This is a genomic window from Microtetraspora malaysiensis, from assembly GCF_001528665.1.
GTDB lineage: Bacteria > Actinomycetota > Actinomycetes > Streptosporangiales > Streptosporangiaceae > Microtetraspora_A > Microtetraspora_A malaysiensis.
Window position 1 is genome coordinate 138,093 of record NZ_BBYJ01000024.1, and the last position, 57,502, is coordinate 195,594.

Annotated in this window: 51 protein-coding genes and 2 pseudogenes (1 of these 53 running past the window's edge); 25 read left to right on the forward strand and 28 right to left on the reverse strand. The window is 68.1% G+C overall.

The annotated features are described in order from the left end of the window. Positions 1-550 precede the first annotated feature (550 nt). From AWQ71_RS40690 to AWQ71_RS29095, 5 genes are all read right to left on the reverse strand, one after another. Positions 551-733, reverse strand: a complete 183-nt coding sequence (locus tag AWQ71_RS40690) for a hypothetical protein (RefSeq protein ID WP_157570637.1) — start codon at positions 731-733, stop codon at positions 551-553. A 353-nt stretch (positions 734-1,086) separates the two neighbouring features. Then, a complete protein-coding gene (locus tag AWQ71_RS29080) occupies positions 1,087-2,454 on the reverse strand; it encodes a glucose-6-phosphate dehydrogenase (RefSeq protein WP_067138720.1) in 1,368 nt (455 codons plus the stop codon). Then, a complete protein-coding gene (locus tag AWQ71_RS29085) occupies positions 2,451-4,280 on the reverse strand; it encodes a glycoside hydrolase family 15 protein (RefSeq protein WP_067138723.1) in 1,830 nt (609 codons plus the stop codon). The genes AWQ71_RS29080 and AWQ71_RS29085 overlap by 4 nt, the downstream gene beginning before the upstream one ends. Before the next feature lie 36 nt (positions 4,281-4,316). Continuing rightward, a complete protein-coding gene (locus AWQ71_RS29090; RefSeq protein ID WP_067138725.1) occupies positions 4,317-5,366 on the reverse strand; it encodes an NAD(P)-dependent alcohol dehydrogenase in 1,050 nt (349 codons plus the stop codon). 205 nt (positions 5,367-5,571) lie between these two features. Further along, positions 5,572-6,852 (reverse strand): YibE/F family protein, encoded by a 1,281-nt coding sequence (locus tag AWQ71_RS29095; RefSeq protein WP_067138727.1) that lies wholly within the window; start codon positions 6,850-6,852, stop codon positions 5,572-5,574. A 398-nt stretch (positions 6,853-7,250) separates the two neighbouring features. On the opposite strand from AWQ71_RS29095, the gene AWQ71_RS29100 reads away from it, so the two are divergent. Beyond that, positions 7,251-8,315 (forward strand): sodium:calcium antiporter, encoded by a 1,065-nt coding sequence (locus AWQ71_RS29100; RefSeq protein ID WP_067139029.1) that lies wholly within the window; start codon positions 7,251-7,253, stop codon positions 8,313-8,315. A gap of 49 nt (positions 8,316-8,364) precedes the next feature. Then, positions 8,365-9,906, forward strand: a complete 1,542-nt coding sequence (locus AWQ71_RS29105; RefSeq protein WP_169806656.1) for an LCP family protein — start codon at positions 8,365-8,367, stop codon at positions 9,904-9,906. 102 nt (positions 9,907-10,008) lie between these two features. Here AWQ71_RS29105 and AWQ71_RS29110 read toward each other — a convergent pair whose 3' ends face one another. The 3 genes from AWQ71_RS29110 to AWQ71_RS29120 all read right to left on the reverse strand — a co-directional run bounded on the left by AWQ71_RS29110 (position 10,009) and on the right by AWQ71_RS29120 (position 13,137). Continuing rightward, on the reverse strand, positions 10,009-11,574 hold the full coding sequence (locus AWQ71_RS29110) for an OmpA family protein (RefSeq protein WP_157570638.1): 1,566 nt from the start codon (positions 11,572-11,574) through the stop codon (positions 10,009-10,011). Between the two features lie 214 nt (positions 11,575-11,788). Further along, positions 11,789-12,226 carry a hypothetical protein gene (locus AWQ71_RS29115; protein ID WP_157570639.1) on the reverse strand — a complete coding sequence of 146 codons (438 nt, stop codon included), beginning with the start codon at positions 12,224-12,226 and terminating at the stop codon, positions 11,789-11,791. Positions 12,227-12,285: 59 nt separating this feature from the next. Next, on the reverse strand, positions 12,286-13,137 hold the full coding sequence (locus AWQ71_RS29120; protein ID WP_067138742.1) for an alpha/beta fold hydrolase: 852 nt from the start codon (positions 13,135-13,137) through the stop codon (positions 12,286-12,288). A gap of 59 nt (positions 13,138-13,196) precedes the next feature. Between AWQ71_RS29120 and AWQ71_RS42035 the strand changes: the two genes are divergently transcribed. Continuing rightward, positions 13,197-13,358 (forward strand): OsmC family protein, encoded by a 162-nt coding sequence (locus AWQ71_RS42035; protein WP_157570640.1) that lies wholly within the window; start codon positions 13,197-13,199, stop codon positions 13,356-13,358. A gap of 55 nt (positions 13,359-13,413) precedes the next feature. On the opposite strand, the gene AWQ71_RS29125 is transcribed toward AWQ71_RS42035, so the two are convergent. Continuing rightward, positions 13,414-14,250, reverse strand: a complete 837-nt coding sequence (locus AWQ71_RS29125) for an NAD(P)H-binding protein (protein WP_067138744.1) — start codon at positions 14,248-14,250, stop codon at positions 13,414-13,416. A gap of 82 nt (positions 14,251-14,332) precedes the next feature. Here AWQ71_RS29125 and AWQ71_RS29130 point away from each other — a divergent pair, with 82 nt between their 5' ends. From AWQ71_RS29130 to AWQ71_RS29140, 3 genes are all read left to right on the forward strand, one after another. Then, complete coding sequence (locus tag AWQ71_RS29130) at positions 14,333-15,274, forward strand: AraC family transcriptional regulator (protein WP_067138746.1); 942 nt, start codon at positions 14,333-14,335, stop codon at positions 15,272-15,274. Between the two features lie 289 nt (positions 15,275-15,563). Next, positions 15,564-15,758 (forward strand): hypothetical protein, encoded by a 195-nt coding sequence (locus AWQ71_RS29135; protein WP_218002007.1) that lies wholly within the window; start codon positions 15,564-15,566, stop codon positions 15,756-15,758. Positions 15,759-15,887: 129 nt separating this feature from the next. Then, positions 15,888-17,153 (forward strand): valine--pyruvate transaminase, encoded by a 1,266-nt coding sequence (locus tag AWQ71_RS29140; protein ID WP_281196302.1) that lies wholly within the window; start codon positions 15,888-15,890, stop codon positions 17,151-17,153. A gap of 647 nt (positions 17,154-17,800) precedes the next feature. Here the strand turns inward: AWQ71_RS29140 and AWQ71_RS29145 are convergent. After that, positions 17,801-19,324 (reverse strand): extracellular solute-binding protein, encoded by a 1,524-nt coding sequence (locus AWQ71_RS29145; RefSeq protein ID WP_084259412.1) that lies wholly within the window; start codon positions 19,322-19,324, stop codon positions 17,801-17,803. A gap of 464 nt (positions 19,325-19,788) precedes the next feature. On the opposite strand from AWQ71_RS29145, the gene AWQ71_RS29150 reads away from it, so the two are divergent. Together AWQ71_RS29150 and AWQ71_RS29155 are read left to right on the forward strand one after the other, a co-directional pair. Then, positions 19,789-20,688 carry a DNA-processing protein DprA gene (locus AWQ71_RS29150; protein WP_169806658.1) on the forward strand — a complete coding sequence of 300 codons (900 nt, stop codon included), beginning with the start codon at positions 19,789-19,791 and terminating at the stop codon, positions 20,686-20,688. Positions 20,689-20,690: 2 nt separating this feature from the next. Then, positions 20,691-21,530 carry a phosphoribosyltransferase gene (locus AWQ71_RS29155; protein ID WP_067138756.1) on the forward strand — a complete coding sequence of 280 codons (840 nt, stop codon included), beginning with the start codon at positions 20,691-20,693 and terminating at the stop codon, positions 21,528-21,530. A gap of 115 nt (positions 21,531-21,645) precedes the next feature. Here AWQ71_RS29155 and AWQ71_RS29160 read toward each other — a convergent pair whose 3' ends face one another. Beyond that, on the reverse strand, positions 21,646-22,524 hold the full coding sequence (locus tag AWQ71_RS29160) for an NAD(P)H-binding protein (RefSeq protein ID WP_067138758.1): 879 nt from the start codon (positions 22,522-22,524) through the stop codon (positions 21,646-21,648). 4 nt (positions 22,525-22,528) lie between these two features. Then, entirely contained in the window at positions 22,529-23,029 is a 501-nt protein-coding gene (locus AWQ71_RS29165; RefSeq protein ID WP_067138760.1) for an anthrone oxygenase family protein, read from the reverse strand. A gap of 134 nt (positions 23,030-23,163) precedes the next feature. Here AWQ71_RS29165 and AWQ71_RS29170 point away from each other — a divergent pair, with 134 nt between their 5' ends. The 4 genes from AWQ71_RS29170 to AWQ71_RS29185 all read left to right on the forward strand — a co-directional run bounded on the left by AWQ71_RS29170 (position 23,164) and on the right by AWQ71_RS29185 (position 28,001). Beyond that, positions 23,164-24,105: an AraC family transcriptional regulator gene (locus AWQ71_RS29170; protein ID WP_067138762.1), complete on the forward strand. Its 942-nt coding sequence runs from the start codon at positions 23,164-23,166 to the stop codon at positions 24,103-24,105. A gap of 461 nt (positions 24,106-24,566) precedes the next feature. After that, positions 24,567-25,523: a branched-chain amino acid ABC transporter permease gene (locus AWQ71_RS29175; protein ID WP_067138764.1), complete on the forward strand. Its 957-nt coding sequence runs from the start codon at positions 24,567-24,569 to the stop codon at positions 25,521-25,523. Beyond that, positions 25,520-27,250 carry a branched-chain amino acid ABC transporter ATP-binding protein/permease gene (locus AWQ71_RS29180; RefSeq protein ID WP_067138766.1) on the forward strand — a complete coding sequence of 577 codons (1,731 nt, stop codon included), beginning with the start codon at positions 25,520-25,522 and terminating at the stop codon, positions 27,248-27,250. The genes AWQ71_RS29175 and AWQ71_RS29180 overlap by 4 nt, the downstream gene beginning before the upstream one ends. 19 nt (positions 27,251-27,269) lie before the next feature. Beyond that, positions 27,270-28,001: an ABC transporter ATP-binding protein gene (locus AWQ71_RS29185; RefSeq protein ID WP_067138768.1), complete on the forward strand. Its 732-nt coding sequence runs from the start codon at positions 27,270-27,272 to the stop codon at positions 27,999-28,001. A 252-nt stretch (positions 28,002-28,253) separates the two neighbouring features. On the opposite strand, the gene AWQ71_RS29190 is transcribed toward AWQ71_RS29185, so the two are convergent. Beyond that, complete coding sequence (locus tag AWQ71_RS29190) at positions 28,254-29,447, reverse strand: ABC transporter substrate-binding protein (protein ID WP_169806659.1); 1,194 nt, start codon at positions 29,445-29,447, stop codon at positions 28,254-28,256. Between the two features lie 155 nt (positions 29,448-29,602). On the opposite strand from AWQ71_RS29190, the gene AWQ71_RS29195 reads away from it, so the two are divergent. Together AWQ71_RS29195 and AWQ71_RS29200 are read left to right on the forward strand one after the other, a co-directional pair. Beyond that, positions 29,603-30,091, forward strand: a complete 489-nt coding sequence (locus tag AWQ71_RS29195) for a hypothetical protein (protein ID WP_157570641.1) — start codon at positions 29,603-29,605, stop codon at positions 30,089-30,091. A 607-nt stretch (positions 30,092-30,698) separates the two neighbouring features. Then, the gene (locus tag AWQ71_RS29200; RefSeq protein ID WP_067138774.1) at positions 30,699-33,068 is read left to right on the forward strand and encodes a WD40/YVTN/BNR-like repeat-containing protein; all 2,370 of its coding nucleotides are present in this window, start codon (positions 30,699-30,701) and stop codon (positions 33,066-33,068) included. 329 nt (positions 33,069-33,397) lie between these two features. Here the strand turns inward: AWQ71_RS29200 and AWQ71_RS44705 are convergent. The 5 genes and pseudogenes from AWQ71_RS44705 to AWQ71_RS29220 all read right to left on the reverse strand — a co-directional run. Further along, a pseudogene (locus tag AWQ71_RS44705) lies at positions 33,398-33,640 on the reverse strand (MmyB family transcriptional regulator); the annotation flags it as partial. A gap of 336 nt (positions 33,641-33,976) precedes the next feature. Continuing rightward, entirely contained in the window at positions 33,977-34,552 is a 576-nt protein-coding gene (locus AWQ71_RS29205; RefSeq protein WP_084259415.1) for a DUF1707 SHOCT-like domain-containing protein, read from the reverse strand. 120 nt (positions 34,553-34,672) lie between these two features. Then, positions 34,673-35,272 carry a hypothetical protein gene (locus AWQ71_RS29210; RefSeq protein WP_084259416.1) on the reverse strand — a complete coding sequence of 200 codons (600 nt, stop codon included), beginning with the start codon at positions 35,270-35,272 and terminating at the stop codon, positions 34,673-34,675. After that, a complete protein-coding gene (locus AWQ71_RS29215) occupies positions 35,269-35,556 on the reverse strand; it encodes a hypothetical protein (RefSeq protein WP_067138778.1) in 288 nt (95 codons plus the stop codon). The genes AWQ71_RS29210 and AWQ71_RS29215 overlap by 4 nt, the downstream gene beginning before the upstream one ends. Before the next feature lie 80 nt (positions 35,557-35,636). Continuing rightward, the gene (locus AWQ71_RS29220; RefSeq protein WP_067138779.1) at positions 35,637-35,969 is read right to left on the reverse strand and encodes a dihydrofolate reductase family protein; all 333 of its coding nucleotides are present in this window, start codon (positions 35,967-35,969) and stop codon (positions 35,637-35,639) included. A gap of 187 nt (positions 35,970-36,156) precedes the next feature. On the opposite strand from AWQ71_RS29220, the pseudogene AWQ71_RS44925 reads away from it, so the two are divergent. From AWQ71_RS44925 to AWQ71_RS29235, 5 genes and pseudogenes are all read left to right on the forward strand, one after another. After that, positions 36,157-36,531, forward strand: a pseudogene (locus tag AWQ71_RS44925) (transposase family protein); the annotation flags it as partial. A 98-nt stretch (positions 36,532-36,629) separates the two neighbouring features. Then, entirely contained in the window at positions 36,630-37,097 is a 468-nt protein-coding gene (locus tag AWQ71_RS44010) for a transposase (RefSeq protein ID WP_245658551.1), read from the forward strand. A gap of 68 nt (positions 37,098-37,165) precedes the next feature. Then, a complete protein-coding gene (locus AWQ71_RS43420) occupies positions 37,166-37,477 on the forward strand; it encodes a transposase (RefSeq protein WP_218002010.1) in 312 nt (103 codons plus the stop codon). Positions 37,478-38,675: 1,198 nt separating this feature from the next. Beyond that, a complete protein-coding gene (locus tag AWQ71_RS29230; RefSeq protein WP_067138781.1) occupies positions 38,676-38,987 on the forward strand; it encodes a hypothetical protein in 312 nt (103 codons plus the stop codon). Between the two features lie 352 nt (positions 38,988-39,339). Then, on the forward strand, positions 39,340-40,044 hold the full coding sequence (locus AWQ71_RS29235; protein WP_067138783.1) for a YoaK family protein: 705 nt from the start codon (positions 39,340-39,342) through the stop codon (positions 40,042-40,044). A 516-nt stretch (positions 40,045-40,560) separates the two neighbouring features. Here AWQ71_RS29235 and nicT read toward each other — a convergent pair. From nicT to AWQ71_RS29270, 6 genes are all read right to left on the reverse strand, one after another. Beyond that, complete coding sequence (nicT, locus tag AWQ71_RS29240) at positions 40,561-41,676, reverse strand: Nickel transporter NicT (RefSeq protein ID WP_174550772.1); 1,116 nt, start codon at positions 41,674-41,676, stop codon at positions 40,561-40,563. A 1-nt stretch (position 41,677) separates the two neighbouring features. Beyond that, positions 41,678-42,013, reverse strand: coding sequence for an SH3-like domain-containing protein (locus AWQ71_RS29245; RefSeq protein WP_067138785.1), 336 nt, complete (start codon positions 42,011-42,013; stop codon positions 41,678-41,680). Beyond that, positions 42,010-42,717, reverse strand: coding sequence for a thiocyanate hydrolase subunit gamma (gene scnC / locus AWQ71_RS29250; protein ID WP_067138787.1), 708 nt, complete (start codon positions 42,715-42,717; stop codon positions 42,010-42,012). The genes AWQ71_RS29245 and scnC overlap by 4 nt, the downstream gene beginning before the upstream one ends. Further along, positions 42,714-43,013 carry an SH3-like domain-containing protein gene (locus AWQ71_RS44715; RefSeq protein ID WP_067138788.1) on the reverse strand — a complete coding sequence of 100 codons (300 nt, stop codon included), beginning with the start codon at positions 43,011-43,013 and terminating at the stop codon, positions 42,714-42,716. Before AWQ71_RS44715 ends, scnC begins: the two co-directional genes overlap by 4 nt. Further along, on the reverse strand, positions 43,013-43,444 hold the full coding sequence (locus tag AWQ71_RS44720; protein ID WP_067138790.1) for an SH3-like domain-containing protein: 432 nt from the start codon (positions 43,442-43,444) through the stop codon (positions 43,013-43,015). Before AWQ71_RS44720 ends, AWQ71_RS44715 begins: the two co-directional genes overlap by 1 nt. A 338-nt stretch (positions 43,445-43,782) precedes the next feature. Then, a complete protein-coding gene (locus AWQ71_RS29270; protein ID WP_067139037.1) occupies positions 43,783-44,616 on the reverse strand; it encodes a TetR/AcrR family transcriptional regulator in 834 nt (277 codons plus the stop codon). Positions 44,617-44,825: 209 nt separating this feature from the next. Here AWQ71_RS29270 and AWQ71_RS29275 point away from each other — a divergent pair, with 209 nt between their 5' ends. Next, positions 44,826-46,418: an MFS transporter gene (locus tag AWQ71_RS29275; protein ID WP_067138795.1), complete on the forward strand. Its 1,593-nt coding sequence runs from the start codon at positions 44,826-44,828 to the stop codon at positions 46,416-46,418. A 50-nt stretch (positions 46,419-46,468) separates the two neighbouring features. On the opposite strand, the gene AWQ71_RS29280 is transcribed toward AWQ71_RS29275, so the two are convergent. The 3 genes from AWQ71_RS29280 to AWQ71_RS29290 are packed head-to-tail and all read right to left on the reverse strand — an operon-like array spanning position 46,469 to position 50,100. Beyond that, positions 46,469-47,461 (reverse strand): ROK family protein, encoded by a 993-nt coding sequence (locus AWQ71_RS29280; protein ID WP_369407222.1) that lies wholly within the window; start codon positions 47,459-47,461, stop codon positions 46,469-46,471. A 4-nt stretch (positions 47,462-47,465) separates the two neighbouring features. Beyond that, entirely contained in the window at positions 47,466-48,938 is a 1,473-nt protein-coding gene (locus AWQ71_RS29285; protein WP_067138798.1) for a M81 family metallopeptidase, read from the reverse strand. Between the two features lie 13 nt (positions 48,939-48,951). Further along, the gene (locus AWQ71_RS29290) at positions 48,952-50,100 is read right to left on the reverse strand and encodes an ROK family transcriptional regulator (protein ID WP_067138800.1); all 1,149 of its coding nucleotides are present in this window, start codon (positions 50,098-50,100) and stop codon (positions 48,952-48,954) included. 301 nt (positions 50,101-50,401) lie between these two features. Here AWQ71_RS29290 and AWQ71_RS29295 point away from each other — a divergent pair, with 301 nt between their 5' ends. The 4 genes from AWQ71_RS29295 (at position 50,402) to AWQ71_RS29310 (ending at position 56,261) form a co-directional block, all read left to right on the forward strand. Continuing rightward, positions 50,402-52,207, forward strand: coding sequence for a peptide ABC transporter substrate-binding protein (locus tag AWQ71_RS29295; RefSeq protein WP_067138802.1), 1,806 nt, complete (start codon positions 50,402-50,404; stop codon positions 52,205-52,207). A gap of 69 nt (positions 52,208-52,276) precedes the next feature. After that, entirely contained in the window at positions 52,277-53,236 is a 960-nt protein-coding gene (locus AWQ71_RS29300; RefSeq protein WP_067138804.1) for an ABC transporter permease, read from the forward strand. Beyond that, entirely contained in the window at positions 53,233-54,150 is a 918-nt protein-coding gene (locus AWQ71_RS29305) for an ABC transporter permease (protein ID WP_067138806.1), read from the forward strand. Before AWQ71_RS29300 ends, AWQ71_RS29305 begins: the two co-directional genes overlap by 4 nt. 14 nt (positions 54,151-54,164) lie before the next feature. Continuing rightward, on the forward strand, positions 54,165-56,261 hold the full coding sequence (locus AWQ71_RS29310; protein ID WP_067138808.1) for an ABC transporter ATP-binding protein: 2,097 nt from the start codon (positions 54,165-54,167) through the stop codon (positions 56,259-56,261). 94 nt (positions 56,262-56,355) lie between these two features. Here AWQ71_RS29310 and AWQ71_RS29315 read toward each other — a convergent pair whose 3' ends face one another. After that, a complete protein-coding gene (locus AWQ71_RS29315; RefSeq protein WP_067138810.1) occupies positions 56,356-57,003 on the reverse strand; it encodes a TetR/AcrR family transcriptional regulator in 648 nt (215 codons plus the stop codon). Positions 57,004-57,235: 232 nt separating this feature from the next. Here AWQ71_RS29315 and AWQ71_RS29320 point away from each other — a divergent pair, with 232 nt between their 5' ends. Continuing rightward, positions 57,236-57,502, forward strand: the start of a protein-coding gene (locus AWQ71_RS29320; RefSeq protein ID WP_245658553.1) for a medium chain dehydrogenase/reductase family protein. Its footprint extends 813 nt past the window's final position; 267 of the gene's 1,080 nt are visible here — the first part of the coding sequence; it begins with the start codon at positions 57,236-57,238; the stop codon falls past the right edge of the window.

The following is a 57,502-nucleotide window of genomic DNA, read 5'->3' on the forward strand; positions in this document are numbered from 1 at the left end:
AAAGGCCCCATATGAGGAATCTGCGGGTTTGGTGCGGTAAGTCAACTTTCCCGAACTACCACCCTGGAATGCGAACGTAGGTCGGTGCGGCGGGAAAGCGGGACAGGGCGCATGGCGGCGTAGGCGGGTGCGACGGGAAAGCGGGACAGGGCGCCTGACGGTGAGAAGTGGGTGCGACGGGAAAGCGGAGCGGAGTGCGGGTGGGACCTCCGGCGCGCGTAAGGCTGTGCCCTGTACCGCCGCGCCCGAGCCGCGAAGCGGTTACGCCAGAGGCCCGCTATCACGGCGCGCCGGAGGGCCCGCCCGCCGCAGCGCAGCGGCGTTCCCGGCAGCGCCCGACCATGAGCGGGTTTCCCGACGGCGCCGGACCATGAGCGGGTTTCCCAGGTTGCGGCGAGAAGGAGCCCGAGGACGAGACGATGCGCCTACGGCGAGGAGCCGGTGCGGGGGTGAGCGGAGCGGAGTGCGGGTGGTTGTGGAGGCGCGCGTAGGACCGTGCCATGTACCACCGCGCCCGAAGCCGCGAAGCGGTAACGCCAGAAGCCGGCTATCACGGCGCGCCGGAGCAGCCACCCGCCGCAGCGCAGCGGTCACCGTTCAGCGGCACCTCGATGTCGAAGGCGGTCGGGTGGCCGGGGGCCGTCGTGCCATGGGTGAACCGGGGTTTGTTCTGTACGACGCGGATGCGGCGCAGGCCGCCGAACTTGCCGGTGTCCACCGCCGCGCGTAGCACGGTGGGTGAGGACGCTGTGCAGCCAGTGGGTGGCGACGGTGACGTGCAGGCCCCAGCGGATGCCGGTGCGCCGGCCCGAGGTACGCGTCAAGGGCGCCTAGGTTCGGGTGCCCGGCGTCCCGAGTAGCAATGGCCGTCAACTCGCCCTCGGCATCGCGGTCTTCGCGCCCGGCATCACGGCCACCTCTTTCGTGCTCTCACTCGGCCCGTCGCTTCTGTCCGGATTGCTCGGCACCGCCAACCGGATCATCGCGGGCGCCATGGCGATCGTCATGTTCCTGGCCGCGCTGCTGGCAGGCGAGGCACGCCCCCGCAGGGCCGGACGAATCCGCGGCGCCTGGGAAGGCACCTCCCTACGACTGCCGGGGAGCGGGCCCGTCCGAGCCGGCCGGGTACTCCTCCAGCGGAACCAGGCCCCTCGACCAGGCGGACAGCACGGGCGCGAGGATCCGCCACGCCTCCTCGGCCTCGTCACCGCGGATGGACAGGGTGGGATCCCCGTTCAGGACGTCCAACAGGAGCCGGCCGTAGGCGGGGAGGTCGGGTGGCTCCATCCGCGCGGTCAGCGCGAGCGGCACGAAGGTGCGCGCGTGGGAACCGATGCCCGTCAGATCCAGGGTCACGCACTCCGGTTCGAGTCCGAAGCGAAGCACGTTGGGCAGGGCTTCCCCGTAGTGGCCGAAGGGCACGTAGGGCACGGGCCGGAAGCGCACCGCGACCTCCTTGCGGTCGGTCCCGAGCGCCTTGCCGCTGCGGAGCCGGAAGGTCGTTCCCGACCAGCGCCAACAGTCGAGTACCAGCTCGACCTCGGCGAAGGTCTCCGTCCGGCGCCCCGGGTCCACGCCTTCCTCGTCGGCGTAGGCGGGAACGTCACGGTCACCGATCCGGCCGGGCAGGTAGCGGGCGCGGCGGGTACGGCGCAGGACCTCGTCGCCGGTGAGGGGCCGCACCGACCGCAGCACATCGAGTTTCCGGTCACGCAGATCGCGCTCGCCGATGGTGATCGGCGGTTCCATGGCCACCAGGCACAGCAACTGCAGCAGGTGGTTCTGCACCATGTCCTTGAGTGCCCCGACGCCGTCGTAGTAGCTCGCCCTGCCTTCCAGGGTGAGGGTCTCGTCCCAGACGATCTCCACCTCGGCGATGTGCGTGCTGTTCCAGATGGGCTCCAGCACGCGGTTGGCGAGCCTGCTGCCGAGGACGTTCTGCACGGTCGACATGGCGAGGAAGTGGTCGACCCGGAACACCGCCCGCTCCGGCACGAGGTCGGCGAGGAGCCGGTTCAGCTCGACCGCGCTGTCCAGGTCTTCGCCGAACGGCTTCTCCAGCACGATCCGGCTGCCCGGCGGCAGGCCCGCCCGGTGCAGCGCCTGGATCGCGACGGGGAAGAGCGCCGGGGGCAGCGCGAGATAGACGGCGACGGGTTCCGCACCGGCGACGACCGACGCGACGTCGGCGGCGTCGGTGATATCGGCCCGCCGATAGCGCGCCGAGCCGATGATCGCCTCCCTGGCATCCACCGGCCACGCGGCGCCGTGGTGGTCGAGCTGGGCGGCCGCCCAGCCCCGGAACCGCTCGTCGTCCCAGCTCGCCAGGTCGGCGCAGGTCAGCTGGAACCCGTCGCCCAGCTGCCTGGCCGCCCGCAGGGCGGCCAGCCCCGGCAGCAGATAGCGTGCGCTGAGGTCACCGGTCGCTCCGAAGACCGCAAGTCGATCGATCATGCTGTCGCGCCTGCCTTCGCCCGTGTCAGGTTCACCCCGCTGGCGATGACCCCGATGTGGCTGAACGCCTGCGGGAAGTTGCCGATGAACGCGCCGGTCGAGGGGTCGATCTGCTCCGGCAGCAGCCCGAGCGGGCTCGCCCGGGCGCACAGGGACGCGTAGAGCTCGCCGGCTTCTCCGACCCGGCCCTGCCGTACCAGGTTGTCGACCAGCCAGAAGCTGCACAGCAGGAAGGCGCCCTCGTCACCGGAGATGCCGTCGGGCGACTGGTCGTGCAGGTAGCGGTAGAGCAGGCCGCCACCGGCCGAGAGGCGATCGGCGATGGCCCGGGTGGTGGCCACCATCCGCGGGTGATCGGCGGGCACGACGCCGCGCAGCGGAAGCGCGAGCAGGCTGGCGTCCAGACCGCCGCTGCCGTCGAGGTGCTCGCTCAGGCTCCGCGTCTCCTCGTTCCAGGACTGGGCCAGGATGAGCTGGCGCAGCCGCTCGGCCGAGGCGCGCCACGCCGCGACCTGCCCGGGCAGCCCGAGCCGCTCACCGATCGCCGCGGCCCGGTCCACGGCCACCTGGCACATCCCGGCCGAGTACGTGAACACCCGGCCGTCGCCGCGTACCTCCCAGATGCCTTGATCCGGTTGCCGCCACGCCTGGCCCGCGAGGTCGGCCAGCCCGGCCAGGCTGTGCCAGAGTTCGGGCTGGAGGTCACCGCCGGAGCGTAGCCACTGGTCGGCGCAGTCCAGCACCTCGCCGTAGATATCGTGCTGGCGCTGGTCGGCCGCTCCGTTGCCCCAGCGCACCGGGCCGGAGCGCCGGTACCCTTCCAGTTCTCCGTCCTCGACCTCGTCGGGTACCGGGCTGCCGTCGACGTCGTACATGATCCGAGGCCGCCGGCTCTGCTCGAAGGCGTCGAGGATCCAGCCGAGGAAGGCGCCCGCCTCGCCGGCGAAGCCGATGCGGCGCATGGCGAACACGGCGAAGGCCGCGTCGCGGATCCAGGCGTAGCGATAGTCCCAGTTTCGGACCCCACCGATCGGTGCGGGCAGCGAGGACGTGGGCGCCGCCACCAGCGAGCCGTTGACCCAGTGGTCGCACAGTTTCAGGGTGATCGCGGCGCGCCTGACCAGCGGTTCCTCGGGCCCTTCGTAGTGGAAATGCGTCATCCAGCGACGCCACGCGTCCGTGGTCCCCCGCAGCATCGCCTCGGCGTCGAAGCGGTGGTGGCGGTGGAAGCGTCCCCAGGACAGCACCAGGTCGAGGCGGTCGCCCTGCTCCAGGTCGTGCGTGGTGTGCAGACCGGCCAGGGGACGGTTGGCGCGGAGGTGCAGCCGCAGGTCCGGCCGCCGGTACGCCCGCACTTCCAGCCCGCTGAGCAGGGCCCTGGCCTGTGCGCCGCCGCGGGGCTCCACGTCCACCCGGAGGCGGACGTTCCCGGCCAGGACGACGGCCGACCGGACGAGTTCGGCCCTGTCGACGGGCGCGTCGTCGGTCAGGTCGGCGCCGGAGCGCAGGGCCAGCGCGTCGGTGACCTGGACCAGGCCGGTGGCGCTGCGCAACTCGGTCACCAGCACCCCGGTGTCGGGCTCGTACCGCTGCCGGGCCTCCACCAGTTCCTCCGGCGTCATCGTGAAATGCCCGCCCCGTGCGTGATCCAGCAGCCCGCAGAACAGCGGCTCGGCGTCGAACCGGGGAAGGCACAGCCATGGAATGGACCCGTCGAGACCGACCAGCGCGGCCGTCGCGCCGTCCCCGATGAGGCCGAGATCCTCCAACGGGAGGTAGCCGTCAGTCCTGCGAACCGGCCGGAACGGTGGATCCGAATTGATCATGCCGCCTCGCTTCCGCAGCGCCGGAAGAGTACAGAGCTAGAAGGTGATCAGCACTTTCACGACGTCGTCGAGCTTCTGGTCCGCGACCTCGAAGGCCCGCTCCATCTCATCGAAGCGGAACTCGTGCGTCGTCATGTGGGAGGGGTCGACCCGCTTCGCCTCCAGAACCCGCAGCAGGCGCTCCATGCGCAGCCTGCCTCCGGGGCAGAGGCCGGTCGCGATCGTCTTGTCGGCCATTCCGACCCCCCACTCGACGCGGGGAATGCGCACGAACTCCCCTTCGCCGAAATAGCCGATGTTGGACACCGTGCCGCCGGGCTTGGTTATCTTGACCGCGGTCTGGAACGTCACATCCGCGCCGAGCGCCTCGATGGCGGTGTCGACGCCCTCGCCCCCGGTCAGCTCCAGGATCCGCCCGGCGACGTCCTCATCAACGAAATCCACGATCTCGTCCGCGCCGTACGTGCGCGCGAGCCGCTGCCGGCGTGGGACCGATTCGACCCCGACGACGAGGCCCGCGCCGCGGAGCCGGGCCCCCGCGGTCGCCATCAGACCCACCGGGCCCTGCGCGAGGACGGCGACGGTGCCGCCGATCGGGATGCTCCCCTTCTCGGCGCCCATGAATCCGGTCGAGAGCATGTCGGCGCAGTAGACCGCCATCTCGTCGGGAATGCCGTCGGGGATGCGCGCGAGATTGGCGTCGGCCTCGTTCACGTGGAAATAGTCGGCGAACACTCCGTCCTTGGAATTCGCGAACTTGAAGCCTCCGAGCGGCCCGCCGGACTGCGACGGGTACCCGTTCTGGGCGGACAGGTCGCCCCAGTCGGGGGTGATGGCGCCGACCAGGACGCGGTCGCCGGGCCGGAAGTATGCCACCTCGCTTCCGACGGCGTGCACGATGCCCACCGCTTCGTGCCCCAGTGTCAGGTTCTCCCGGGGGCCGATGCCACCTCTGACCGTGTGGGAGTCCGATGTGCAGATGAGGGCCCTCGTCGTCCGTACGATGGCGTCCCCCGGGCCCGGCTGCGGAACGGGCTTCTCCATGAAGCCCACGCGCCCGACCTCCTTCATCACGAACGCCTTCACCTGATCCGTCCCTCCTGTCGGCGCCTCACCGTCGCGGGGACGGCGGCCCGCCTGCCGGACGGGCTCCCTGCCGGGTGGCGGCGGCCGACCGCACCGCATCCGCGCGGTCATGTCCCGGTGAGGTTGTGGACGCGCCGCCACCATGTGATCTGTTTCCGCAGGTCAAGTGGTGAGCGCGTCCGTAGACGGTTCATGCCCCGCCGCGTCATCGGCAACCAGGAACCCAGGCGTCCGGGTCGGGCGAGTCGCGCCGTCGATGGCGCGCGGGAGGCGGCGGCTGCTCCTCGTGCGAGGTCTGCCGCGCGGCGGTGAGTGCGGCGAGAGCGGTGGTGATGGGGACGGCCGCGATGAGTCCGAGCGTGCCGACGATGCTGCGGATGATCTCCTGGGCGACGATCGGGTTGCGCAGTACGTCTCCCAGGGGCTGCTCCCCCACGCTGAAGAGCAGAAGCAGGGGAAGCGCCGCACCGGCGTAGGCGAGGACGATCGTGTTGATCACTGAGGCGATGTGCGCGCGCCCCACGCGGGCCGCGGCCCGATAGAGGCGGCCGAAGGAGTAGCCGGGATTGGCGACGGCCAGTTCACCCACCGTGACGGCCTGGGTGACCGTGACGTCGTCGAGGACGCCCAGGGCGCCGATGATGATGCTCGCGAGGAGCAGGCCTTGCGCGTTGATGCGGTATCCGGTGTCCAGCATGAACGAGCTGTCGTCGGTCATCCCGGTGAGGTGGGCGACGTCGATGGCGACCGCGGAGAGAACGCCGGTGATGGTGAGGCTGGCCAGCGTGCCGAGCACGGCCATCGAGGTCGGGATCGTGAAGCCGTGGGTGAGGTAGAGGACCGTGAGCATGATCGCCGCGGAGCCCACGATGGCGACCAGCGTCGGCGACTCGCCGGCGAGGATCGCCGGGATGATGAAGGCCAGCAGCAGGACGAAGGTGACGCCCAAGCCGATCAGCGCGGTCAGTCCGCGCCAGCGGCCGAAGGCGACCACGGCCAGGGCGAAGGCGGCGACGAACATCCAGAGCGGTGCGGATCGGTCGTGGTCGGACAGCAGGTACTGCGGCGCATCGGGCGTGTCCTGCGGCATGTGAACCAGCACGACGTCGTCGCCCGCGGCGAACCGCTGCGCGCCGGGGCCGCTGGGCAGCTCCGTCATGACGGTCCGATTTGCTTCGGGCCCGCTGGTGAGCCGGACCCGGACGTCGGCGCAAGTATCGGGAGTCGCCGACGCGGTCTCGGACGTCGCCACCTCCTCCGGCGCAGCGGGGCACGGCTTGGGGTAGACGCCGATGATCATCCCGGTTACCTGCGGCAACCCGGGCGCTGGCGGGCGGTCGGGCCTCTGGTCGCCGGGCCACAACCAGATCAGGGCGGCCAGGGTCGCCAGGGTGATGGGCACGAGCACGGCCAGCGTCGCCCACACCGTCTTACGGGTGGCGGGCAGGGGCGAAGCGGAGGTGCCGTGGCTGTGGTTGGCGCCCATGATGGACGTTCGTCTCCTCGGGGTGTGGTTCCTCAACGTGGGAAGGCGGCGCGCGGTCCGTCTTCTCGCGCCACCCTCATCGTTCCGTACCGCTCAGCGTGAGCGGTGCTCGCTGAGCCGTACTCGCGAGGCGTCAGCCTTCCGCGCCCCGCCGGCCGCTTTCGAAGACCGCGATGAGGAGCTATGCTGAGCCGCTGCGAAGGGGAGTAGCCCCGCAAACCGGTCATCGACACACTGGAGCCCCGGCTCCCGGTGGCCGGGCCTGCGATCTCATGCGGGCGGGCGAGACCTTCGGCCCATTGTCGATGACGTGTGCGCATCGCGGGCCGAAGCCGTACCGCCGCCTTCCACGCCGGTCGACCTCGAACCCCGCGGATGCGGGAAGGTTGGACGAGGTCGTGCTGAATGTCCTGTTGCTCATCGCCTGCGCGGTGGCGATCTATTTCTCCTGTGAGTGGTTCGTCAACGCGGTCGAATGGCTGGGCGAGCGGCTGAATGTCGGGAAGATGGCGGTGGGCACCATCCTGGCCGCCTTCGGAACCGCGCTGCCCGAATCCGTGGTGACACTGGTCGCGGTGACCACCGGCGACACGGAGGAGGCCAGGAACATCGGAGTGGGCGCGGCCATGGGTGGCCCGCTGGCCCTGGCCACCGTCGCGTACGGCGTGAGCGGTGTGGTCCTGCTCCTTCACCGGCGCAAGCGGCGTGCGGCTGTCATGGCGGGGGGCTCCGGCGCGGCTGAGGCGGACCCTCCGGGGGGCTCCGCGCAGGCCCTGGGGACCGCGCGGGATATGGCCCGCCTGGCCAAGGACCAGCAGTGGTTCCTGCCGATCTTCATCGTCAAGGTCGGGCTCGGCCTGGTCGCCTTCGCGTTCAAGCCCGTGCTGGGTCTGGTCTTCTTCGCCGCCTACGCCGTGTACTTCTGGCGGGAGATCCGCGGCGGGCACGACGAGGACGGCGAGGGCGACGAGCTGGAACTGGAACCGCTGAAGTTCCAGCCCAAGGCCGCCTCACCGGCCACCTGGGCGGTGATCGCCCAGACCCTGGCCACTCTCGTGGTGATCTTCTTCGCGTCACGCCTGTTCGTGAACCAGCTTGAGATCATCGGCCCGATGATCGGATTGTCCGCCTCCGTCACGGCGCTGTTGCTGTCGCCCATCGCCACGGAGCTTCCCGAGACCATGAATGCGATCATCTGGATTCGACAGGGAAAGACCAAACTGGCTCTGGCCAACATCTCCGGTGCCATGATGATCCAGGCCACCGTGCCGAGCGGGTTGGGGCTGTTGTTCACCGCCTGGAAGTTCGACAGCGCTCTCCTGTGGTCGGGGCTGGTCACCATGGCGGCGATCGTCTACCTGCTGGCGACCATGCGCGCCCACAAGCTGACCCCGCTACGACTCGGTGTGGCCGCCGGCTTCTACCTGGTCTTCGCACTCGGGCTCATCCCGATCCTCACCTGAGGCTCCAGCTGACGCGGCAGATCACCGCGGCGCAGAGAGGGCAGTGGACGTGGACAAGCACAACGCAACGCTGGAGAACGGTCCCGACGGGCCATCGCGTGCCGGAAAGCCCACCCGGGTGGACCGTGGCGACCGGCCGGGCGGCGCCCGTGCCGGCGCGGGCCGACGCCGCGTCCACCGGCCTGCCGGCCGGCGCGTGTCCTCGCGGCGAATCCTGCGCTGGTCGGCGGCCCTCGCCGCCGCGGTGCTGCTGCCGACCGTAGGTGCGGCCTATCTGGGCTACACCCAGCTGTCCGGCAACATCACCCACGAGAAGGTCACCGACCGCCTCGGCACGGTGCGGCCGCCCAAATACACCAAGGCCCTCAACATCCTGCTCATCGGCTCCGACACCCGCGCCGGGGAGAACGCGCAGTTCGGGCACACCGCCGGCGCCCGCTCGGACACCATCATCCTGCTGCACATATCGCCACGCCGCGACGGCGCCACCGCGATCAGCTTCCCCCGTGACCTCATGGTGGACGCCCCGGCGTGCACCACGGCCACCGGCGCGGCCGTCCCGCCCACTCTGGAAATGATCAATGCCACGTTCAGCGCGGGCGGCGCGGCGTGCACCTGGAAGACGATCGAGTCCGTCACCGGCATCCGCATCGATCACTTCATGCAGATCGACTTCACGGGATTCAAGAGAATGGTCGACGCGCTGGGAGGGGTGGAGGTGTGCCTGCCCGAGGCGGTGAACGATCCCAAGTCTCACCTGGAACTGGCCGCCGGGCGCCACACCGTCACCGGCAACACCGCGCTCGCCTACGTGCGCACCCGCTACGCGCTCGGCGACGGGTCCGATCTCGGCCGCATCAGGCGCCAGCAGCTGTTCATGGCCGCCATGGTCCGCAAAGCCACAAGCACCGGCCTGATCACCAGCCCCGTCCGCCTCTACAAATTCCTCAACGCCGCGACCAAGTCCCTCACCACCGACGACGACCTGGATCTGGGCACCCTGCGCACGATCGCCGACAGCGTCCGGGGCATGAGCACGGGCCAGGTCCGCTTCCTCACCGTCCCCAACCACTACTGGGAGGTCGACCCCAACCGGGTCGCGCTCACCCAGCCCCAAGCCGCCCAGCTGTTCACCGCCGTCAGCAAGGACACGCGCGCTCCCGCCGCGAACCCGTCGAACTCCGCATCACCCGGGTCGACCACCCCCACCCGGGCGACGGTCTCGGTCCGTGTGGTCAACGGCAGCGGGCGCGCCGGCCTGGCCCGTCGGGTCACCGCCCGGCTCCGGAACCTGGGATTCACCCGGGCCGTCGTCGCCACCGCGCCGACATCCGCCTCTCGCACCGCGATCCGCACCACCATGGCCGGCCAGGCGGCGACGCGGGTCCTGGCCGGAGCGCTCACCCGCTCCCCCGCCCTCACGCGCGAGGTCGGCACCGGCAGGACTCTCACGCTGGTGCTCGGCGACGACTGGGCCGCCGCGCCCGGCCGGCGGGGGATCCGGCTCCGCGATGCCGCGTCCGGCGGCATCATCCGGGCCTCGACGCTCTCCTCCGGGGTGACGGCCAGGACCGGCGCCTGCCACGCCTGAGCGCGCAGGCCCGCGAGTCCGAACCTGGGCCGGAGCGCGGCCGCCCGCTTACGCGGGCGGCCGACTCCGCGCCGGACGATGCGGGTTCACCGGCGGCCGGCGCTACTGGACCGGCACCTCCAACTCCCGGAAGTTTGCGATCTTGACGTTCAGCGCGGCCGCGTCTTCGGGCAGTGCGAACAGGTCCCAGAACTCCTTCGCCTGACCCGGCCCGAACTTCTCGGTGCTCAACCGCACTCCGGACAAGTCGCTGCACGCGCAGTAGGAGTCGACACGGCCGTCGTCGGTAGGCGTCTGGAGGCGTCCGGGCAGGTACTGGCGCCTCGCCTTCACATCGGTCAACGTGACGTTGGCGGCGGCCTGGTGCCGGAACGACATCCAATCCCGCGAGTGGTGCAGTTCGTTGAACCAGGCCGCGCGGTCGCCCTCGTTGGTGATGCGGAACGTGAGCATGCCGAGGCCGTCCGGCAGCCGCCGCAGGCCGGTCACCTCCATGGAGATCGGCTGACCGCCCGCCTTTCCGGTGCTCTTCAGCCCGGCCCCGCCCGGGGTGGCCGAGGTCGAGGAGGTGGCGGCCCGCTCGGTCTCGACGGCCTGCGGCCGGGCGAACGTCACCGTGACCCGGCGGTTGCGCCGCCTGCCCTCCTCGGAGTCGTTGCTGTAGAGCGGACGGCGCGAGCCGTACCCCTTGGCTTCGAACCCGACGCCCTTCCGGGTGATGAGCGCGGACAGCGCCCGCTGTACGGCCTGGGCGCGGGAGGCGGAAAGCGGCTCGTTGATGGCGTCGGTGCCGGAGGAGTCCGCATGCCCCTCCACCTTCACCGCGGGCCCGGCCGAGGAATCGATCAGCTTCGCGGTGCGGGCCAGGGTCGCCTTGGCCTTCGGGGTGAGCGTGGCCTTGTTCACCGCGAACAGTACGTCCGAGGAGAGGTTCACGTGGAGGTCCTTGCCGTCGTCCGCCGTCTCGTCGGACCGGTCAAGCGCTTCGGATGGCGTCACGACCTCGCGCATCACGGTCGTGACGGGTTCGGCATCGGGGTCGGGGATGAGCATGCCGGGAGGGGTGACGGGTGGCTCGTCGCTGATCGGCACATCCGGCATCGGGGGGCCGACAGGAGTGACCACCGTGGTGGTGGCGGCGGTGCCGGTGGGGGCGGGCATGACCGCGTACAGCGCCAGCGATGCTCCGGGGGCGATGAAGTAGTCGAGGCCGTCACGTTCCTGGTCACTGCACAGGCAGGGGGAGTCGGAGTCGGTCGGCTTGTAGGGCAGGATCCAGGTGCGGGCGGCGGCGTCGAGCACACCGATGCCCGACGCCCACTGGATCTTCCCCAGCGGGCGCGTCAGGTCACCCATCTCGCCGGTCCAGGTCAGCTTCTTGGTGCCTGTGTTGGTGAGCCTGAGCTGCACGACCAGGTGCTTGCCCTTGACCCTGTTCAGTCCGACGGCCTCAACCTTGAGCTCCGGGTTCATGGTGCTGCGCGTCTCGGCCAGCGCGGGCTGCGGTGCCGGCTCGGACGCGTCGGGAGCGGCTGAGGCCGCGGTCGCCGCCGCGCTGCCGGAGGATGTAGGGGGCGGCGCGGAGTTCGGTGGCGCGACGTCCCCCGCTCCCCCACAGGCCGACAGCATGAACAGTGCCAAGAACGGTGCAGCAGTTCTAAAACTCACCCGGTCAATACTGCCTGACCTTGGGCCGGGGGCCACCGTCGAGGCGATCATTCAATGACGGAGGCCCAGGTCGGCTGTGTCGACCTGGGCCTTCTCGCTGGTGCGCCGCCATGGCCCCGCATCCGACCCGCTGACACGGTGGCCGGCCCTGGGCATTCCGGGTCGGCCTCATCGGGATGGCGCGACCCGCGTACCATCCCGGCCGGCCGCTCAATCAGGGCGTGTAGACCTGGGAGATCTTCACGATCCGCTTGCTGGAGTCGAACCACACGTAGAAGCCCATCCTCCTGGCGGAGGACGGCTTCAGGTGCGTACGCAGCCATTCGTAGCTCACCCGCTTGGAGGCCGAGCCGTGCGCCAGGATGTTGACGTAGAGCTTGGCCTTCGGGGCGACCTTGTAGTCGCTCCACTTGCCGGTCCGCTTCCAGCTCCACGCCTCGAATTCGGGGTTCGGCCAGATCTTGCCCATGGCGAAGCTCAGATACCCATCTTTGGCGGGGGCGAGGAAACCGAACCGCTTGGCCGTCGTCGCCGTAGCCGTGGCCGTGGCTTCGGTTGGGGCTGTGGTTGTGGTTGTGGCCGCGGCGGTGGCCGCCTCAGCGGGAGCGGCCACCGCCAGGGCGAGGATCACCCCGAGGAAGAGTCTTCTCATAAGGGAACAAGTATCGCGATCTCCCGGCGCTCGCCAAGACGCCCACATCGCCTCGGCACCTACTCGCCGGAGGGGGTGTGGTCGCCGTTCAGGAGCCAGTCCAGGGTGGCCGGGGTCGCGTCGAAGTGACCCGCGTGGCCCGCGTCGGGCTGAACGAGCAATGTCGCGGTCGGGATACGAGCGCCGAGCCAGCGAGCGTGCGCGACCGGTACGACCGGGTCGAGTTCACCGTGCCACAGCCGTACCGGCACAGTGATGGTCGTGGGCGCGAAACCCCACGGGCTCCCGAACAGAGCCATGACGTCGTCGACCCAGCCCTCGATGCCGGGGCGGACCGCTTCGGCGTACGCGGCCGTGAGCATGGCACTGATCTCGGGACGGGTGAGAACGGCGGCCTCGGTCGCGGGCAGCTGCGGCGGGCCGGACGAGTTCGTCCCCAGGTGGGCCGCCATCGCCTCGCGGTCCTGCAGGGCGACGGCGGCGCTGCGGATGTTGCCGTCCATCATCCCGGCGGTCCAGTCGAGTCCCCCGGCGTCGCGCGGCGCCAGCGCGGCAAGCGAGGCCACCCGGGTGACGCGGTCGGGGTGACGAGCCGCGAACGCCAACGCGTGCGGGCCGCCGCCCGAGACTCCGTAGACGGCGAAGCGGTTAAGGCCGAGGGCGTCGGCGACGGCGGCGACATCGTCGGCGCCGTCCACCACGCGGCGTCCGGGCCTCGGGGTGGAGCCGCCGAACCCCGGCCGGTCAAAGGTGATCAGCCGGATACCGCGCTCAGTGAACACGGAGTCGTCCGGGTGGCGAGCCAGCCGTCCCATCGGACTTCCGTGCAGGTAGAACACAGGGGTGCCGTCCGGGACGCCCCATTCCTCCACCGCGAGGAGTCGGCCGTCCGTCGTGCCTATTTCACGCATGCCGGGAATCTACCGCCCAGATAGACAGCGTGATCATGGTTTCATTTCGGGCGAAACCAGTGGAGCTCAGTCAGACAGCCCAAGGATTCGACGACCCCGCCCAGGCCGCCGACCTGGTACAGGTGGCTCATCAGGTGTGCCCCTCCTCCAACGCCACCCGCGGCAACATCGAGGTCGTACTGGTGGTCAACGGCATACAGCTGTGGCACGCCGCCGCGTGATGGGCGCCCTCTCATAACAAGGGCTCCCATCACGCGGTTCGTCGATTGGCCCCGGTCAGTTCCAGTGGCCCGCGGCGGCGGTCTCGGCGACATAGTCCTCGAACGGCCTGGGTGGCCGGCCGAGAGCGCGTTCCACACCGTCCGAGACCGCGGAACCCCGGCCGTCGCGGATCTCCACGAGGAGACCGGTGAGCCGTCGAGCGACGTCGGCCGGGACGCCGTTGGCCACTTGACGCTCGACGAAGACGTCGGGGTCGACGTCGACATGACGGATCGTGCGCCCGGCGGCCTTGCCGATGAGGTCGGCCGCCGCGCCGAAGCTGATCGCCCGCGGGCCGGTGAGCTGGTAGATCTGGCCGCTGTGGCGGTCTTCGGTCAGCGCGGACGCGGCCACCTCGGCGATGTCCTCGGCGTCGACGAACGGCGTGCGGCCGTCACCGGTGGGCAGGGACAAGGCCCCGGCGAGGACCCCCGCCCGCCAGAAGCTCTCACTGAAGTTCTGCGCGAACCAGTCCGGTCGCAGGATGGTCCAGTCGACGCCGGAGCCGCGCACGGCCTGCTCGGCGGGCTTGAGGGGATGACTGTCGTCGGCCTCGCCGACGCCGTAGGCCGACAGCAACACCAGCCGCCGCACGCCCGCGGCGACCGCTTCGGCCACGAACCTGGGGATGCGCGCATGGTGGTCGACACTCGCCCGCAGGTCGGGCTCCATGACGTAGGCGGCGGTGACGCCGTCGAGCGCGGGCGCCCACGTCGTCGGGTCGCCCAGGTCGAAGGGGATGTCACCGGCGGTGCGGGAGGCCGTCCGTACCGGCCGTCCGGCGTCCAGGAGACGCCGGACGATGCGGCGACCGGTCTTGCCGGTGCCGCCGAGGATGAGGATGTTCTTCATTCCATTCAGGGAACTCCAGAATTCGAAGACGATCCATGGGAGAACGTCCGGCGTACATTTGTGATCGTCTACCGTGAACGGAGTGGACGTCCTGAGCGATCTGCTGCACCGGGCCCGAGCCCAAACCGCGCTGGTCCGGCAGTTGGTCCAGCGCCCGCCATGGTCGCTGACCTTCGCCGACGCTCCTCCGCTCACGGTCGTGACCACCCTCGGCGGCCACGCCTCGATCCGGCTGGACGACGACGCCGCGTCCGTGCGCCTTGCCGCCGGTGACATCGCCCTCATCAGCGCCACCGGCCGGTACACGATCGCCGACCCTCCGTCGGCCCCGCCCCAGATCGTGATTCAGGGGCAGCAGAAATACGTCGTCGGCGGACGCGAGGAGGCGGCAGAGGTGCACCGGAGTCTGGCCCCCCGCACCTACGGCGACGGTCTACCCGGGGCCACGATCATGATCCGGGGCGCCTACGAGCTCCGCGGCGACGTGGGCAACCGCCTACTGGACATGCTTCCGCCGCTGGCGGTCGTGCCCGCCGGGCCGCGGACCCGGGCAGCGCTGGATCTGCTCGCCGCCGAGGTCGCCGGTGACGAACCCGGCCAGGACGCCGTCCTCGACCGGCTGCTGGATCTCGTGCTCGTGCTGGCGTTGCGAGCCTGGTGCGCCAGGCCGGAGTCGGAACTGCCCGCCTGGCATCGGGCGCTGGCCGATCCCGCCATCGGCGACGCGCTACGGCATCTGCACGAGGATCCCGCCCATCGCTGGACGGTCGCGGCGCTGGCCGCCAAGGTCGGCATGTCCCGCGCCGCTTTCGCCGCACGCTTCACCAGCCTGGTTGGCGAGCCCCCGCTCACCTACCTCACCAGCTGGCGGATGACCTTGGCGGCGGACCTGCTCCGTGACACCGAGGCGACCGTCGCCGCCGTGGCCCGCACGGTCGGGTACGAGGACGCCTTCGCCTTCAGCGTGGCGTTCAAGCGCGCCCGCGGCGTCAGCCCCTCGGTCTGGCGCCGCCGGCCGCACTGATCCCGGCGCCGCGTTCCGACCCGGGTCGTCCTACACGTCCGATCGAATGAGACGCCCGGGCCAGGCGGTTCATCGAACGCCCCAATGCCCTGTCGCACACACTGCCCGGCCAGGACTTCATCAAAAGACACAGCGCCACAAAAGCGACAATTGGTGCCATTAATACCCTCCAGCATTTCGGGCCGCACACTGCTAAAAATAGGGACCAAGGGAGTAAGCTGACCGAATGATCATCAGGGGCGCCGAGGATCAGGATTGGGCGGACATTTACCCCTTTTACGCTGCCTTCATGGCGGAAGGGCGGACATATCCATTTCCCGAGGACCAGACCCTCGGAGAGGCCCGGCCGTGGTGGATGGAACAGGCGCCCGCCCACCTGTGGCGTTCCCTCGGCTTCGAGGTGATCGGGACCGTTCCCGAGGCGTTCGACCACCCGGATGACGGCCTCTTCGGCCTGCACGTCATGTACCAGCGCCCGAAATGACAGTCACCCCGTCGCACGGCCCGCCCGAGCCGGCGGCCGGGGTTTGTGCGGCGGCACACTCACCCGACATCGCCGGCACCGTGCGCATGTGCCGGTAGCCGGCGAGATCCAAGAAGGGGAAACGGAAGAGTGCAGTTATCGCGGAGCGGCCAGAAGATGTCCGATATGTCGGGCCTTCGCGCCATCATGGAGGACGTCGCGACTTCCACCGCCGTGGACGCGTCCGACTGGCTGAACCTGAGCATCGGCAACCCTGCCACGATCAAGGAGGTCATCGACGCCTGGAGCAGCCTGACCGCGACCGTCGCGGCAGAGGACTTCACCGCGACGAGCAGCCGGTACGGGCCTTCGCGCGGCATGCCCGCCTTGGTCGAGGAGATCGTCCGCTCTTTCAACGCCCGCTACGGCTGGGACATCACGGCGGACAATGTCGTAGTGGGCCCGGGCAGCCAGATGCTCTTCTTCATCGCCACCGCCCTGTTCGCGGGCCCGGCCGGGGAGGACTCGTTCCGGCGTGTCGTCCTGCCCATGACGCCGGACTACGCCGGCTACATGGGATTGTCCCTGGAGCCGGACGGCGTGGCCGGCATCGCCCCCGAAGTCGAGCTGACCGGCGACCGATCCTTTCGTTACGCCTTCGACTTCGAGGCACTGGAGCGGTGCCCCGATATCGGCATGCTCCTCCTGTCCAGCCCGAGCAATCCAACCGGCCGGAGTATCGACGGCGACGAGCTGACCCGGCTGATCGACGTGGCACGGCGGCGTGACGTACCGCTGATCGTCGACCACGCCTACGGCGCCCCATTCCCACTCGTCGCGGCCTCAGAAGTGGCGCCGCGGTGGGACGATCACGTGATCAACTGCTTCACCTTGTCCAAGGCGGGCCTGCCTGCCGAACGCATCGGTTTCGCGATCGGACCACGCCATTACATCCAGTCGATGGTGTCGTTCATGGCCAACTCTGTCCTGCACGCCCCGCAGCTCATGCAACTGGTGGCGGCCAGGGCACTGTCCTCCGGGCTGCTGGACTCGCTCGCCTCCTCGGTGATCCGCCCGTTCTACCGGGACCGCCGCAACTATGTGGAGCGCCTGCTGACCGATCTCCTGCCTGATTCGATCAACTGGCGGCTGCACGCGGGAGAAGGCGGGATGTTCTGCTGGCTATGGATCGATCACGACTGGTTCGATGACATGGCCTTGTACCAGCTGATGAAGACGAAGAAGGTGTTCATCGTGCCCGGTCGCCACTTCTTCGTGAATCCGCTCTCGATGGCCCCCGAGGCGACCTACGCCACACGGTGTTTCCGGATCAGTCTCACCCCGGACGAGCACGTGATCGAGGAGGGAGTGGCGAGGATCGCCGAAGGCCTCTTGGAGCTGCGCGGCACTTCCTGAGCCTCGGAGTTCAGCTACTTCACGGCCCGCCGGAGCCTGGGATCGCGCGTCATCACGACGCGCTCCCATCCGGGCCCGAGCACTCCGGTTCCCGGGTCATCATCCCGGTGACGACCCTCCTGAATCCACCCCATCGACGGCCTTCAGCTGCTTGGCCTCACGACATGAGAACCGTTCCAGCTCCGCCCCGTCAGTCGACACCAAGTTGCCGGCAGACCCGGGCGTAACAACGTCCTGGAGTGAGCGAGGCGACCGACCACGGCAGGTTGTCGGGGATCCGATTCCGTGCGCCGGAGAGCAGTCGCTGAGCGCGAGCATGATGTCCGCTGTAAGGGCGGAGATGGCCACTCCGATTATCTTCACCAGCAGCACCGAAGACAAATACCCCAATTCACACTAAGGCCGCAACCACCTCCCTGAATGACCACCAGCGAAGTCGACCGCCGTCCACATCACGGGCCGCCACACGGCCGCACCGTCATGCAGTACGCCCTGCCGTCGTTCCCTCACGTCGTTGAGGAACCGTCGATGAGTATGCGACAACGAGACAGTTACGGTTCGCATTCAGGCGGTGACGAATATTGGTGCGGCAACGGAACTCCCGCGGACACCGCGGTTTCTGTCGCGTTTAAGAGCAACCGGGGCGGTTAATTGTCAGGCGAGCCGCCCGCGGCGACGCTCGCCAGCTTCCGGGGGAAATCGGCCGGATATCGCCCCTTGTTGTTGATGGCATAAAGGATGCCCTCGCGGAACGTCGCACTGAAATCGGTGTAGTGCGGCGTGACCGGGCGGAGACGCGCTTTCACCACGGCGGCCCTGAGTTCGTCCCGGTAGGGGCGTGTGGCATACGTATACGCATAATCCCGAGTTGGGGCGAATCCCCCGACTTCGAAGAGAATCAATTCGCTGGACGGGCTCGTGAGAAACTCGATCAGCTCCTGGGCCGCCCGCGGCTTTCGGGTCCACGCCGAAACGGCCAGATTCTGCCCGCCGAGCACGCTCTCGTGTGGAAGTTGCGTGACCTCGAGAGAGGGAATCCTGTTCACGGGCTTGACCAGTTTTTCGTACGCCACCGGCCAGTTGCGCATGACACCGGCTCTTCCGCTTACGAATGCCTGAAGAGCCGCCGTCTCAGAGTCGACCGAATCCTCCGGGTCCTTTCCTCGATAGGCGTCCGCCAGGTCCTTCAATGCGTCACGGGCGTCCTGGTCGAAGTCGACGGCGCTCTTGTCCGGCGTCAGCACGAGCTGCCCGTCGCGGTTCACCACTTCACCGTCGTGGGCCCAGATCGCCTCCAGCGCGGTGACCGTCAGGCTCTCCGAATTGACCAGCCGGGCCACGTTGGCGGAACCAGGGAAATAATCGTTCCAACTCGTCGGCCCGCGCCCCTCCGAACGCCGGTAGAGCAATCCCGCGTCCGTGTTCCAGGGAAGCGCCCACAGTCCGTCGCGGGTCCCGCTCATGTCCTTGCACGTGTTCAGGACGTTGTCGAGGAAGTCATCCCCCTTCTCCTTGGGGGATCGCCTGGACTCGTCGATCGGCCGTATGTAGCCGTTTCCGATGAACTCCGGCATGTAGACGACGTCGAGGACGTACACGTCCGCCTCATGGGCGCCGGCCTCTCGCGCGTCATCGACCATTCTCGCGTGCTGTGAATCAGGCTCGGTGCCCAAACCGATGAACTCCACCTTATTGTCCGGGTGGGCCTGATTCCACTGCTGCACGAGTATTCCCCGGGCGTTGGCCGCCCCGCTTTCGTCCCGGGCACTCATGATGCGCAGTACGCCCGGCTCCAGCCCGTCGTCCGGAACCAGCCACGCGATCATGGCGAGGACTGCGAGCGCGACCAGGGTGGCGATCACCCTGCTCGGCTTCTTGAAGACCACTCCCATCCGGTTCAACAATTCGAGAAAGCGAAGCCCATCCTCATTCTCGGGCCGCCTCAGAAGCACTCCGGCCAGCCATCCAAGGAAAGTCAGGCCAAAAGCCGCAAACACCAGCAGGGCAGCTCCGAGACAGAGCTTTCCCCACTCTCCGGCATTATCCGGAAAAACCGGCGCATCGTTCACCAGCACAGACCCGACCGCGGTGGAGAGGACAACCGGAACGACCGCCGCCGTGATCACGAGGATGCGATAGGGCATTCTCAGCGCAGTTTTCCGGTCGTTCATCACCGTCTCCTTGCTCCGGTGGCCGTTCCGGCTCCCGCGCCGCCGGGATACCGGTGGTGGCGGGCTCGACTTTCCGCTCCTCCAAAGGAGGGCAGATCAGTGTCGCAGACTGCATTTCTTGATCGCGACAATTTACTATTGCAGACAATAATACATCTGGCACACATAGACCATGCGCCACTTGGCAATAAATGAATTTCGGATATGGAGAAAGTCGATTTTCAGTCGGACGCATATGGTGGACGTCCGTGACGCCACCACCGAGTTGGTGTACGGGCCCGGCTGCACCAAGCGGCAGGGAGTCCACGGAGGAAGTCGCCGAACGATGAGTCCAACCCGGCATACTCGCGCCGCCACGGTGCCGACCTCGGCACGATGGCCCAAGGCAACCACGCCCCGTCGCCGCTTTTGTCGGTGTCGGCGCATACGTTCACACCGAAACCACGTTCGAGATGGTGATGACCATGACCAGGATCGACGAGCAAGCCGCCGTCCTCGCCCTCACCAAGGCCACCCGCACACAGCCCTGGCACCACACTGCCCGCGTCATCGCCGCCGCAGGCAGCGCCCTCAAGCTCACGGATGGGGATGTCATCGGACTGGACGAGACCGACCAGGCGCACGCCGCCGATCTCCGCTCCCGCGTCAGCGTCGAAGACCTCGATCAGGCACGCGACCTCATCACCACCATGCGCGCCGACGACGTCCACCTCATCACCGTTCTCGACGACACCTACCCCGGCAACATGATGTGGGCGAACAACTACCCGCCGTTCGTGTGGGTTCGCGGCCGGATGGCTCCCGAGGACTACCGGGCCGTCGCCATCGTCGGCGAGCACGACAGCGAGCAGGCCTCCGCAGCCGCCCGCGCTGTGGCCGAGGCCGGGCTTACCGTCATCGCGCCGCTGCGCACCGACCTGGACGCAGCCGTCCACGAGGCCGCACTCGAAGCCGGCGGGCGCACGCTCGGCGTGCTGGTCGGTGGGATAGCCGCACCCGACACGCTCGGGCCGTACACGAATGTCGCGCGGCAGATAGGCCGGTGCGGCGCGTTGGTCTCCCCGTTCTGGCCCGACACCGCCCCCACCGACTGCACGATCGCGCAGGAACGCGTCGTGACCTGCGGATTGGCCGCCACCGTGTACATCGTGGACGGCGGCGACGGCGGACCCGGCCACCGCTGCACCGAAAGCGTGCTGAAGACGGGCAAGCATGTCTTCGTGCCCCACCAGCTTCAGCAGGAACACTCGTGGGTCGCACAGGCAGGGTTCCGGGGAGGCATCACTGTCGTCCAGGACACTGACAAACTGTCCAAGCACGCAGTCAATCTCGTAGATATGTGCTCCCAAACGACCATGTTCTGATCATGGGTGACGCCAGGGCAGTCACCGACAACGTCATCCATCTGTACAGGAACGTTCCGGCGATACGCTCCGGAGTCTGCCGGATCTGCCACACGGGGCCCAACAACAGGCGCGACACGGGAGAGCCATACGACGTCTGCTCAAGTTGCGACCGCACCATGCGCGGGCTCTATCGCCCGGCCACGCATGTGGTGCCCATCTCGTTAGCTGTCCAAAACGGCGACGACAACGGCCTGTACACGATCGTGACCCGCAGGGAATTCGTGCCGGCAGCCCCAAGTTGGATGGACCGCCAAACCGTGATGGCGGCGACCCTATCCCGCTTCTACCAGGCCCACCAAGCATGCCTCACCGGCTTGGCCGGCGGGCCGTTCACGCTGGTGACCTCCATTCCCAGCACCCGAAGGAACCGGCCCATCGAGGCGTTCCACATCCTGACGCAGGTCATCAATATGGTCAGAGCATTGAAGGTCCTGCACAGGCTGCAACTTCTGCTGGCCAACGACGAGCATGCGCCAACGCTCAATGCGCGGAACTCCCACCCCGGCGCCTTCCACCTGTTGGGCGCACAGAAAGAACATCAGGTGTTACGCGGCCATCGGGTACTCCTCGTGGACGACCTGTTCGTGTCCGGCGCTCATGTACAGAGCGCCGCATCCACACTGTTCGAACACGGAGCCGAAGAAGTCGTCGCGCTCGTCATCCTCAGAGTGATCGACCCCTCCGCCCAGCGCCCCAACAGAATGGCAATCTGGCAGGAAGCATCAGCCGAACCCTTCGACTTCGACCGCTGCTGCATCCACGACAGGCAAGACCACGCCAAGCACGTAAGCAACCTGTAGCCGCCTCCCACGGCAACGCGGTTCTCGCCTCACTGAGCTGAGAGCGGGGCAACCCGAAAGGGCCTCGGCAGCCGGTGCCGAGGCCCTGCGGGGCTGTCGTTCGAAGCGCTCGGACCTACGCGTCGGCCGCCTTCCAGATGCCGGTGGCGGCTACCTCGCGGGCGTAGTCGGCGAAGTCGCGGGGCGACCGTCCCAGAGCGCGCCGCACGCCGTCGCCCAGGGAGGCGTTGCGCCCGTCCAGCACCGTGGTGAACAGATAGATGAGCAGGTCGATGACGTCGGCCGGCACGCCCTCGGCGGCCAGCGCGCCCGCGTAGTCCTCCGGGGAGACCCGGGTGTAGCCGATCTCCCGGCCGGACGCGGCGGCGATGGCGGCGACCGCGTCCGCGAAGGTGAGCAGCCGGGGACCGGTCAGCTCGTAGATCTGGCCGGAATGCCCGTCCTCGGTCAGCGCCGCGACCGCCACGTCGGCGATGTCGTCGGCGTCGACGAACGGCTCGGCCACATCACCGGCGGGAAGGACGACATGACCGGCCAGGACGGGCTCCAGCAGGTAGTTCTCGCTGAAGTTCTGGTCGAACCAGGCCGCCCGCAGGATCGTCCAGTCGGCTCCGGAGTCGATCAACGCTCGCTCCGCCGCCTGGGCTTCCTCCTCGCCCCGGCCGGACAGCAGGACCAGCCGCCGCGCGCCGGAGTCGACCGCCAGCCGGGCGAACGCGCCGACCGCCTCGGGCGCCCCCGGCACGGCCAGGTCCGGGTAGTACGACACGTACACCGCCCCGACGCCTTGGAGCGCGGGCGCCCACGTCGCCGGGTCCTCCCAGTCGAAGGCGGGGTCACCGGAGCGCGACCCGACCCGAACGGGCAGGTCACGCTCGTGGAGCCGGGTCACGACGCGGCGGCCGGTCTTGCCGGTGCCGCCCAGCACGAGGATCGTCTGCACTGTTTCTCCCTTAAATGTGATGTATGTGGGTGCCAAGTCACTGCCGTCCATACGCTCAGGAGCGCGCCCAGACGAACCCGGCGAGACCGACGAGGAGCAGGCTGACCAGGCAGAACACCGCACGTACGGTGTTCCACCGGGTCCACCGCCCGGAGAACTCCGCCCAGAGGCGCGCGGCCTCGTCCGGGTCGGCCGGTACGGTCGCCGCCGCGAGCGCCTCGTTCATCGGCACGTTGACGACGACGGTGGGCAGGAACGCGCCCAGCACGTACGTCGCGGCGGCGGCGAAGAAGAGGACGGCCGCCGGAGTCTCGCCGAGCGCGAGAAGCAGCCCGCCCGTCACCGCGCACGCGACCGGCGTGCCGAAGAACGAGGCGAAGAACCGCCCGTTGAGGATCCTCTCGTTGACACTGCGCATCGCGGCGATCCCGTGCTCGGCGGCGATCCCGTCGAAGGCCGGCATCACCGAAACCGAGTAGCCGTAGAACAGACCGGCGATCGCGCCGGTCAGGAGAAGTGCCACCACCGCCGAGGCGGCCGTCAACGCGAACAACATCCGTGCTCCTTCAGTCGTGCTCGGATCTCGACCCTGCGGTCGTTCTCCTTGCGTGATCCAATTCAACCCGGATGCTACGAGACAGAACATGGCCCATCTACTCGATTTCATGTTCAGGCGTCTACGCTTAGAGCATGGACGCGCTCGCGAGACTGGTGGAGGGCCCGAGGGCCCGGGGAGCCTTCCTGCTCCAGACGATCATGACTCCGCCGTGGTCCGTGCGGATCGAGGACCGGGCCCCGCTCTCCCTGGTCACCGTCGTGCGCGGCGAGGCGTGGGTGGTTCCCGACCGCGGCGACGCCGTACGGCTCCGCCCGGGCGACGTCACGATCACGCGCGGACCGGACGCGTACACCTTCGCGGGCGATCCGGCCACGCCGCCACGAGTGGTGATCCATCCGGGGCAGCGTTGCACGACGCCCGACGGCGAGGACGTGTCCGAGGCCATGCACCTGGGCGTACGCACCTGGGGAGACAGCCTGGACGGCCCGGCGGCGCTGCTCGTCGGCACCTACCGGCCGAGTTCCGAGATCAGCAGGCGGTTGCTGGACGCGCTGCCGCCACTGCTGGCGCTGCCCGGCGACGCGTGGGAGAGCCCTCTCATCGCGCTTCTGGAGCAGGAGATCTCCCGGGACGAGCCCGGCCAGGAGGTGGTCCTGGACCGGCTGCTCGACCTGCTCCTGGTCACCGTGCTGCGCGCGTGGTTCTCGCGCCCTGACGCGAATACCCCCGGGTGGTACAACGCGTCCGGCGATCCGGTGGTCGGCCCGGCGCTGCGGCTGCTACACGGCGATCCGGCCCACCCCTGGACGGTGTCCGCGCTGGCCACGGAGGTGGGCGCGTCGCGGGCCGCGCTCTATCGGCGGTTCACCGAGCTGGTCGGGGAGCCGCCCATGGCCTACCTGACGGGCTGGCGGCTGGCCCTGGCCGCCGACCTGCTGCGCGACTCCGACGCCACCGTCGGCGCGGTGGCCGGACAGGTCGGCTACGGCAGCGCCTTCGCGCTGAGTACCGCCTTCAAGCGGGTCCGGGGCGTCAGCCCCCGCGAGTTCCGCAGAAGTGCCGTGCCGATCTGACGCGGTTCCGCTCTCGCGGAATTACGGCGTGGACGAGCTCACCGCGACCAGAGCGGTCGGCGACGAACTCCGTCAACGCCGTGACAGGGTTGTCGCTCATGGTGGTGACCCGTGCCGGGTCGAGCTTGCGAGCCACCGCCTGCATCTCTTCCGGGTGGGTCATCAGACGGCGCCACAGTGGGTTGGCCGATAGTTCAGAGCTGGTTGCGGCGCAAGACATTGATGTCCACGTCTGCGTGCTCACGGAAGGAGCGGCCGGCGGCTCGGCCTGGATTTCGAAGAGTTCCAACACAGAGCGGTGCAGTCCATCGCAGTGGGCCGGGTCGGCTGGATGACGGGCCGACGCATCCCGACGCGCGGGCGCGGAAGCTATAAGATCCCCCTCCGAAGACTGACGAAGGGTGCGTCGACATCTACTGCTATCACTCATCCGGCTCGCCGATCACTGAGGATGGTGTTCGGTGAGCGGCGGGGTGGCCCTGCAGGCGTTCCTGAGCGGATTGGCTCTGGGTACGGCCTACGGCTTGATCGCGATGGGGTTCAGCCTCGTCTACCGACTCACCAGGGTGATCGCTTTCGCACACGGTGATCTCGTGATCGGTGGCGTGTTCATCGGTGTGCTGGTGGTGCTCGGGTCCACACCGGTGGCGGCAACCCTCGACGTGACGCACTCGGTCGGGCTGGCGGTGCTGGTCATCGCTGCCGGAGCCGCACTGTCAGCGGGTGTCTACCTCATCGCGATAAGGCCCTTCCTGCAGGGAGTCGGGCGCCAGTCCACCCATGGGGATGTCCTGGGCTGGGTGGCGGGTGGCCTGGCCGCCGGGCTCCTGATCCGGGAGGTTCTCGGGCTGGTGCTCACTCAGAACGCCTACGCGGTGCCGGATCCGTTGCGGCTGGGTCGGGTGACGCCTTCAGGGGTGCTGCAATTGCCCGGCGGAGAGACGGTGGGGGTTCGCGCTCTCGGTGTCATGGGGATCGGGCTGGCTGTGGGGGTCCTGGTCGAGCGGCTGCTCGTGCTCACCGGGACGGGCACGGCGATGAAGGCGGTCAGTGAGGATCCCACCGCTGCCGCGCTGCTCGGACTTCCGGTGCGACGGCTGGTGCTCATCGCTTTCGTGGTGGCCGGCGCGTTGGCAGGTCTGGCGGGGCTTCTGCTCTCACCGGACCGTTCGGTTGGTGTTGACGATGGCGTCATCCTCGGCCTCAAGGCGATAGCGGCTGCGTTGTTGGGCGGCCTGGGATCGGTGCGTGGCGCGCTGGCCGGAGGGCTAGCGCTTGGTGTGATCGAGTCGTTCATTACCGCGTCAAGCGTTCTTGGCCCGCGCTACGCCGACGTGGTGCCGCTGGCGATTCTGCTGATCGTGCTGGCCCTGGGGCGACAGGGCCAGCGATTGCGGCTGCGTGAGGACCCTGAATGATCGTCGAGCTGGCGCATCACCTGTATCTGTTGATCGCGGTCCTCGGGCTGGCTCTGTCCGTTTCGTACGGAGGGCAACCCGTCCTGTGCCAGGGCGCGTTCCTGGCCGTGGGCAGCTTCGGTGTGGTGCATCTGGAACGTGCGGGCTTGCCGCTCGTCGCGGCCGTGTTCACCGGCGCCGCTCTTGCGGCGTTCGCCGGCTACCTGGTCGGCCTGCTCACGGCTCGTCTGCGTGGCGCGGCGGTTGCGCTGTCGACGTGGGCGTTCGCCTGGCTCGTGTACGCGATCCTTCGTGCGTTTCCCGCCGTGTCCGGTGGGAGCCAAGGGCTGATTCGCCCGTCACCGGCCCGGCTGCACTCACAGATCTTCGGGGTGACAATCACCCTTACACCGCTGGTGCACCTCGCCGTGGCGGGGTCGGTGTGTCTGCTGTTGCTGGCCGCCGTCGCCCGATTGAACCGCGGGCCGGCCGGACTGGTCTGGGCGGCCCTTCGCGAAGCTCCCGCGCTTGCCACATCCCTCGGGGTGCCGGTGCTTCACCGCAGGGCTGCCCTCTTCGCCGCGACCGCGGCCGTCGCAGCGGTGTCCGGCGGGGGCATCACCGTGCTGCTTGGGGTCGCCGCGCCGTCTGACGTCTCGCCACTGCTGTCCCTGCAATTGTTCGTGGCGGTGCTGATCGGGGGCACGGCACGGCTGTGGGGGCCGGTGCTCGGCCTGCTCGTGATCGCCGTGATCCCACCGCTGGCCGACTCGCTCGCCGGCGCGGTTGGTCTTCCGTCTGAACGCTCCGGTGGCGTGCTCACCGCCTTGGTGCTGGTCGCGGTTCCGTTCCTCCGCGGGCCGATCGAACGGCTGGCGGGCCGGTGGCCCGAGCGCGCGGAGCGCCCGCGCGAGCCGGGGGAACCTTCCGGAGAATTCGCCGCACGCACCGCTTCCGAAGAGGGGGTGGTGGTGGCTGCCCAGGGGTTGGATGTCGCTATCGGGGAGACGCGCATCCTCACGGGGGTCGATCTGGAGGTACGAGCCGGAGAGATCCACGCACTCATCGGACCTAACGGCAGCGGCAAGACGACAGCCCTACGTGCCCTCGCCGGCGCCCTGCAGCCCACGGGCGGCCGGATTCTGGTGGAGGCGACCGACGTCACCAGGGCCGGCCAGCTCGAGATGGTCAGGAAGGGAGTGACCCGTACTTTCCAGCGCACGGTCGGTCTGGAGGGGCTCTCGCCTCACCGTCAGGTGCTGCTGGGAGTGCACGGAGCAACACCGATGCCGTTCGCCGCCGTCCGACACCTTCTCGGAAGTGCGTCGGTACGGGACCACTCTGCCGCCGCTGACCGCGAAGCGTGGAGGGCGCTGCATCTGACGGAACTCGCCGAGCACGCGTTCGACCGCCCGAGGGAGCTCGGCGCCGGCGAACAACGCCTCCTGCAGGTGGCCCGAGCCGTCGCGACTGGGGCGCGCGTGCTCCTGCTCGACGAACCAGCCGTCGGCATGACCGGCCCGGAACGAGCCACGTTGGCCCGTGTCCTGCGTCGACTCGCAGAAGACGGCACGGCCATTCTGCTGGTCGAACATGACCTGGCGCTGGTCTACGGCGTCGCCGACAGGATCACCGTCCTGGATCGCGGCCGGGTGCTGGCGGGCGGAACCCCCGAGTCGATGGCCGCCGACCCTGCGGTACGTCGGGTCTACCTCGGCGATGTCGATCTATCGTCCGCCCACGGCTGACGTACTGAGAGGAGACGGTGTGGCGCTGCTCGAGGTCCGCGAACTATGCGCCGGCTACGGCGCTGTCCCGGTGCTGGACGGCGTGTCCTTTCACGTCGAGCGCGGCGAGATCGTCGCGTTACTCGGCGGCAACGGCGCGGGTAAGACGACCGTCGCCCGTTCGGTTTCGGGCCTGCATCGGGCGAGCTCGGGCGAGGTGCTGCTCGATGGCCGGGATGTCACCCGCTGTGGTCCGCAGCGGATCGTCCAGTGGGGACTGAGTCACGTATCCGACGGTCGACGCGTCTTCCCCAGTCTCACGGTCGAGGAGAACCTCGCCCTCGGCGCCTATCTCGACGGCCGCAGAAAGAACGTCGTCGCCGAACGGCGAGAGGGCGTCTACCGCACCTTTCCGCGACTGGCGGAGCGGCGTACGCAGCGCGCCGGCAGTTTGTCCGGCGGAGAGCAGCAGATGCTCGTCATCGGCCGTGGCCTCATGTCGGACCCCTCACTGCTGGTCCTCGACGAACCGTCGGCCGGTCTGGCTCCCACGTCGATCGCCGCGCTCAGCGAAGGCATCGCTGCCATTCGAGCAGGGGGCACGGCTGTCGTGCTCATCGAGCAACACCTTCAGTTGGCTTTGGGGCTCGCCGATCGGCTCGTCGTGCTCCAAGGAGGTCACGTGATCCTCAGTGGGCGCACCGCGGAGGTGGCGGCCGATCCGCGGATCGGGCGGATGTACTTCGGAGACGGGAACGCCCTGAAGAGTTAGCTTTGGACCAACTGGCCGTCGCCCGCATACACGTACGGCTCGACCCAAAGATCGTTGTGGGGATTGAGCTCCAGGGGGCAGGCGACCCGGCATCGCCGACACCGGCCGGGCACGGGCTGACCTGACGGTAGCCCACACCCGGCTCAACCTGACGTTCGCCACGTAGGACGGGCAAGGCAAGAGGGACCTTCGTCGACCGCGACGCTCAAGCAGCAGACGCTCGCCAACGCCACGTCGCCGCAGTGACGGGCGTCAGTCTTGCAGCTGGTTCACGGAGGGGAGGGTGTCGGAGAGCGGGTCGTCGCCGACGGGTTCGAAGACGAAGCCGCGGAATTTGCCGAAGTACATGTCGCTGGGGTTGACACCCTCATGCTGGCTGGCCCCGTAGCCCCGGTAGTCACCGTTGGCGCCGGTGATGCTGACCTTGTTCAGCGCCTCCATGAGGGGTTTGCCGGGTGCGCCGGCTTCGCTGAGCGATGCGGCGATCAGGCGAACCGCGTCGTAGGAGAACATCGGCCAGTCTGGCGGCTGCACGACCTGCTTGCCGTCCTGGTGGACGCCGACCAGATCGACGCCCATCTTCGCCTCGTAGTTGGCGCGGAACTCCTCAAACGGCCTCGGCCCGACCTCGCTGGTCATCCGGAACGAGACGAAGATGACCTGGTCGAGCCAGTCCGGATGCTCGGCGAGGCGCTGGCGGACCAGCGGGTCTTCACCGGTCGGTCCGGTGTAGATGGGCACCTTCCAGCCCAGTGCGTGGACGGCCTGGACGGCGGCGATCACGTCGCTCGCGCTGGCCCACACCACAAGCCTGTCGGCACCCGCCTGCCGCGCGGCCAGCACCTGCGTCGTCAGGTCGGAGGAACGTGTCGGTGCCTTCTGGTCCGCCACCACCTCCACCTCGTCGATCTTGAAGGCTTGCAGCAGCGCGTCCCGGCCTTGCTCTCCGTACGTGGAGTCGTCACTGATCACGCCGACCTTGGGGCGGCTGTTCGCGATGTAGTCGGCGAGCCGGCGCGCCATCGGCTTGTTGGCCGGCGCCATCCGGAACAGGCTTGGCCAGCGGGACGGGTCGATCAGCGCATCGCCGCCTTCGAAGCAGATGAAGACCGGCAGGTGTGCCGGGTCGGTGACCGAGGCGACGGAGGCCGCGCCGGTCCCGTCGGTGAGCAGAACGGCCGCGTGGTCGTCGACTGCCTTGCGGGCGTTCGCCGCGGCCTTGGCCGGCGACCCGGCGTTGTCGAGCACCGCCAGCTTGACTCGGCGTGCTCCGGACGGGGTGGTGACCCCGCCGTGTGCGTTGAGCTCGTCGACCGCGAGGCGCGCCCCTTGTTCGATGAAGGTGCCGATCCACGGCTCAGTGGACATCGGCGCGCTGACCACCACCAGCACGTCGTCCGCGGATGCCCCCTGCGATCCGCCGCCCGAGCAGGCGGAGACCAGCACGATGAGGGGGACGAGCCACATCGTTGCGAATCGAAGCCTAGGGCCGCGCCAGCAAACCTGATAGCGTCGCCGCCCACGGATGCATCCACCCGTTTTGGGGGGTTCCTGCCGATACATGCGCAGGACCATATCCTACGTGTCGAGGAGTCCATTTCATGATCATTAAACGACTGCTCGTTATGGCTGGCGTCACTGTGGCCGCCGTGTCGTCGCTTGCCGGCTGCGGGGGAAGTTCGGATGGCGCTGATGCGAAAAGCCCCGTGAGCGCGGCTCCAGAGGCGACGAGTCCTGCGGCAGTGGCCAACGGCATCCCCTGCTCGGCGGCCGGCGACCTGACTGCCACGCCCGACCTGAAGCCGCCCGCGGACCTGCCGATGGTGCCCGGCGGGCAGATCTACCTGGCCAAGGGACCCTTCGGCAAGACCGAGCTGTTCTTCCTCTGGAAGGACGCGGATCCGACAGACCTCAACGCTGTTCGTGACGAGGCCGCCGACACCCTCGCCAAGGCCGGATACAAGGTCGAGCGCAAGGACCAGGAAGAAGGTTCGGAGGCCGAAGCCCACCTGTCTGGACCTCACGACGTCGCCATTCAGGTGATCCAGCTCTGCGAAGGCAAGGTACGGGTCAAGTACAACGTGTCGTAGGAGGACACCGCCTCCAGCAGCACGTACCCGTCGGTGCCCAAGGCCGAGACCCGCGGTGCAGGTGCTGCTCCGGGTGTGGATCCAGCAGCACCGGCGGGCCGTTCCCGGCACCCGCCATGAGGTGAGCCGGTGGGAGGAGAACGACCTCCCGCCGAGCCATCCGAAGATCACCTCCCCGTACCTGGTGCAGCATCAAGCGGGATACCGCCAGGCGCCAGGACATCTCACCGAGGCCCCCGAGTTCGGCCGCGCCACTCGCAGAGCAGCCAGGGATGGAAAGCCCGCTGCGCGGCCCGATCTGGGCTCGAAGGAACCATGGGCCAGGTCGTCGCGGTCACCGGCGCAGGCCGCGGCGCTACATCTTCGCTACGTCTACACACTCAGCCTGAACGCCGTCCTACACATGTCGCAAAGCACCCCATCCACCCCGCCTCGAACTGCGACTCGCAACATGATCGGGAACTAGCCGGCGGGGTCCGATCAGCTCTCCCGTTTCGACAAATGTCGGATTGACTAGATACGGCCGTCCTTTTTACCTTTTCCCACTAGCTGTCCAGTAGTGGGCGGGTGACTAGGAGACGGAATGATCAAGAGACGAGCTGTCCGAATGAGACGGCCCACCCTGCCCATGATCGGTACGGTGGGGGTGCTCGCACTCGCCGTATCGGCCTTCACCTTCCAGGGGCCCACGTCCTCGGGCCCGGCAACCAAAGTCGCGGGAAGCCAGCTGAGCGCCTCTTTGCAGATTCCCGGCGAAGAGGAGGACGGTGGCCCCCAAGAGCCGGCGGACTACCTGACGCAGAAGTTCACCTCCGGCCATGACGTGACGGAGGCGCAAGTCAAGCAGGCGGTCCAGCAAGCCAAAGCGCTCAAGCCGGGCGATGGCACCTGGGAGCTCGTCGGACCCTCGAATATCGGAGGCCGTGTCACCGACCTGGTCGTCGACCCCGCTCACACCGACACGTTGTACGTCGCGGCGTCGGGCGGCGGTGTCTGGAAGAGCACGGATGCCGGCGACACCTTCGAGCCGGCCTGGCCGGGCGACTACACGCAGACGATCGGCGCGCTGGCGCTGGGCTCCGATGGCACGTTGTGGGCCGGGACCGGCGAGACGAACCCGTCCGGCGGCGGTCTGACCTATTTCGGGGACGGTGTCTACAAGTCGGACGACGGCGGCAAGAACTGGAAGCAGTGGGGCCTTACCGGGAGCGCGGCGATCGGCAAGATCGTCGTCGACCCCACAGACCCGCAGACAGTGTTCGTCGCGGCTTCGGGGAACCTCTCCGGGTCGGCGAGTGAGCGCGGCATCTACCGGCTGACCAACCGCGGCAAGGACTGGAAGCTCGTCCTGCCGACGCCGAACAACACCACCGGCGGCGTCGACCTGGCGATCGACCCGACGAACCCCAAGCGGATCTTCGCGACGCTCTGGGACCACCAGCGCAACAGCGGCGCGCGCCTCTACGGCGGTGTCGGCACCGGTCTGTTCCGTTCCGACGACGGTGGGGACACCTGGAAGCGGCTGGAGAACGTGACCGGGAGGCATGTCGCGGACGCGTCGGGCACCGGTCTGACCAGTGACGCGGGCCTGGGCCGCATCGGCGTGGCGGTCGCACCGAGCGACCCGAACCGGGTCTACGTGATTTCCGGGACGACGTACGGTGCCGACAAGGGCTTCTATGTCTCCGACGACGGCGGCGACACGTTCGTGCCGGGCGGCCGTGCAGGCGGCTCAAGCGGCTTCGAGTGGTGGTTCGGGCGCCTGTTCGTCGACCCGAAGGACAAGAACCACGTGTTCAATGCCGACGTCAACCTGCGCGAGTCCAAGGACGGCGGGGCGACGTGGGCCACCTCCAGCGGACCGCACGCCGACCAGCACATGGTTACGTGGGACCCCAACGTCCCGAACCGGGTCTACCTCGGGAACGACGGCGGTGTCTACCGCTCTGACGCCAATGGCGAGACCCGCTCGTGGATCCACGCAACGTACGAGCCGTTCAACCAGTCGTACCACCTCGCGGTGGCCATGGACGACCCGAACCGGCTCGCGAGCGGCCTGCAGGACAACGGCAGCAACCGTACCTGGACCAACACTGCCGGGCCTTCGGACGTGACGCAGTGGAACTCCTACGGCGGCGGTGACGGTCACTACGTTCTGATCGACCCGGTCGACCACAACATCTACTACGAGTGCTCCCAGGTCGGGGTGTGCTCGCGACACGAGGACGCGAACGGCACGTCCCGCACCATCCGGTTCGGGACGCGGCACTCCGCGCGGATCACGACCGACGCCCCGATCGTGTTCGACCCGAACGACTCGTCGATCCTGTACTTCGGTGGCAACGTGCTCGACCGTTCGACTGACCGGGGCACGACCTTCACGCAGATCAGCCCGCCCGGGGACTACCTCACGGGACCGGTACCGTCAGAGCAGGACGACAAGGGATCTTACGGGGGTCTCTACTCCGCGATCACCGCGATCGGTCCGGCGAAGACGGATGGCAACACGATCTACGTCGGCACCGACACCGGTCGCCTCTGGAAGACGACCGACCTCGGTGCCAACTGGACCGAGTTCACCGGCACGGGTCTGCCTGTCCGGTGGGTCAACTCGATCATCGTGGATCCGGCCAACGCCGACCACGTGTACGTGGCCTATTCGGGCTACCGCGAGGGCGACTACGCGGCGAACGTCTGGGAGACGACCAACGGCGGAAAGAGCTGGCAGAACATCAGCGGAAAGCTGCCGAACGCGCCGGTCGAGATGCTCGCCTACGACCAGGCGGCGGAGCAGCTCTACGCAGCGACCGACCTGGGCGTCTTCTACGACAAGAACGGCAAGAAGAATTGGAAGCGGGTCGGTGACGGCCTGCCCAACGCGCCGGTGCTCGACATCAAGATCACCGGTGATGGCAAGACGCTCTACGCGGCGACGTTCGGCCGCAGTGTCTGGAAGATCGCGCTTCCGCAGAACTAGTGCCGTGACCGGCAAGGTCCGCCCGGAAGGAGCGGTGTCCAGGGTGGTGCAGCGCAAGGCGGCGGAGGAGGAGGTCGTAGCGGAGCCTACGGCCGACAATCCCGGGCCCCGCGGAAAGTCCGAGCCTGCGAGGACTTTCCGCGGGTGGGGCGCCAACGCCGCGAGGTGCCACGCTGGGCGGCGCGACGGGGCAAAGATTGCCGGGAGAAGCACTGGCGAACCGCGCACGGATGGTTAGGGAGGGCGGGCCCACAAGGGTCCGCCTTCCCTCGTTTGTCCGTCGGATCTCCCGACCTCAACCCCGCGAGCCGCGCCGGACGTCGAGGTGATCAGGGGGTGCGGCCTCGCACCGGGCTCTCGCTCGGTTGCTCGGTCGTCCACGAGGTGAGGATGCGCAGAGCGTCGTGCGACGGGGAGCCGGGTTCTGCGGTGAGGACCACGAGGCGCTGCCCCGACCCGTCGGGGCAGCGCCTCGTATCGCAGTCAAGCGTGAGATCGCCGACCAGTCGATGACGGTAGTGCTTGGTGCCGTAGCCGGAATTGTTGACGCGATGCTCAGCCCACCAGGTACGGAAGTCGGCGTCCCCATAACGACCTCTACGACAGGAAGCGGTACGCGGACTCCGCCGTCGAAAAGCTCGCCGGTTTCTTCACCGAGAACCTGGGCCAAGCGGCCCGGCAGGTCCCCCTCACCTCGATCCACAAGGCGAGCGGACACTACACCGTCTTCTACAGGATCTAGGACTTCCCATGACAGGCGCACGCGCATTCACGCCACAGGCGCGAGACGCCCACAATCATCAAGAAACAATGGAGGGAAAAGGCGCAGGCCGGTGACCGCCCGGGGACTCGGCACCGATCTCAGCGGCCGTTGCAGGAGAAGCTCCGATAGCCGGCTGGCGGTCGGTTCAGGAAATGTTGTGGTGGTAGCGCACCCAGATGTCTCCGCTGATGTGGCCGGACAACCGCAGCACGACCCCGTCCGGCGACAGAGGTTCGGGCGGCCTGTTGTGCACGCGCAGCAGCCGTATCCATCCGCCGGACGTCATTTCGTCCGACAGCACCTGCCAGCCGACGGGGACCCGGATGACGATGTCCCCGAAAGGCGAATGGCACGACACGTGCATGGCGATTTCCGGGTGCGGGCAGTACGCCTGCCTGAAGTCGACCACGGCGGTACGCCAGGTGCAGTCGAGGTTGAGCCGTGGGGGAACCGTCCACCGCCCGGTCTTCCTGATCGCGCGAAAACCACGGGAATTCAGCCGTAGCAGATCCTGACCGCCGGACGGCGTTACCAGGTGCGTCTGAGGCAAGTCGGCGACGATCGCGTCCAGTTCCTGGAAGGTCCGCGCCTTGTACACGCGATCGAGCCGCTCATTCACCTCCTCGATGCTGATGCGTCCCTCACCCAGGGCGATACGGAGCATCTCGGCAATGCGGTCCCGATCACGGTCACCGGCCCGTAATTCTGACTTCTCATCCATGACAGCAGCCTAATGATCTGTCCATTGGCATCGCCATCCCACGGAAACCGGCAAAATGCGAACCAGCGCGGCCTTGCCCTGCCAGACAGCAGCTCGCGCGAGAACGCATGCGCCTTCCCATCAGTCCTGCTCGGCGGGTTCGTTCAGGCGGCGCTTGTAATAGACCCAGGGAGATTCGAAGTCGGAGGGGACGACGCGTTCCCATCCCTGCTCCTCCATCTGGCGCTGACGGCGGCCCGACGGCCACCACAGCCGTCGGTGTTCCCACACGTCGGGCGAGGCCTCGACGAGGTGAAAGAGGTAGCCGTAGTCGACGGCATGCCACCCGCGCCGGCCTTCCTTCTCCAACGCCTCCATCTCGTTGAAGGCGTGCAGGGGCGTGAGCACCCTGCGGGTGGGGGTGTCCTCCGGCAGCGAGCCCTTGCGGTCGGTGGCCGAGGCGCCGAAACGCTGCTGGGCGGCCTGCCGGCTGATGCCCAGCAGCCGTCCGAGGGCATCCCAGCTGTGCCCGGCGCTACGGGCGCCGGTGATCGACTGGCGCAGCAGTCTGCTGCTCTCCCGCGCGGCGACGCTGGCGGCGGCGACCATGAGCAGGTGGGCGTCCGGGTCGTCGTCGAGCCCCTTGCGCCCCTGCTCGCACGCGGCCAGCACGGCTTCGGCGACAGCCTCTCGGATGGCGTTCACCTGATCGTCGGTGAGATGGGTCCGTGACTCCGTCACTGCCGGTCCCCCTCATCACCGGCGGTGGGAGGCAGCGGCTCCAGTTCCTCCAGGCGGGCGGCGTCGGCCGCGTCGGCGGTGCTGGACTCGGCCGCGCGGCGCGCGGCGGAGGCCGCGGTCACCACCCCCACGATGAAGACCGTGAAGCCGACGACGACGAACAGGACCCACAGCAACGTGCTGTCGAGCGCGGCCTGCAGCGCGAGCAGGGCTCCCATCAGCGGTAGCAGGACGGCGATGGCCAGAAGCCCCGGCGAGAAGGGCCGAGAGGCGCGACGATTCATAGTGTCAAGGATTCATTGACATCCATCCTCTTGTCAAGAGTTCGTTGACATTCCGGTGGAGCGCCGGCCGCGGCTCCCCCTCACGCGTGATGGTTGATCACCTCGTAACACAGCAGCACGTTGTCCGAGCCGCGCCGAGGACGGGAGTCCAGAAGCCGCATCCGCGGGACCGGCCCGCAACTGAAGACCGGGGCGCCCCCGCCGAGAACGGCGGCACCGACCATCAGGTGCAGTTCGTCGACGAGCCCGGCGACGAGCAGGTCGTTCCATGGCGTCCGGCTCCCGAACATCAGGATGTTCTCGCCCGGCAGCTCCTTCAGCTTCTCTACGGCCTGATGCGCGTCCGCCCGTCGCACGATTGTCGTGGTGTCGGTCCACGGCGCCGTGTCGTCCTCGGTCAAGAAGTCGGACACGACGACCTACCGCATCTCGTTGTTGCGCTGACCGATCTCACGGTGCAGATCGGGCCTGATCGGGGTCGAGGCCTGACTGCCCACGCTCGCGGGGCCCGGGATGGGGCCGGCCTCTTGAGGGAGCTCACGGCTCCCGTTGAGCATTTCTGTTGTCTACGCAGAAGATCACAACAGAAGAGCCGCGAGCATGGTCAACAATACGACCCGGCTGCTGGGCCTGGAGGACCTGGCTGTCGTCGACGTCCTTTCAGCAGATGAAGGGGCCGACGGGCCAATCGTGCACCTGGTCACCGCTGACGAGCAGGCCCGGGCCTGCCCAGAGTGCGGGGTGTCCGCGGTCCGGATCAAGGAGTGGGTGACCACTCGCCCGCGTGACCTGCCGGCCGCTGGACGGCGCTGTGACCTGCGCTGGCGCAAACGCCGCTGGTACTGCGACGAGCAGACCTGCCCCAGAGGGACGTTCGCCGAACACGTCGCCCAGGTCCCCGCCCGCGCCCGGCTGACCCGACGATTGCGCCAGGCCGCCGGGACAGCAGTCGCCGACGGCGGGAGGACGATCGTGCAGTCTGCTCGAGACCATGGCGTGTCCTGGCCGGTGGTCTGTGCGGCGTTCACCGCGCACGCCGCCCGCGGCCTGCCTGACCAGCCCGCCCCGTCACGGTGCTGGGGATCGATGAGATCCGCCGTGGCCGACCCCGCTGGACGTGGGACGATCCCGCCGGCAGCTGGCAGACCGTCGTGGATCGATGGCACGTCGGCTTCGTCGATATCTCCGGCGGGCAAGGGCTGCTCGGCCAGTTCGAAGGCCGCACCAGCGCCGCCGTCACCGGCTGGCTCGGCCACCGCAGCCAGGCCTGGCGTGATGGCGTGGCGTTCGTCGCGATCGACATGTGCACCGTCTTCAAATCCGCCATCCGCACCGCGCTACCTCAAGCCAGGCTCGTGGTCGATCATTTTCACGTGGTCCAGTTGGCCGATCAGGCCGTCACTGAGGTCCGCCGCCGCGTCACCGTTCAGGTCCGGGGCAGGCGTGGGCGCAAGGGCAGCCGCGAATGGGAACTGCGTAACCGGCTGACACGATCAGCTCCTCCCGGGTGCGCGGCTCGCAGCTCGACCGATGGTCGATGACCCGATGGCGTTGCCGAAGCGGCTCGGAGTGCCGATCCTGGCCGCGTGGAACGCCAAGGAGGACCTTCTTGACCTGCTCGTTGGCGCGCACACATCCCGCTCGTGCCGTTATCGCCGACCGGCTGTTCCGCTTCTACGACGGCTGCGCGGCCTCCGGCCAGCCCGAACTCGAGCGACTGGCGAGCACGGTCGAGGCCTGGTGGCCTGAAATCCTCGCGTTCATCCAGACAGGCATCACCAACGCGTGCTCTGAAGGGACCAACCGCGTGATCAAGACGGTCACCCGCGACGCGTACGGGTTCCGTAATCCCGAGAACCAGCGGTTACGTACCCGCTGCGCCACTACCCGACGAAGCCGCGGACTCCTTGATCCCGCTTAACTTCGAAGAGCCGCTATCGGTCGTAAGCCGCTACGCGCCCTCCCGCTGATCACATAGCGTCACGACCGGCAATCAACAGCCGACTTTGAAATCGCCCTGTGAAGTTCCCGAGCCAGTAAAGGAGCTTCGCAAAAAGATTTCAGTCAGAAACAAGCAAGGCAAGTCTCAAGCTTCGGCTTCAGTCCGAAGGCGCGAGCCCCTTTCATACAGCTCCGGCTGATCCAGCAAAGCACTACCAGGCTTGGCATCGCAATCGGTCAGACTGGCCCGCCAGCCAGATGCACAGTAAGAGAGATTTGCACCGCTCAAGGATAGGTGAACGGGAGCCGGTCTCCCAAGCGGGTGAGTTCGTGCGGCGAGAACGTGCCACACGGACGTCCCCGAACACCTCCGAAGCGATTCTTTACCAGATATTTCACGCAGGGAGTGATGTGATCTTTTTGGCCAACCATGGCAGGCGATTGGATAGATCCGGCGTCACGCCGAGGGCCGTGCGATAAGATTTGAACCCTGCGGCAATATTTCCAACCGAAATAAATTTAGATGACTTGTTGGAATTTCCGTATACGCGTCGGGGGATTTCGTGGACCATGCGGATGATGATAAAGGGGGCGTTCGTCGCAATGAATCACCGCGGGGAATCGCGCAGAGGTCACATGAAATCCTTTCGGTGCTCCGGTCCGCCGACCGAAACCGCGGCTGCCTGATCACGGTGTGCCGAGGCTGTTGCTGCGGCACGGAGCGGAAGCACCCCGACGTCGATCACCAGGGTCAGGTAAACCTGCTCAACAGGGGCCTGAATGCCCCTTGCCGCATCCGGTTCAGCGAGTGCCTCGGGCCCTGCCTGCAGTCGAATGTCGTGATCGTCAGCCCATCGGCGTACGGACGCCTTGCGGGCGGCCGCCCGATCTGGCTAGGTCTTGTCCTGGACAACGCCGTCATCGAGGACATCCTCGTCTGGGTAAACGCCGGCGGTCCCGGAATAGTAGATCTGCCGCCCATTTTGGAGTTACACGCGTTCAAATATGTGCGACGCCGACACGAAACCACCGAGCCTGGAAATAGTGCGAGCCTTCCCGGCAAGATCTAACGCGCGGAACCGGAAAGGATATTTTGGGCTTGCCCTCATACGTCGCGGGGATACCTGAAGTGCTTAAGGAATCTCAAGCGACTTCTCGATCGTTCGGAGAGAAAGCCCATGGTCGAGTTCGAGAAAAGACTGGCATGCGTCATCGCGTCGGACGGCTCCGTAGTTCGCGGTTACCTGATCGATGGATGCCAATTCGACGGAACCAACACGTACACCCTCCGCTGGAAAGTTCCGCTCCAGGGCGAGGCGAAGACAAACTTCGCTGGCACGATCGGCAGCGTCGAGGCCGAACCGGTCCGGCCTGGGTTGATCACGGTTGGCCTGGGGGGCACGCCGAGCGAAATGAAGGTGCACACCTTCGACGTGGACGGCACGCCTGCGCCGCGGTCGTTCCACCTGGTCTGCTTCCGGGATCAGTAAACGCAGGCTTCCGGGGACCCCGAGCCTATGCGTGACGACAGGTTTTTAATTCAGCGAGGGGACGAGGTATGTGCGCTAACTACGCACACGGCGGATCGACTCTGCCCTGAACACGTCCCGGTTCGCCGCGAAGTGAGTCGCCGCTGTCTTCCGAATCTCGTTCGCCTGCTCGGCTCAACGTCACACCGTAGCCTCCCAAACTCCGCTGACTCCTGCGTTGCGGTTCCCGACCCGGACTCGGCATGGTCACTGTGGGTGATACGGATGTTCCGGATGGATAGGAACGCTGCATGACCAGCGTGGAACATCCCATGAACTCCCAGCCAGTCGACGACCGGGGGCGCTAGAGCACATGACCGACTCCCAGCGCCCGGGCGGTCACCGTCTCACTCTGCTGGCCGTCATCCTCACCGTCGGCGCAGGAGCCGTGGATGCCGCCTGCTTCATTCGGCTCGGCGGAGTGTTCAGCAGTGTGGTCACCGGCAATCTCGTGCTGCTGGGGTACGCGATCAGCGGACTGATCATGGATGTGGCCTTACGCACCGTCGTCGCCGTCGGCGGATATATCTCCGGAGTCGCCATTGGCACTGGCATTACGGGCCCCCCGAAGGAGGACATGCCGATTTGGCCGGTCAAGGTAACGATGGCACTCATGCTCGAGTTCGCATGTCTGATCTTGTTCTCAACCGGCTGGGTGCTGACGGGAGGACGTCCTGATGGGATCGTCGCCTTCGCTCTCCTTGCACTGGCCGCGGTCGCTATGGGATTGCAGAGTGCTGCGATGCGAGGGCTTGGGGGACATGCCGCCCTGTCCACCACTTACCTGACAGGAACCCTGACCGGGTTGGTCGCCGCAATGCTGATGCCGCGGCGGAGCGGCCGTCTGGACTCCCGCGGGATGGCCATCCTGGCAGCGCTCACCATTGGAGCGGCCATCGGCTCCCTGCTCGTCGTTAACGCCCCGCCCGTTTACCCGATTGTCCCACTAGTCATGCTGGGATCCGTCATAGCGGCTGCAGTCATACGGCGTGCCCGGGAAAGCGCCGATTCCTCGTGACGACGGTTCGGCTCACTTCGATCTATGAGAGCTACCGCGTCGCCGTTCGGCAGACTCGGGACTGCTAGCCGCCGGCAGGTGAGCACCTCCTCGATCTGGACCCAGAGTCCTGGTGAAAGACCGTGCCGCCCCTGCCGGTAGCCGGGTGAGTTGATCGCTGATGGGATGCCGTGTCGCCCCCTGGGCGTGAGCACTGATTCATTACCGCACCGGGCCCGCGTCTTGAGTCGTACCTGATCACCGTTCGGATGTTCGGCCGGGCCCTAGTTATGCACCACCGAGTTCACCAGACCCGCTATCAAGCGTCGGCACGACTGGGGCTCAGTGCAGGGGGGAAGACTTTGCCCGCCGCGTGCCTCGCCTCGTCCGCCCTCGAGGAAGGAACAGGACTCCGCTTCGCGAACATCCTGCCGTCAGATCTCACCGGCAGGGTCCCGACGTACGCCTACGCGCTCTTCCAGCTCACCTTCCCGAACACACGGGCCGCCGCGGGCAGCTCACCGCGGCGCCCCGGTTCTACCGGCCGAGGGCGGACGTCTCCGCCTCCGTGAACCGCTCCTCGAGCCGGAACATGTGCCAGTAGCCGATCGACGCGGCCCAGACGACGACGAACAGGCCCACGATGACGAAGCCGATGTTGTTGAGGTTCAGGCCGGCGATCCACGTCGTCACCGCGTTGTCCAGGCCGAGGCTGTCGCGCAGGATCCCGATGAGCTCGATGGATCCGATGATGAGCGCGACGGCCACCGAGAGCCCGGTGATGGTGATGTTGTAGTAGACCTTGCGGGCCGGCTTGGCGAACGCCCAGCCGTATGCGAAGTTCATGAAGGTGCCGTCGATCGTGTCGAGCAGCGTCATCCCGGCGGCGAACAGCAGCGGCAACACGAGAATCACATGCCAGGGCAGGCCGCCGACCGCGCCGGTCCCGGCAAGCACGAGCATGGTGACCTCGGTCGCGGTGTCGAATCCCAGCCCGAACAGCAGCCCGAGCGGAAACATCTGCGCCGGATGGCGGATGGACCGGGTGAGCCGGCCGAGGAAGCGGTTGAGGAATCCACGGCTGTCGAGCCGTGCCTCCAGCTCGGCCTCGTCGAATTCACCCCGCCGCATCTTCCGGAAGACCTTCACGATGCCGATCAGGGGCGCCAGGTTGAGCACGCCGATGAGGCAAAGGAACCCGGCTGAGACGCTGGTTCCTATGAGGCTGAGCACGTGGTGCGTCATCGACGTATCCGACGTCAGCCGGCCGAGCCCGTGGGCTCCCGCCATGATGACCAACGCGAGGATCATGACGACGCTGGAGTGTCCCAGCGCGAACCAGAACCCGACCGACACCGGCCGTCGCCCGCCGTCGTTCATGAGCTTGCGCGTGGTGTTGTCGATCGCCGCGAGGTGATCCGCGTCGAACGCGTGACGCAGGCCGAGGGTATACGCCGTGACGCCAAGCCCGAATCCGAAGACCTGGGAGCCGATCGTGTAGTGCCCGGGAAGCACGCCGAGCAGCAGCGTCCCCCAGGCGGCGACATGAAGAAGGACGATCACCGCGAAGATCGCGCCGAAGCGGGTCCAGTCGCTTCGGGTGATGCCGTTTCCGGAGTTCGCGGTGACCGTCCCTGCCCTGTGTGGGGGCACGTCACTCCCTTTCCAGGCGCGCGCGCACCTCTTTCATCTTGGACTTGAGCTCGTCCTGGTCGATGACGCTCCTATCCATGAGCGAGTGCGCGACCACCACCACGGAGCGCGCGTGGACCGGGAACCGGCTGTAGACGGTCTCTCCGAGACGGTCCTCGGCCTGGCGTCGCTCCAGGTTGTCCAGGGAGCCTCTCCAGGAGAGGCACTCGCAGGTCGCCTGCATGGCCGACTCCCAGGGAGCGGGCACCCGCTCGCCGCACTGCAGGGCGGTGTCGGTCCTCTCGTCGGCGGCGTCGAGGGCGTCCAGCAGCACCTCGTACGGCTTGGCCTCGCTCACTTCCGGCCCCCCTTGCCCTTGGCCTGGGAGGGCGTCGCCTGCGACGGCACCTGCTGGGCGGTCCAGTCAGGACGTGGAAGCGCCACACCGATCATGCAGTCGCGGGTGACGATGGCGGCGAGCTGCTCCTCGCTCCAGCCCTCGGTTCCTTCGGGGCGCATGGGCATCACCATGAACCGGGACTTCTGGTTGGAGTCGTGTACGCGCACCTCGACGTCCGGAGAGAGGTGCAGGCCGAACTCGGCGAGGACCTCGCGCGGCCAGCGGACCATCCGGCGGCGGTAGTTCGGCGTCCGGTACCAGTCCGGAGACATCCCGAGCACGGGTCGCGGATAGCAGGAGCAGAGAGTGCAGACGATCACGTTGTGCAGCTTCGGCGTGTTCTCCAGCACGTAGAAGAAGGTGTAGTCGCTGGGCGTCCCCTGGCCGGTCGGCTCCAGCCAGTTGAGCCCCACTTCCTTGCACGCCTCCGTGCCGTTCGTCAGCAACCGCTCCTTGAACGCGGGATCGACCCAGGCCTTGGCGACGAGCTTGGAGCCGCCGTGCGGCCCGCGGCTCTCCGCCCATTCCGAGAACCTGCGGTGGTCCTCGGCGGAGAACAGCCCCTTCTCGATCGCAAGTTCACGCACCGCGAGCTCGAGCACCTCGAACTCGCTTAGCTGCCCCGATTCCTGGATCGGTGCGTGGCCGTGCGTCGTGCTCATTTACGCTCCTTACCGGCTGGCATCAGCCAGCTTTCCGAGAATTCCGATTCGAGCGTGTCGACGTCGAATCCGGTGTAGTCCGGCCAGAGCTCCTTCTGGTTGAACCGGACAACGTAGAACGGCTCATGGCGGCCGTTCTCGAGAATGCCGAACGCCTCGTCCTCCGGAACTATCCATTCCGGCCGGGTGTCGACGACGGTGCCCGTGCTCCCGCGGGCGTAGCCCTGGGTGCGGGTGTGGAACAGGGTCGTCGCGTCACGTACGGTTACCCGGTCGCCGATCTTGTATCGGCCCATCACTTCTTCCTCTTCGTCAGGCGGTCCCGGACCTCGTCGATCTTCTTGCCGAGCTCGTCGGTGGTGATGAGGCCCTGGTCGATGAGCGACTTCGTCGCCACCGTGATCCACCGGGCGTAGTAGGGAAGCCCGAAGTACTGGGTCATCCCGAGGTCGTTCTCGCGCCGCCGCCGTTCTTCGGAGTTCCACACGCCCCGCCACCCCAGGCACTCGCACGTGACGTACGTGTTCATCTCCCAGGGCTCCTCGCCCTTCTCTGTGAACGGCACGGGCGTGTCCGGCTGGCCGCCGACGTCGTGCAGCACGTGGCGGAGCACGCTGTACAGCTCGTTCGAGATCGTGTACGGCGAGTCCAGCAGCAGGCGGTCCACCGGATTCAGGTTCGAGACCTGGCGCTGCAGAGTGTCATATTGCGTCGGTGTCGATCCCATCTACATCTCCGTTCTTTCGGAGAGGTTGGTCGTGACGTCGATACCCAGGGGGCGTCGCGGCCCTCGCGCGCGGCGCATTGTTGACGTGTCCGGTCGCCGTTCTTTACCGAGATTCACTGACGCCGACGAGTAATCACCGCTGGTGGTGGTTTCTCAAGGCCAAGAACCTACGATGAGAGGTGATGTCCCCTTGCGTGGTGAACTGCGCCGGGGTGTCCGGGCGGGCGACCTTCGTTCGCGAACCCGCGATGTCCACCCACCGGATGTCGGTCAGCCCCGAGGCGAAGGCCGACTGAGACCAGACGATTGACTCCACGGGATCGCCCGCGGATCGAAGCTCAGGCATCGATGCCTCGTCTCGCGAGATCGGCTGCGATGCCGTCCAGGACACCGGCAAGACCTGCGGCGAACAGGGCGTCGAGGTCCCAGGGGTCGGCACCGGCGCGCATCGCGAGGGCGAGGCGGGGATACGCCCCCGGTGCGTAAAGCGGATTCTGTGCGTCGTCTGAGGCTTTCGTTCCCTGGACCCGGGCGACTTCCGCTTGCCGTTCCGCCTCTACATCGCTGACGTAGGTCAGCGCCACGCCCTGCACGTAGGAGGCGAACATGAACATGTACCGGAAAGCATCGGCAGGTTCGAGGTCGAGCCCGTCGAATGCGGAGAAGGCGCTTTCACTGTCCGCCGCGAGAGCCGGGCTGAAGTGCGCGCGGGTTGTCACCATGACCCTCGGCAGGATCCACGGATGGCGGTGATACAGGTCCCAGTCACGGTATGCGGCGCGTTCAAGACCGTGACGCCAGTCCCGCGGCGCCGTGTCGGGCAAGGGCACGTCAGCCAGCGCGGCCTCCACCATCAGGGCCACCAGATCATCCTTCGATGACACATGCCGATACAAGGACATGGTGCTCGCACCGAGGTCCATGGCGACGCGGCGCATCGACAGCGCGTCGAGCCCTTCCGCGTCCGCGATGGCGATCCCGGCTCGCACGACGCGCTCAACGGTGAGATGCGGCGCGCTGTCATCACGCTCCGGGACGTCGGCCGGCGCTTCCGCCCTGCGTGACCGATACGCCTTCGCCTGGCACGCGCGGGAGCAGTAGAGCCTCGGCCGTCCCCGTTCGGCGGACTCCAGCGACTTTCCGCATGACGCGCATGCCAGTTGCACCGACATCACCGCACCCCTTTCGTCACACCACAAGGCTTGTGACGAAATTCTAGCCCGCCGATGGAGTCGATGCACAGAGCAGGGCGATATCCCAGGTCAGAATGCTGTTGTGACGGTGCTGCGTGCGTGCGTATCCTGTACGCCGCGTGCGTGTACAAAGTACGCGCCGGGCGATCGACTCCGACCCCGGCCGACACGACTCAGGAACAACGGAAATGACTGAAGAAGAAAGAACAGCCGGAGTCAGGGAGTGGGTCGGGCTCGCCGTCCTGGTGCTGCCCTGCGTACTGGCGTCCATGGATATGTCCGTCATGTTCGTCGCACTCCCCTCCCTGACGGCCAACCTCAGGCCGAGCAGTTCCGAACTGCTGTGGATCATGGATGCTTACGGCTTCCTCCTTGCCGGCCTGCTCATCACCATGGGCACACTCGGTGACCGGATCGGACGGCGACGGGTGCTTCTCGCAGGCGCCGCAGCCTTCGGCACCGCCTCTGTCCTGGCGGCCTACTCGACCAGTCCCGGGACGCTCATCGCCGCCCGCGCGCTCCTGGGCGTCGCCGGATCCACGCTGGCGCCGTCCACGCTCTCCCTGATCCGGAACATGTTCCACGACGCCAGACAACGGGCCACCGCGGTCGGCGTCTGGACGGCGGGCTTCGCGGGCGGTGCCGTATTCGGCCCGATCATCGGCGGTCTGCTGCTGGAGCACTTCTGGTGGGGATCGGTCTTTCTGATCAACGTGCCGGTGATGGTCCTGCTCCTGGTCCTCGGCCCGCTGCTGCTCCCCGAGTACCGCGATCCCACGCCAGGCCGTTTCGACCTGCTCGGCGCCGCCCTGTCCATCGTGGCCGTGCTCGGCGTCATCTACGGCATCAAACAGATGGCAGAGCACGGCTTCGGGTGGATCCCCCTGGCCTACTGCGCCGCCGGACTCGCCGTGGGGGCCGCATTCGTCCGCCGCCAACGCGTGACCGCGAACCCGATGATCGACCTTGCGCTGCTCCGCACACGCCGGTTCAACGTGCCCTTGCTCATCGACGCGCTGGCGACGTTCGGACTGGTCGGCTTCAGCCTGTTCAACTGGCAGTTCATGCAACTCGTCCTGGGCATGGGACCGCTCGAGTCAGCCCTGTGGTCCTTGCCCACCTTTCTCGTGATGCCCCTGGGCATCGCACTGGCCACCGCGCTCGCGCCCCGCATCGGTAAACCCAAGGTGATCGCCGCCGGGCTGCTCGTGGCAGCCGCCGGCTACGCCATGCTGACCCTGGTCCACGCCGGTTCGGGAATCGTCCACCTCGTCAGCGCCCTGACCGTTGTCGCGATCGGCATCGGCGGGGTCTCCGCCGTGGTCACCGATGTGATTCTGTCCGCCGCACCACCGGAGCGGGCCGGGATGGCCTCCGCCATGGCCGAGACCTCGGCCGAGTTCGGCGGGGCCCTGGGCATCGCGATCCTGGGCAGCATCGGCACCGCCGTCTACCGTTCGGAACTGGCCGCGAAGGCTCCCGACGCCCTCACATCCAAGGAGTTGGAGGCAGCGCGGGACACGCTCGGCGGCGCAGTCGACACCGCCGCGACTCTCCCGGAGGGCACCGCCGAAGCCCTGCGAAACGTAGCATTCGACGCCTTCGCCCGAGAAATGCGGATCGCCTCGGTGGTCAGTGTCGTTCTGATGGCGGCCGCGGCCGTCCTCATCGCCACCCTGCTCCGCACCGCACCCGCCCGCCCCGGATCCGAAGCCCCGGAATCCGCACCAGAACAGACCGGCCGGGACCAAGCGGGCGACCTGGCCTCCACGGCAACCTGATCGTGAGCTCCGGCCTTCCGCCGGGCGCAGAAGGGGCTGCGGGGCCGGAGTCACCCGCTTCGGGGCACCTCACTCCCCTGGTTCTGCGCGCCCCAGCCCTCCGGTACGGCCAGGCCCGCCGCGCGCCGGGCCAGGATCGCGGCGCCCACCTGCGCCGCCCGGGCCCCGAAGGCGGAAGGAAGCAGCGTCGGCGCCGCCCGCCAGGCGAGAGCCGACTGCAGTGTGGCGCGCACCTGGTCGAACAACTGCGCGCCGGCCTCAGCGAGTCCACCCCCGAGAACGATGCAGGCGGGGTCGAGGGTAAGGGTGAGGGTGGCCAAGGCGGTCCCCAGCGCATGAGTGGCGGTGTCCCACACCGAGCGGGCGAGCGGGTCGGTGCACGTGGCCTCGGCGATGGCCCGGCTGTCCAGCCCCGGCGTGCCTCCGAGCCGGATGTAGCGCCGGGCCAGACCGCCGGCGGAAGCGTACACCTCCAGGCACCCGCGCTGCCCGCACGCGCACGACTCGCCGCCGGGGTGGACCGGCATGTGACCGACCTCCCCCGCCGACCAGTCCGCGCCCGCCACCGGCTCGCCGTTCAGCACCACGGTGGCGGCGATGCCCGTTCCCAGCGGCAACATCAGGAAGTTGTCCAGGCCGCGGGCCGCCCCCGAGACCACCTCGGCGACGCCTGCGGCCCGGACGTCATGGCCGACCGCGACCGGCAGCCCGAGGTCGTCGCGGATGAGCGTCCGCAGCGGCACGTCACGGAACCTGATGTTCGACGCGTACCGCACCACCCCGGCGGCCTCGTCGACGATCCCCGGCGTGACCACCCCGATGCCGGCGGGGACGGCGCCGAGGGCCAGCGCGTCGCTGTTCAGCTGCCGGCACAGACCCCGCAACGCCTCGACCGGGCTCGTGTCGGCCTCCGCGGGCGACGGCACGACCACGGAGTGCCGGATCCGGCCCTCCTCGCCGACCACCACCCCTTTCATCGTCGTGCCTCCGACATCCACGGCGAGCACACAGGGACCCGCGGACGGCACATCCGTATGTGTCACGTGATCACCGGGTCACCACGGTGAGGTCCGCGGCGAAGTCGCGGTCCAGGGGGAACACCGGTCGCACCACATGCCGGTACGGCAGACGCCCGAGGTCCTGGTCGACACCGCCCGGCGTCAGCGCGAGCAGCCAGTCTCCCGCCGCGTCGAACAACTCGGGTTCGAGATAGCCGATCTTCACGACGACAAGATCCATGTCGCCGGCCGTGATGCCGAGCCGGGCGTAGGAGGCCAGCTCGGAGTACTGCATGCGACGGGACGTGACGAACACGCTGAGCCCGCCCACGCGCACGCTCGCGCACCGCCCGCCGGCGGGGTCCTCGGCGACCGCCTCCAGGACGCCGTCGAGCTGGAGCGGGCCCGGGTCGCGCGGGTCGATCCGGCCGCCGACGCGTACCCGGACCGGTGAACCGAGCGGCTGGCCGGCGACCTGCGCCACCGCCTCCGGATCGACCAGCGAGGCGTACACCGCACGGAGGGAGCCGTCACGGATCTGCGGGCGGGCCAGCATCCGCTCGAGGGCGAAGGTGACGTCGTCGGCGCCGCCGGCGCCCGGGTTGTCTCCGGAATCGCTGATGAAGAACGGGCGGCGGGAGGGGTCTGCCACCGCGGCGACCGCGACGTCGAGGCACTCGTCCATCGAGCCGGTCGGGGCGACGAACGCGAACTCGTCGCGCGCCGACCAGAAGTGCTCACCGAGCTCGCCGGCCGCCTTCTCCGCGGCGGCGGCGTCGGTGCCGGTAACGACCACCGCTCCGCGGCAGCGGGGCTGGTCGGCCCAGGCGAAACCGATCCAGACCGCTGCGTCGATCACCCCTTCCCGGGCTTCGATCTCGGGGATGCGCGCGTACAGCCCGCGGGCCGGCTCGATCCGGGTGCTGGTCATCTCGCCGGGCAGGAGGATCGGCACGTGGACGAGGGCCTTGTGCGGACGCTGTCCGCGGCGCAGCGCGTCCACGAGGTTGCGGGCCGCGCGCTCGCGGGTCTCCCACACGTCGACGTGGGGGGCGGTGCGGTAGCAGGTGAGCAGGTCACAGCCTTCGAACAGGACGGATGAGACGTTGCCGTGCAGGTCCATGGCGGCGGAGATGTACGGCTCCGGCCCGATCAGCGACCGGATGGCGGTCACGAGGTCGCCCTCGGCGTCCTCCCGCCCGACGACGCTCATCGCGCCGTGGATGTCGAGCAGGACGCCGTCCACCCGGCCTGCCTCGGCCAGCTTGTCCAGGATCTCCGTCGACCAGGCGTCGTAGGCGGCGGGGTCGACCACGCCGCCCGGGAGAGCCCGTGCGTGCACGAGGGGCACCCACTCGATGTCTCCGGCCCAGGGGGGCCGGACGGGCGAGAGCCAGTCGTAGCGCGCCAGCAACGCATCGTCACGGGTGACGTCGAAGTCGTCGGCGGTGCTCAGGTGGGGCGAGAAGGTGCTGGACTCGATGTGTATGCCGCCGATGGCGATGCGGAGGGAGCGGGGCACTGACGGGGTCTCCTCAGGAAAGCGGGACATCGGCCACCGTGCGCGCCAGATGCCCGAGGCCGGCAAGGGCGGCATCCGGGCCCGCGACGCTGGCCTCGATGGACAGAGACTGGGTCATGGACGGCAGGCAGCACTCGTAGAGCACTCCTCGGGCGGCCGCCATGTAGACGTCGAGGCTGGAGAGCGCTCCACCGATGACGACCGCGTCGGGGTTGAGGAAGTTGACCAGGCCGGACAGCGCCACTCCGAGCAGCTCGCCGGCGCGGCGCACCATCGTCACCACAGTGGGGTCGGCGTCCACGGCGGCGGCGATGACGTCGCGAGTCGTGGTCACCGGCAGGCCCTGCTCCTTGAGCTGCTGGACCAGGGCGGCGCCGCTGGCGACGGTTTCCAAACAGCCGCGTCTGCCGCATGAGCAGTGGCGCTCGCCGCTGTCCGCCACCCTTCCGTGGGTGAGGTCGCCGCTGAGGCCGCGGCTGCCGCGGTAGACCTGGCCGCCGCTGACCAGGCATCCGCCGATGCCGGTGCCGGCCTTCACGTAGATCATGTCGCCGGTGTCCCGGCCGCGGGTGATGTGCTCGCCGATCGCCGCGGCCTTGGCGTCGTTCTCGACGACCACCGGCACGTCGAAGCGTTCCTTGAGGTCGGCCTGCGCGTCGACGCCGCTCCAGCCGGGCATTCGTGCGGGCCCGACCAGACGACCGCTCGGGAACCTGACCGGACCCGGGAGAGCCACGCCGACCCCGAGCAACGCCTGACCGGGGGCTTCCGCCGCCCGGATCCGCGTGAACTCCTGGGCGATCGCGTCGAAGACCTTCTTGGGTCCGGCGGCGATGTCGATGGCGACCTCTTCGGCCGCGAGCAGTCGTCCGTCCAGCGAGGAGAGGCCGACGCGGGCATGCCGGCCGCCCAGCTCGGAGACGGCGAAGACACCGTCGGTCTCCCGCAGCCGCAGGATCCGCGGCCGTCGTCCCCCTGTGGAACGGCCCACGCCCTCCTCCAGGATGACGCCCTCGTCCAGCAGGCGCCGCACCAGCCCGGAGACCGTCGAGGGGGCGACCCGCAACGCCTCGACGAGGTCGGTGCGGGAGGTGGCCTCGCCGCTGGCCAGCAGGTTGAGGGTCTGCTCGCGCAAGCTGGCGGAGATCGACGGGTCCGACATACCTCTCCTTCTCGTGGCTGGTCTTCCGGCGCTGCCCACCACAGGGCCGCCGCGGTCCCCAATCATGGACCACGCGTACGGCATCGAAAGATCTTCAGCAACTTCCATCGTGCCCGAAATAAATACGCGAAACAAGTCGACTTATTTTCGTTGACTACCTACATCCTGCGTAATACATTCTGCGAACCATCGCTTGAAGATCCGGTCGACGGGACACCACTTCCTGGCCCCCAACACTTGCGACAGCCGAGCGAGGCATCCCCCGCGTGCCCGGTCACGTGCACATCAATCGAGGAGACCCATGAGGAGTAGATTCCACTGGCGCGCACTCCGCGGCACCGCGGTCACCGCCGGCGCGATCGCCATCGGCCTGGGCCTGGCCGCCTGCGGCGGCACCAGCTCACCGAAGAGCGCTCAAGGTGGGAGTCAGGGCAAGGACTCGGTGACCGTCGCCCTTCGCACGCCCAACTGGATCCTGCCCATCTCGGCGCCCGGCTTCACCCAGGGTGAGAACGCCATCTTCAGCGGGGCGCAGTACCGCCACCTGTACGAGTACCAGCTGGACGGCTCGGCGAAGTACAACATCGACCCCGCGCGGTCGATGGCCGACCCGCCCGAGGTGAGCGACGGCGGCAAGACTCTGACGATCACCCTGAAGGACAACACGTGGTCGGACGGCAAGCCGATCACCACCCGCGATGTGCGGTTCTGGTACGACCTCGTCAGCGCGAACAAGGACAAGTGGGCGTCCTACCGGGCCGGCGGCTTCCCCGACAACATCGCCGACTTCACCGTCAAGGACGAGAAGACCTTCTCGCTGACGACGACGAAGGTCTACAACACCGCATGGTTCGTGGGGAACCAGCTCAACCGCATCGTGCCGCTTCCGCAGCACGCGTGGGACAAGGACTCCGCGACGGCGAGCGTGAGCGACCTCTCCAGCACCCCGGCCGGCGCCGGCAAGGTCTTCGACTTCCTCACCGCGGCGTCGAAGGATCCCAAGACCTACGCGACCAACGAGCTGTGGAAGGTCAACAGCGGCGCGTGGAAGCTGGAGAAGTACGTGCCGAACGGCGAGGTCGTCTTCGCCGCGCAGCAGAACTACTCCGGCGGCGACAAGCCGAAGGTCCCCACGGTGGTGTTGCGGCCCTTCACCAGTGACGACGCCCAGTTCAACGTGCTGCGCGCCGGTGAGATCGACTACGGGTACGTCCCCGCGGGCAACCTGTCGCAGCAGAAATACCTCGAGTCCAAGGGCTACACGATCTCGCCCTGGTACGGGTGGTCCATCACCTATCTGCAGCTGAACTACAACAACCCCACGTCCGGGCCGCTGTTCAAGCAGCTGTACCTGCGCCAGGCGATGCAGATGCTCATCGACCAGCCGACGATCAGCAAGGTCGTCTGGTCCGGCACGGCCGCGCCGACGTGTGGTCCCGTACCCCCCAAGCCGGGCACCGGCGAGGCCGGCGACGGGTGCGCCTATTCGTTCGACCCCGCCAAGGCCAAGGAGCTGCTGGAGAGCCACGGATGGAAGGTGGCCCCGGACGGGGAGACGACCTGCGAGAAGCCGGGCACCGGCGCGGACCAGTGCGGGGAGGGCATCGCCGCCGGCACTCCGCTGCGCCTGACGGTCACCAGCCAGACCGGCTTCGCCGCGACGACGAAGATGTTCGCCGAGATCAAGTCGCAGATGGCCAAGGTCGGCATCCAGCTGACCATCAAGGAGGTGCCCGACTCGGTCGCGGTGACTCCGGCCTGCAAGCCGTCGGAGGCGAGCTGCTCGTGGGACATGTCCTTCTTCGGTTCCCAGGGCAGCTGGTACTACCCGGCCTTCGCCAGCGGTGAGCGGCTCTTCGCCACCGACGCGCCGGTCAACCTCGGCAGCTACAGCGACCCCGAGGCCGACAAGCTCATCGAGGCGACGCAGTTCTCCGGCGACGAGAGCACGCTCAAGGCCTACAACGACTTCCTGGCCAAGGACCTGCCGGTGCTGTGGATGCCGAACCCCGTCTACCAGATCTCGGCGTACCGGTCGGATCTGCAGGGGGTCGCGCAGGACCCGCTGAACAACATGTTCTTCCAGGACTGGTCCTGGAAGAACTGACACACCGACCGTCGGGCTCCGGTGGCACCCTGACGAGGCCACCGGAGCCCCTCGAAAAGGAGGGGCCACGTGGCCCGGTACCTCATCGTCCGCCTGGGCCAAGCCCTCGTCATCGTGGTACTTGTCACGATCATCACGTTCGTCATCCTGCACCTGCTGCCGGGGGGTGCGGCCCGGGCCACGCTGGGCAAGGAGGCGACGCTTGAGCAGCTGGCGGCCTTCGACCACGAGATGGGCTACGACCGCCCCTGGATCCAGCAGTACGTGATGTATGTGCAGCGCCTGCTGCACGGCGACCTCGGCTACTCGTTCCAGCTCAACCAGTCCGTCACCGAAGCCATCGGCCAGCGGCTGCCCAAGACCATGGTGCTGTCGCTGCTGTCGACGCTGCTGGCCATCGTCGTGGCCATCCCCCTCGGAGTCATCCAGGCGACGCGTCGCAATCGGTGGCCCGACTACACCATCACCTCCTTGTCGCTGCTGGCCTACGCCACGCCGATCTTCTTCCTTGGCCTGATGATGATCATCCTCTTCTCGCAGGTCTGGCCGATCCTGCCGCCGGAGGCCCCGCAGGGATTCACCCTCGGTGAGGTACTCGCCGACCCGGCCGGCCTCGTCCTCCCCACCGTCACGCTCGCCGTCGTGACCGTCGCCGTCTACTCGCGGTACGTACGCTCGTCCATGGTCGACAACCTCAATGAGAACTACGTGCGCACCGCGCGCAGCAAGGGGCTGTCGGAGGGACGCGTCGTCGTCCTGCACACCCTGCGCAACGGTTTGTTCCCCGTCATCACGCTGCTCGGGATGTATCTGCCCGCGCTGTTCAGCGGCGCTCTGGTCGTGGAGTCGTTGTTCAACTTCCCCGGCATGGGCCAGTTGTTCTGGCAGGCCGCCCTGAAGCGTGACTTCCCGATCCTGCTCGGGGTCACCCTGATCATCTCGGTCGCGACCGTGTTCGGCGCACTGCTGGCCGACGTGCTCTACGCCGCCGTCGACCCCAGGGTCCGCCTCCGAAGGAGCGCGTCGTGACCACACCGGCCGAGACAACCGGCAATTCCGAGGGAACGCCAGCGCAGCCGGACGAGACGCCCGTCCGGGGCCTGTGGCGCCAAGGGGTGGAGGTCTTCTGCGAGAACCGGCTGGCGCTGGTGGGCCTGGCCATGTTCGTGGTCCTCGCCGCGGTCTGCTTCCTCGGGCCGCTCTTCTACCACACCGACCAGGTGCACACCGATCTCGCCGCCGTGCATCTTTCCCCGGGCACGGACGGACACCCGCTGGGAACCGACGGGGTCGGCTACGACCAGCTCGGGCGTCTCATGCTCGGCGGGCAGACCTCCATCATCGTCGGGCTCGCGGCGGGAATCCTCGCCACCGTCGTGGGAACGGTGTGGGGGGCCATCGCCGGTTTCGCCGGCGGGTGGGTGGACGCGGCGATGATGCGGCTCGTCGACGCGATGATGTCGATCCCGTCGCTGTTCCTGTTCATGCTCCTGGCCGCCATCGTCACGCCGAGCGTGTCGATGCTCATCGTCATCATCGGAGCCTTCGCCTGGCTCGGGCCGGCCCGGCTCGTGCGCGGCGAGGCGCTGTCGCTGCGCTCCCGCGAGTACATCCAGGCCATGCGTTCGATGGGCGGGACCGGTGGACGTGCGGTGCGACGGCACATCATCCCCAACGCCATCGGGACCGTGATCGTCAACGCGACCTTCCAGGTCGCCGACGCGATCCTCTACGTCGCCTACCTGTCGTTCCTCGGCCTCGGCGTTCCCCCACCGGCGGCCAACTGGGGTGGGATGCTCTCCGACGGTCTCGCCGACACGTTCAGCGGCCACTGGTGGCTGCTCTATCCACCCGGAATCGCCATCATCCTCATCGTCCTCGCCTTCAATTTCATCGGCGACGGGCTGAGGGACGCCTTCGAGGTCCGCCTCCGGCGACGCTAGCAGGAGCAGGATTCATGAGCGCACCAATCGACACGGCCCCGCACGACGGAGCGCCCGGTGACAGCGGAGAGAGCCGGCCGCTGCTGCGGCTGCGTCATCTGAGCACCGACATCGCGCTGCGGCGCGGCACCGTCCACGCCCTCGACGATGTCAACCTGGAGGTCCGGCCGGGAGAGACCCTCGGCATCGTGGGCGAGTCCGGCAGCGGCAAGACGATGACCGCGCTGTCGGTCATGGGCCTGCTGCCCTCCGGCGGCAGCGTGGTCGGCGGAGAGATCCTCTTCGAGGGGCGCGACCTGCGGTCCCTGCCGCCGGACGAGGTGCGTAGGATCCGCGGCGTCCGCATGGGCATGGTGTTCCAGGACCCGCTCACCTCGCTCAACCCGACGATGCGCATCGGGACGCAGGTCGCCGAGCCGCTGCGCGTACACGAGGGCGTCGGTAAGGCGGAGGCCCGCGCGCGAGCCATCGAGATGCTGCGCCGGGTCGGGATGCCGCGCCCAGACAAGATCGTCGACGACTATCCCCACCAGCTTTCCGGCGGAATGCGCCAGCGGGTGGCCATCGCCATGGCGCTCATCTGCTCCCCGCGCCTTCTCATCGCCGACGAGCCGACGACGGCGCTCGACGTGACCACGCAGCGTCAGATCCTCGAGCTCATCGACGACCTGCGTGAAGAGTTCGGGATGGCCGTCATCCTCGTCACCCACGATCTGGGGGTGATCGCCGGCCGCGCCGACCGTGTCGCCGTCATGTACGCCGGCCGTGTGGTGGAGACCGCCCCGACCGCGCAGCTCTTCGCCTCACCCCGGCACCGCTACACCGAGGCGCTCATGGAGTCGCTTCCCGAGTCGGTGACCCAAGAGACCGGCGCGCGGGGGCGTCTCTACAGCATTCCCGGCCTGCCGCCGGACCTGTCCCGGCCCCTGAACGGGTGCCGCTTCGCCCCGCGCTGCCGATTCGCCGCGCCGGAGTGCCATACGACCGAGGTGCCCCTGTCTGCCGGCGAGCACCGGTACGCGTGCCTGCACCCGGTCACCGCGACGACCACTGCCACAACTGTCCGGGCCGTCCCGGTGTCCCCGCCCGCGGAGGAGCCCGAGGCGGCCCCGGAGCCGATCCTGTCGGTCCGCGGTCTGGTCAAGGACTACGGGGCGACGACCGGCGGGCTGCTGCGGCGGGCGTCCGGGCAGGTGAGCGCCGTCGCGGGGGTCTCGTTCGAGGTGCGCCCGGGCGAGACCTTCGGGCTGGTGGGCGAATCCGGGTGCGGCAAGTCCACCGTGGGCCGCCTGGTGGTCGGCTTGGAGAAGCCGACCGACGGGCAGATCGTCCTCGACGGGACCGACATCGCCACGCTGAGCCACCGCGAACGCCGGCGGACGCATCGGCAGGTCCAGCTGATGTTCCAAGACAGCTACGCGGCCATGAACCCGCGCATGCGCGTCGACGCCATCCTCGCCGAACCGTTGGAGATCCAGCAGGTGGGCGACCCGTCCGCGCGCCGGGCCCGCATCACGGCGCTGCTCGACCAGGTGGGATTGTCGCGACGGGTCCTGGAGCGTTATCCCCATGAATTCTCCGGCGGCCAGTTGCAACGGCTCGGGCTGGCCCGGGCGCTGGCCCTGCGGCCCCGGCTGATCGTCGGCGACGAACCGGTGAGCGCGCTCGACGTGTCGATCCAGGCCCAGGTGCTCAACCTCATGCGCGACCTGCAGCGCGAACTCGGCCTGGCGTACGTGTTCATCAGCCACGACCTGTCCGTCGTGGACTACATGGCGGACCGGATCGGCGTCATGTACCTCGGCAAGCTTGTCGAGGTCGGCCCGGCCCACGACGTGGTCAGGGCCGCCCGGCACCCCTACACCCAGGCGCTCATCGACGCCGTCCCCTCCGCCGCCCCGGGACGCGCCGCGCCGCGCGAGAACATCACCATCCGGGGTGAACTGCCCAGCGCGCTGAACCCGCCCACCGGGTGCCGGTTCCGGACACGGTGTCCCATCGCCGAGCAGATTTGCGAGACGGAGCCGCCGCTGGCGGGCGACCTGCATCAGGTCGCCTGTCACTTTCCGCTGCGTCCCGAGCCGGGGACGACGGCCGCGCCGACAGGGTGATCGGTTGAACCACGGTCGGTTGAGGCGGCCGCCCCGATCGACCGTGGTGGGGTCCGCGTGGGTGACGTGCCGAGCGCCTCGGTAGCCGAGGCGCTCAGTGCGCCAGCAGGTCGTCCAGTTCGGCCGCGAAGAGCAGGGCCGGGTCGAATCCCATTCCGGTGAAGTGGCCGGCGAGCTCCAGGGACAGGACACCGTGCAGCCGGGTCCAGAAGCTCAGGGCCCGGTGCAGGACCGCGGGCGGGGCGGGGTGGCCGTCCGCCCAGTCGCGGTGGTCTGCCAGGTGTGCGTCGAACGGCGTCGCGGGACCGTCCGAGGCGAGCGCCGCGGAGGCGTCGAGCAGGATCGCCATGGTCTCGGACGAGATGCGCGTGATGTCGTCGGGCGCGTGGTAGCCGGGCACGGGGGTGCCGTAGATGAGGAGGTACCGCTGGGGGTCCTCCAGCGCCCAGGCACGCAGGGTGTGTGCCAGCATGGCCAGGTCGGCACCTGCGGCGGAGGCTGAGCGAAGAGTGTCGGCGAGGCTTCGGTAGGCGTCCCTGACGAGCTCGGTGATCAGTGCGTCGCGGCCGTCGTAGTAGCGGTAGAGCGCGGGTCCGCTCATGCCCATCTGCTTGGCGATCGCATTGAGGGAGAGCGCGGACGCCCCTGTCGTGGTGATCTGTTCCCACGCGCGTTCCTTGATCTCCGCGCGCACCTGAGTCCGGTAGCGCTCGCGAGGGGTCATCGTGTCCCGCTCCGCCATGACCCGGCCACCTTCCCCGCCACTGAAGCTACATCATGAAGATTTAGTTAGAGGGTATCACGAACCCTATTGACGCCCCCCTTCTCGTTTAGTTATAACTTCTAACGTAAGCATGATGTTCTAGCTGATCGTCGTGGCCATCCTTCGAGCCCGCAGCCGGCGCCGAAGGAGTGCGCCGCCACGCCCCCCGCACCGAACGCGCACCCCCCATGGCGAGGAGTTAGAGGCTCTAATGAACGCGAAGACAGGTAACCAGCGCCTGGGCGCAGTGGAGGTCGACATGAACGCCGAAGGACTCGTCGAGGTCGTCCTGCCGGGCAAGGTCGAGCCGGAAGGACTGCGGATCCGGCACGGAGACGTCCCCGCCGCAGGCCCGGGCCAGGTCCTCATCCGCATGGAGGCGACGGGCGTCTCCTTCGCCGAGCAGCAGATGCGCCGCGGCCGCTACTACGACCAGCCGGCGTTCCCGTTCGTGCCCGGCTACGACCTCGTCGGCACG

Coding starts and splice junctions, on each gene's coding strand:
- AWQ71_RS29115 (WP_157570639.1), bottom strand. CDS start 12,226: ATGAGAAGACTCTTCCTCGGGGTGATCCTCGCCCTGGCGGTGGCCGCT.
- AWQ71_RS29135 (WP_218002007.1), top strand. CDS start 15,564: ATGGCGGAAGGGCGGACATATCCATTTCCCGAGGACCAGACCCTCGGA.
- AWQ71_RS29160 (WP_067138758.1), bottom strand. CDS start 22,524: ATGGACGGCAGTGACTTGGCACCCACATACATCACATTTAAGGGAGAA.
- AWQ71_RS29215 (WP_067138778.1), bottom strand. CDS start 35,556: ATGAATCGTCGCGCCTCTCGGCCCTTCTCGCCGGGGCTTCTGGCCATC.
- AWQ71_RS29150 (WP_169806658.1), top strand. CDS start 19,789: ATGACCAGGATCGACGAGCAAGCCGCCGTCCTCGCCCTCACCAAGGCC.
- AWQ71_RS29125 (WP_067138744.1), bottom strand. CDS start 14,250: ATGAAGAACATCCTCATCCTCGGCGGCACCGGCAAGACCGGTCGCCGC.
- AWQ71_RS29085 (WP_067138723.1), bottom strand. CDS start 4,280: ATGATCAATTCGGATCCACCGTTCCGGCCGGTTCGCAGGACTGACGGC.
- AWQ71_RS29230 (WP_067138781.1), top strand. CDS start 38,676: ATGGTCGAGTTCGAGAAAAGACTGGCATGCGTCATCGCGTCGGACGGC.
- AWQ71_RS44715 (WP_067138788.1), bottom strand. CDS start 43,013: ATGGGCCGATACAAGATCGGCGACCGGGTAACCGTACGTGACGCGACG.
- AWQ71_RS29080 (WP_067138720.1), bottom strand. CDS start 2,454: ATGATCGATCGACTTGCGGTCTTCGGAGCGACCGGTGACCTCAGCGCA.
- AWQ71_RS29235 (WP_067138783.1), top strand. CDS start 39,340: ATGACCGACTCCCAGCGCCCGGGCGGTCACCGTCTCACTCTGCTGGCC.
- scnC (WP_067138787.1), bottom strand. CDS start 42,717: ATGAGCACGACGCACGGCCACGCACCGATCCAGGAATCGGGGCAGCTA.
- AWQ71_RS29275 (WP_067138795.1), top strand. CDS start 44,826: ATGACTGAAGAAGAAAGAACAGCCGGAGTCAGGGAGTGGGTCGGGCTC.
- AWQ71_RS29315 (WP_067138810.1), bottom strand. CDS start 57,003: ATGGCGGAGCGGGACACGATGACCCCTCGCGAGCGCTACCGGACTCAG.
- AWQ71_RS29170 (WP_067138762.1), top strand. CDS start 23,164: ATGGACGCGCTCGCGAGACTGGTGGAGGGCCCGAGGGCCCGGGGAGCC.
- AWQ71_RS29155 (WP_067138756.1), top strand. CDS start 20,691: ATGGGTGACGCCAGGGCAGTCACCGACAACGTCATCCATCTGTACAGG.
- AWQ71_RS29180 (WP_067138766.1), top strand. CDS start 25,520: ATGATCGTCGAGCTGGCGCATCACCTGTATCTGTTGATCGCGGTCCTC.
- AWQ71_RS29120 (WP_067138742.1), bottom strand. CDS start 13,137: ATGCGTGAAATAGGCACGACGGACGGCCGACTCCTCGCGGTGGAGGAA.
- AWQ71_RS29295 (WP_067138802.1), top strand. CDS start 50,402: ATGAGGAGTAGATTCCACTGGCGCGCACTCCGCGGCACCGCGGTCACC.
- AWQ71_RS29205 (WP_084259415.1), bottom strand. CDS start 34,552: ATGGATGAGAAGTCAGAATTACGGGCCGGTGACCGTGATCGGGACCGC.
- AWQ71_RS44720 (WP_067138790.1), bottom strand. CDS start 43,444: ATGGGATCGACACCGACGCAATATGACACTCTGCAGCGCCAGGTCTCG.
- AWQ71_RS29195 (WP_157570641.1), top strand. CDS start 29,603: ATGATCATTAAACGACTGCTCGTTATGGCTGGCGTCACTGTGGCCGCC.
- AWQ71_RS29290 (WP_067138800.1), bottom strand. CDS start 50,100: ATGTCGGACCCGTCGATCTCCGCCAGCTTGCGCGAGCAGACCCTCAAC.
- AWQ71_RS29095 (WP_067138727.1), bottom strand. CDS start 6,852: ATGGGCGCCAACCACAGCCACGGCACCTCCGCTTCGCCCCTGCCCGCC.
- AWQ71_RS29310 (WP_067138808.1), top strand. CDS start 54,165: ATGAGCGCACCAATCGACACGGCCCCGCACGACGGAGCGCCCGGTGAC.
- AWQ71_RS29270 (WP_067139037.1), bottom strand. CDS start 44,616: ATGTCGGTGCAACTGGCATGCGCGTCATGCGGAAAGTCGCTGGAGTCC.
- AWQ71_RS29145 (WP_084259412.1), bottom strand. CDS start 19,324: ATGAACGACCGGAAAACTGCGCTGAGAATGCCCTATCGCATCCTCGTG.
- AWQ71_RS29165 (WP_067138760.1), bottom strand. CDS start 23,029: ATGTTGTTCGCGTTGACGGCCGCCTCGGCGGTGGTGGCACTTCTCCTG.
- AWQ71_RS29200 (WP_067138774.1), top strand. CDS start 30,699: ATGAGACGGCCCACCCTGCCCATGATCGGTACGGTGGGGGTGCTCGCA.